The following is a 57,671-nucleotide window of genomic DNA, read 5'->3' as shown; positions in this document are numbered from 1 at the left end:
ATACAACCTCGTTCAACGCATCGATGGCGCTGCGCAATCGCTCGGGGTAGAGATCCGGGGCGCCTTGCTTATGAAACGGGGCCCATGCGGTTTCAAGGTCATTCGTCAGCTTGAAATAGTCGTTGTTCGCCACGGTACGAGTTTCGATATCGATCATGGCCGGTACCGTCGGCCTTCCCGTATACCCGGGGTCCGCGTTGGCATACAGCTCGCTCATGTAGCGTACGCCCAGCACGGGATCTACGCCGTCCGCATCCTCCGCGAACTCCCAATCCACGCGGCCGATTCTCGGCCGCAACGGGCTTACCGTTCCAAGGCCGATGGCGTGCTCCAAGCCGAGCAATCCGCGCACGATGACGGCGCGATGCGCCCACGGACACGCCGCGCACCAGATGAGGCGATATTTGCCCGCTTGAACGGGAAGCTCTCCGGACCGTTCGCCGAACGGCGTAGTGAATCGATTGACTTGCCGGTTGAAGGACCCGTCCTTGCGAATTTCGGCGCTCACGGTCATCACCCTATCTCGAATATCTTTCGCGGATCACTTTCAAGTGGTGAAGCTCATGTCCGGCCAGAATATAAAACCACGCCCGGGCGGTCGATTCCTTGCCGTTAACGATCCCGGTGCGGGTCCAAGCCTCGTCGGAAATACCGGTCAATAGCGAGAGCGTCGCCCGGCGCACGGCCGCGTAATCCTCCACGACGGCGGCTATGGGCAGTTCGTTGAACGAGGAGTTGCGTATGAACGCATTCTCGTCGTATCCGGCCATCGGAGTCCGGTCTCCCCTCGCGATTCGGAGCGCCCGATAACTCATCACCCGTTCGTTGTCCGTCATGTGGCCGAGCACTTCTTTGAGGCTCCACTTGTCCGGCGCGTAACGATAGTTGCCTTGCTCCTCCGAGAAGGACCCGTATAACTCGGTCGTCGTCTTTAGGGATTGTTCCAGCACTTGACGGATATCCCCTTCGGGAACCAAATCGACGTATCTCCGAAAATACTCAAAATACTCCTCGTTCGATGGACGCGTTTGCATGCTCAGCCCTCATTTCGATCATTTTCTATCACTATACCATTTCGATACCGAAAGACAAGAAAAGCCGCCCCCTCGCTATTGGGACGGCCTTGATGGAGACGCGACGGCGGCGTTCCGCCTGCGCAGCGGGAAGTTGAGCAACAGAAACCCCGCCACGAAGATGAGCGTTCCGCCGATAATGTAGACGGTGATCGGATCGCGGAAGAATAAGTACGCCCACAGCACCGCGAAGAAAACCATGCTGTTGCCGACGATCGCGACGATCGCGAACGGGACCTTCTTGATCGCCTCGGCGAACCAGAAGAAGCTAAGCCCCGTGATGATGCCGAGCAGGATGAGCGCTCCCCAAGCCCAGACGGACACCGGCCCGATAAAGCCTTGCGAGTAGACCGGAAGCGGGGCCGATACCAGAATCGTGCTGACCAAGAAGATGGACAAGTTCATGTTGCCGTTGTCCATCGTCGTCAGGAGCATGCGCTGGCTTAACACGTGCACGGCCGCGCCGATTCCGGAGAGCGTGAACAGCAGCGTCGTGAGGCCGCTGCCTTCCGCCAGTTCGTCCAGCGGCGTGCCGTTCCATCCGACGACGAGTACGCCGACGACGCACAGCGCAGCGGCCATCCAGCCTCTAGGCGACACGCGCTCCTTGAACAGCCAGCCTGCCGCAAGCAGCAGCACGACGGTCTGGACGGGCTGCACGAGAATATTGCCGTAAGAGTATCCGATCTTGAGGGCAAGATTCTCGAATATATAGTTGATCGCCTTACCCGCCGCCCCGATCCAAATCCATTTCATGCCTAGCCGGATCTGCACTTTGCCGTCCCGGATGTACAGGTAGAGGACCAGGCACACGACGCCGAAGAAGAACCGCGCGAAAGAGATTACGGCGCTGTCCACCATCGTCGACGCCGTCTTGACCAGAACGCCGACGAAACTCCAGGCCAGCGACGCCAGCATGAGCAGCACGTAACTCAAGATGGCGCACCTGCTTCGCCGGATTCGTTTATTGGCCTAGCTGTTCGCGCCATCTGTACTTCGGCTTCCAGCCGAGCAGCCTCATCGCTTTCTCGCTATTAAGCAACGCTTCGTGCCCCTCGAGCGACGCGCGGAAGTCCGTCGTTTCCGGATAACGCGCGGCCATCAGCTCGCGGCTCGGAATCGCCATGCTCGTCTCGTCCGAACCCAGGTTAAGCGCCACGGAGCCTAGCCCCTCCGCTTCGATAGCCAGGCGGCATGCTTCCGCCGCGTCGCGAGTATCAATATAGCTCCACAAGATCCGCTCGCGCTCTTCCGGATTGTTGATCCACGACGGGAACCGCTCGTACCCCTCCGGCGGGATAACGTTGCCTAGCCGCAGCGACACGACTTGGATGCCCGTTCTGCGATGGAACATATCCGCCGTCTGCTCGTTCACGATCTTCGACAAGCCGTAGCTGTCCTGCGGCAACTGCGGGTGCGCTTCATCCATCGGCACGTACTGGGGGCCGAACGGATGGACGGCGAAACAGATTCCGTACGAAGATTCGCTCGAAGCGATGACCGCTTTCCTAATGCCTAGTCCCGATGCCGCTTCCAGAACGTTGTAAGTCGACATGACGTTGTTGCGGAACGTAACCTCTGGCGGAACCATCCCCGCCCGCGGAATCGCCGCCATATGTACAACCGCATCCGCGCCTGACAGCGCGCCATACGTTTGGCCTAAATCCTGAAGATCCACGATCAGCGTCGGACAGATTTGCTCCTCCGGCTGGCGCGTATCGACGTTCAACACCTCGTAGCCTTGCTCCACGAAATGCTTGACGACCCACTTGCCCAGCATGCCGCTTCCGCCGGTAACGACGACTTTCTTCGCTTGTTCGGTCATTGATGTTCCCTCCAACTCTCGGATTCTCGGATGTACTGTTCTAGACTAACAGACTTTGTTTATCGGGTAAACCATTAACAAGGACACCCGATTAGGGTGCCCGTAACATTACAAATCACTACCTGTCCGCAATCTATCGCTGATAAATCGCACGAACTCGTCGGCTATCGGCGATAAGGAGGTATTCGTGGCGGTGCAGAGCGCGATCGGCCTCACTAACTCTATATTGTGAACGAATACTCTCGCGACTTCTCCTCGCTCCACGAAATCTCTAACTGCCATCGCCGATATGAGATTTGCCCCATAACCTGCGCTGACGGCTTTAATCGTCTCGGATAACCCGTTGAACTGCATGCCGATCTTCGGTTGCCTGACGTTGTACGTGCGGCACATGGACATAAACCGCTCGCGCGTCGAGCTCCCTTCCTCCCGGATGACGAACGTTTCCTCCAACATCTCCTGCAAGGGTACCTCCCGTCCCGCCAGCCGATGTCCCGGAGGAACGATGAACCATAGCTCGTCGTCCATCAAGTGCTCCCACCGCATGTTCGGCAGTTCCCACGCTCCTCCTATTATCGCAAGCTCGGCGGTTTGATTGCGGATCAATTCGAACGCTTCCTCGCTGTTTCCGGTCATGACATTAATCGTTATCTCGTCATGGATCGCCTTGAACGTCGCAATATGCTTCGGAAGCAGCTCCGTTGCCGGCAAATAGGTCGCGGCAATCGTCAGCTCTCCTCTTCTGCCTGCGGCGATGTCTCTCATTCTATGCTCGATCTCCTGTTCGACCGCGAACAATTTGGAGGCCATCCGATGCAGCTCTTCCCCGGCATAGGTGATGCCCACGCCTCTGCCTGCGGGATGCACTAGTTTGATTCCCAGCTCTTGCTCGAGTTTACGGATATGCTGGGTCACCGCCGGTTGGCTGATATGCAGCTCTTCCGACGCTTTGGTAACGTTGCCGATTCGCGCGACGTAATAGAACACTCTCAGGGCATGCAGGTTCAACGCGGCCACCCATTTCGTTGATTGATTAGTTTAACTTATGAATTTAGCACTATTATATATTAGTATTCCGTCATGCGCTGTATTATTTTGTAAGCATAAGAGAGCATTCGATAGAGGCAGGAGAGCTGACGATGAACCCTTTGAAATTTCGGCAGGACGGAACGTTCAAGATCGTGCAATTCACGGATATCCATTGGCAGAACGGAGACGCCGAAGACATGCAGAGCAAGGACTTAATGAACGAGATTCTCGCTATCGAGGCTCCCGATCTTACTGTCTTCACGGGAGATATGATTCACTGCGAGCAATCCCGGCACCCTGGGGAGGCTTTCGTTCAAGCGGTGTCGGCCGCCATCGAGCGGGGAATTCCGTGGGCTTTCGTATTCGGCAACCATGACGCTGAAGAAGGCATAACGCGCGGCGCCTTAATGGCGCTGGCGCGGCAGCTTCCCGGATGTCTCGCGCAGCCGGGACCGGACTCGATTAGCGGAGTCGGTAACTATTGCTTAACCGTTCACGCCTCATCGGATCACGGTCATGCAGCTGCAGCCTTGTACTTGCTGGACTCCGGCAGCTACGCCCCTTCTTCCGTCGGAGGCGCCGCGTGGATCAAGCGCGATCAGATCGACTGGTACGTCGGGCAATCCAAGATACTTGAAGAGCTGAGCGGCGGGCGGGCAATTCCTTCGATCGCTTTCTTCCATATTCCGTTGTCGGAGTTTAACGAGGTTTGGGACTTTCACCGCGCTTACGGGCACAACTACGAGGGCGTCGGCTGCGCCAGGATAAATTCGGGGCTGTTCCATGCTTTCGTGGAGAGAGGCGACGTACGCGGGGTGTTCGTGGGGCATGACCACGTTAACGACTATTGGGGAGAGCTTCACGGCATCCGGCTCTGCTATGGCAGGGCAACCGGATTCAATGCCTACGGCCGAGACGGCTTCCCGAGAGGGGCTCGCATTATCGAGTTAAACGAGGACGGAAGAGCGTTCAAGTCATGGATGCGACTGGAGGACGGCATTCTGATGACAGATCAACCGCCGCACTCGCCAGCGACCGGCGATATGATGGTCCAGCTTAAAAAACGAATAGTGGTGTAATCAAGCGGGAGAGGAGATGAGCCGATATGCGACAGGATTACGTCATTCGAGAAGCCATGAACCCCGATACCCCTTCCCTTCGCGAATTGATGCACGAGCTAAGCGGAGCGCCGATCTCCACCGATGACATGCAGAATCGCTTGGATATGGTTCGTTCCAGCACATCGGACTCCATATTCGTCTTTGAACAGAGCGGAGAAGTGCAGGGCGTGCTCGTATTCCGAATCAGGGAGAACGTTAGAGAAGTTAGTCGATACGGCGAAATATGCATTGTCGTCGTCCGATCGGACGCCAAACGCAGAGGGATCGGGAAAGCCTTAATGGCGTTCGCCGAGAACAAAGCGAGGGATCTCGGGTGTCTCGGTACTTATTTGATTAGCGGCTTTGGCCGAAAAGACGAAGCGCATCGGTTTTACTTGGAGCTCGGATATGAAATTACTGGCTATCGATTCGTAAAGTCGCTAATCTAGGCTCGGGAAACAGGATAATAACAACGATTTGCTGTTATTTCGTCTACCACGGTGTCACGATCGCAGAATAACAACGATTTGCGGCTATATCAATCCTGAACCGGTCAACTCCCGCTATTGTCGCGGAATAACTGTCGTTTTGACGTTATTTTCTCGATTCCCTAGTTTACCCGAATAATAACTATCGATTCGCTGTTATTCGCCTCGCCTCACCCCGTTCCGCCTCATGCATGCAATAAAAAAAGCACCACGGCCTTCTTAGGCAGCGATGCTAAACCTGTTGTCACGTCCGCCGAGCCGATCGGAGATGACACGCAGCTCCCGCAGTAGATCGTCAAGTTCGGAGCGGAGTTGGTGAAGCTCGCTCGTGCATTGTTGCTGCAGCCGGTCCAAGTCGCCGATGCCGAGGTTGCCGGTGCGAATTTGGTACGTTAGTTTGTTTTGCATCGTCTCGCTGTCGCTGAGCCGGTATTCGGGCATGGTTGCCGGTTCCTGTCTTTGCATCGTCATCATCGTCATCATCGTCGCCATTACGATTGCCCCCTTGTCCTATTTTCCCCATCGTAACGAACCTATGTTAACCGCATATTAAATTCGGATTAGGATTGCGTAAGAAAAGCCGCCCTTGCTATTGGGCGGCTTTCCGTTGCCGTTTATCGCATTCTTCCGTAACTCCTCGCGTACTTCATCATCGTCCGGTATAGGCTTTTGTCGCGAAGCGACTTTAAGGCGCTAATTCCAGGACGCGTATTGACCTCCAGAATCCACAGCCTTCCTCCGCGATCGATCGCGACATCCAGTCCGAGCTCCTTGAACCTTGAGCTTCGCCGGTTGAAGCAACGGGCCGTGTGCAAGCCTAGAAGCTTCAATTGCCGTTTATAGCCGCCGATCCGGGATTCTCCGAAACCCGCGCGCCGCAGCGTCGGTCCGAGCAGCGCGAGCTTGCCCCCGGAATGGTAATTCGTTACGACTTTACCTGGCTTGCCAAGCTTAACGAACATGACGGTCGGCACCCAACGGCCCTTGCGCGCCTTCTGCAACGTCACTCGTATATCGAACGGCCGGCCGCCGGAAGACCGCAAATGAACGCCTCTCTGAAGCAAGTAGCTCCGTCCGCGGGCAATCCGCTTTAGTCGGACGTACAAAGAACCGACGGAGGTCGCCTTCGTCGTTCTCCAATCTTTCCGAACGTTGAACCGTCCGGAGGATATCCGCACGATCCGAGCGATCCCGTTCCCGCCCGTGCCGCCCGTCGGTTTGAAATACACCATTCTATAACGCCTTGTCATCTTCTGCAGCGACGTCCGGCTAAACAGCTTCGTCTCGGGAACGAACCGTCTCACGGCTCGGTCCGACAGCAACCATTTCGTCTTGGTCCACTTGCTCTTGACCGATAAACTTCTGCTCTTCCTAGGCATAACATCTTCACCTCCGCGCGACTCGGGATAGATTACTACTCCGCGCCGCGGAACGGCACGGCGGATACCCGGGTCGATCCAGACAAAGAGGCTGCCGGTTCGGCAGCCTCTCTGATCTTGCGGAATATGCGGCTTACAGTACGCGGCGTCCCGTGACGTAATGCTGGGACCAATAACCGGAAGTGATCGAATTGATCGCGATCCCGTTCTTGGAAGGCGTATTGTGGATCATCTGGCCGTTGCCCATGTAGATGCCGACGTGGTTGATGACGCCGTTGTTGCTGCCCTTCGTGTCGAAGAAGACGAGGTCTCCCGCGCGCAAATTACCCTTGCTGACGTAAGAGCCTTGTTTCTTCTGGGCGCTCGTGCCCCACTTTAGGTCGACGCCGACTTTGGCGAAAACGAACTCCGTGAACGAAGAACAATCGAATATCAATTTGGACGGATTGCGAACGCCGTAGGAGTAGTGGACGCGCCCCTGATAACTCTTGGCGATGCTCACCACTTTGCTGGCTTTCGAGCTGCTGGTCGCGGTAGTGCTTGGGCCGTTCCAAGTCGAATATTTATCCGCCGCCGAGATGTACCCGCTATTGCCCTTCTTATCGAACACATGAAGCCAGTAAGCGTTTGCTTGCCCGACGACGTGTACCATCTCTCCGCTCCCGATCGTGCGGATGACGCGAGAGCTTGTGCTCGGGCCGACCCGAAGGTTGACGCCGCTAGTGATCTTCGTCTCGTAGCTGGTCGCTGCGGAAGCATTCGGAGTAAACTGGGCTTGTCCGACGCCGACGGCTCCGAATCCGATAGCGGCGCACAGGCCGAGAGCCATCATATGTTTAAGAATAGGCTTAGGTGCTGTCATGTGAATCCCTCCATGGATGACTGGTATGCCTCTACGATAGCACACAATCTAGCAACCTAATCTTTTCCACGAGAGGGATATAGCTTGTCGGGACGGGCTAAACCGCGCTTTATGAGAATAAATTGAAAAAATTCTAATGATATCCCAGCCGAAAAGTCCAGCAAAAAAAAGCACCGGCCAATAGCGCTTGGCGGCGGTGCTTTCCGCAGGTTGTCGATTAGTGATTGTTGCCGGAGGAGTTGCCTTTTTTGTCGGACGATTTCGTTCGCGTGTTCTTGGCTCCATGGCCTTGCTGCTTCGACACCCAGATGCCCTCCTTTGCCGTAACATAAGCCTATTGTGGCTTATTCCGCGGAAGGTCATCCAAGATTGCGCCGGAGTGTTCGCCAGCGTTGCGGCCGCGCGTTCGTGCGCTAATCTCCCCGGATGAGAGCCCGCTCCGGGAGGCACGACGCCGTATTCGCTTATTCCACCTTGATCTTAGCCGATTGTCCTACGCTCGAGTTCGGGCCGACATAGAGCGTGAAATCGCCCGGCTCGACCGTCCGCTTCCCATTCTTGTCGATGATCGCCAAGCTGTCCGCGCTTACTTGGAACGTCGCGCTCGCGGACTCTCCCGGCGCCAACCGGACTTTGCGGAAACCGATCAGCTTCTTCAGCGGTTGAGTCACGCTTGCCACCTCATCGCGTACGTAAAGCTGCACGGTTTCCTCGCCGGCGCGATCCCCGGCATTCGTCACCCTCACCGACAGTTCCAGACTCTCATCGGCCTTCATCGACGAGCGATCGGTCGTAACGGAGCCGTATTCGAATCGCGTATAGCTCAGACCGTAGCCGAACGGATACAGCGGCTCCGTCGTCGAGTCGATATAGTAGGACGAATAGACGCCGGCCGGCGGTCGGCCTGTCTTCTTGCGGTAGTAATAGATCGGCACTTGTCCGACGTTGTGCGGGAACGTAACCGGCAAGCGGCCGCTTGGGTTATAGTCGCCGAACAGGACGTCGGCGATCGCGTTGCCGCTCTGCACGCCGAGATGCCACGCTTGGACGATCGCCGATGCGTGCTCCTGCAACCACGGCAGCGCGAGCGGACGGCCGCTCAGCAGTACGGCCGCGATCGGCTTGCCGGTTCCGGCAACCGCTTCGACCAGCCTGCGCTGCGCGCCCGGCAGATCGAGCGAGGTGCGGGAACGCGATTCGCCGCTCATCTCGAGCGCTTCGCCGAGCGCAACAACGACGACGTCCGCTTGCCGCGCGGCGGCGACTGCCGCTTCGATCCCGACGACGTCCTCGGAGTCGATCGCGCAGCCTTCCGAATAGTGCACTCTCGCGCCGGCCCCGGCCGTTTGGCGAATCCCCGCCAGCAAGCTGACGACGTCGGACGGATTGCCGTCGAACGCCCAGCAGCCGAGCGGATCCTTATTATTGTCGGCGAGCGGACCGATAACCGCGATGTTGACGATATCCTTGCTCAAAGGCAGCACTTGCTCTTCGTTGCGCAGCAGGACGATCGATTCCCTGGCCGATTCGCGCGCCAGCTCGGCGAACGAAGCGCGCGCGGACGCGGACTCCTCCGGCGACGGAATTCGCACGAAAGGCTGCTCGATCAAGCCAAGCTTGATCTTAACCGCGAGAATGCGGCGTACCGACTCGTCGATCACGCTTTCCGGCACTCGATCTTCGCGAACGAGCTTCGGCAGATGCCGCATGTAGAAGCCGGAGTGCATGTCCATATCGCAGCCGGCCAGCACGCTCAGCTCGGCGGCTTCCTCTTCGCTGCCGGCCACGCCGTGCACGAGCAGTTCTTGAAGCGCGTTGTAATCGCTCGCCACGATGCCCTCGAAGCCCCATTCGTCGCGCAATATCGCGCGCAGCAAGTAAGCGTTCGCGCATGCCGGGATGCCGTTCACTTCGTTGAACGAAGCCATGATGCTGAGCGCTCCCGCCTCCACCGCTTCGCGGAATGGCGGAAGGATCACCTCGCGGAGCACGCGGTCCGACAGATCGACCGTATTGTAGTCGCGTCCTGCTTCCGCCAGTCCGTATCCCGCATAGTGCTTCGGACAGCTGGCCGTGCTTTGGCCTACTCCGTCAGCCACCTGCGAGCCTTCTACCCAAGCCTTCGCGTATTCGGACGTCAGCAACGGGTCTTCGCCGATGCTCTCGGCGATGCGTCCCCACCTGGGGTCTCGGCTAATATCGATCATCGGCGCGAACACCCACGCGACGCCGTCGGCCATCGACTCCCGCGATGCGGCTTCCGACGTCCGGCGCGCGATCTCCGGATTCCAAGCGGACGCCTGCGCCAGCGGGATCGGGAACACCGTCTTATACCCGTGAATGACGTCGCGGCCGATCAACAGCGGAATGCGTTGCCGTGTATGGTCTTGTATCAGCTTCTGCAACTCATTCGCTTCCACGGCGCCTGACAAGTTGAAGACCGAACCGACGCGTCCTTGACGGATTTCCTCGCGCAGCACATCCCGCTGCGATACGCCCGTCTCCGGGTTGATCGGGTTGAAGCCCCAATCGTATTGCGTCATTTGCCCGACTTTCTCCTCGAGCGTCATGCGCGATATAAGCCAATTCGCCTGACGGACGATCTCTTCCGTCATCCATTGGCGCGGCGACGCTTGCGTCATGAACAATATGCCTCCTCATTAAGACAACGATGTTGCCTTAATTATAATCTGAGGCTAGTCATACTTACATAAACAATATGGTCGAAAGCCTCAACGATCTGATTGTTCTTCCTTCGTCCCAATCGTCTCATAACTTAAAAAGCGCCCGACAATGGGCGCTTTGATTGCGAAACGAATCGGTTTACTTCATCAATCGGCGCAGCGCTTCGCTGATCGGCGCCAGCGGGCGGCCCAGGAGCTTCTGGAAATCGTTGCTCTCGATCGCGAGCGAGCCCGCGCGAATGCCTTGCTGAATGCCGACGACGATCGGGATGGCGAAGTCCGGCACGCCCGCTTGCTTCATGATTTCGGCGTACGTTGCGTCATCGACTTGCTGCACGGGAACTTCCTTGCCCAGCACGCCGCCGATCGCGGCGGCCAATTGCTCCTGCGTCAGCAACGGACCCGACAGCTCGTACACGGTATTCTCGTGTCCTTCTCCGGCCAGTACGGCCGCCGCGGCTTCCGCGTATTCTTGGTGCAGCGCCCAGCCGACTTTCCCCGAGCCCGCGGAAGTTACCCAAGGCGCTCCGGCGATCACGCCTTGAATGCTCGGCAGCTCGTTCTCCAAGTACCAGTTGTTCCGCAAGAACGAATAGGGAATGCCTGTTTGTTTAATCGCCTTCTCCGCAACCTGATGCGGCGGAGCGAACAGAATCGTGCTGTCGGTTGCGCCCGCCAAGCTCGTATAAGCGATGAATCCGACCTTCGCGCGGGCAGCCGCCTCGATCGCGTTCGTGTGCTGACGGATTCTCGTCTCCGTGTCTCCGTCCGTCGAGATGATCAATAGACGATCGATCCCCGCGAAAGCCGAATCCAGCGTTGCCGGCTGATCGAAATCTCCTTGCCGCACCTCTACGCCCTGCTCCCGCAGCCGGACTGCTTTCTCCGGGTTACGAACGCTCGCCGCGATACGATCCGCCGGAACGGTCTTCAACAATGCGTCTACCACTTCCGTGCCCAGCTTGCCCGTTGCGCCTGTAACTAGCATTTTCATCGATTAAGCCTCCCTAACTTGAGTTATAACAATAACGGTTACAACAGGTGGGAAAATAAAAGCTCCTTAGAGCTTTCAACGAGCGAACTTGGCAAGCAGTTGCGCGATCGACGTCTGCGCCAGCCTCTGTTCCATGAGCGCCTGCGCTTGCTCCAATTCCGTCCGGAGGACGTTCTCGATGTTCTGCCCGACCGGACAATCGATATTGGAGTTCTCGTGAATGCGGAACAGATGATCGTCCTCGGCCGCGTTCACCGCGCGATAGACGTCAAGCAACGTGATCCGCTCGGGATCTTGGCGCAAGGAAGCTCCGCCGACGCCCGGGCGGACGTCTACCAGTCCGGCTTTCTTCAACATCCCGATAATTCTGCGAATGACGACCGGATTCGTGTTGACGCTGCCCGCTATGTAGTCGCCGGTACATTCCGCGGGATTCGTCGCGATAAGCGACAGAGCATGAACCGCTATGGAAAAGCGCGTGCTGATTTGCTTCAGTTGTCTCACCACCGTTGTAACCATTGTAGTTACTACCGGACGCTCTGTCAAACATTTCGCCAGGCGCACCTTAGGCCCCTTGATCTGCTCGAAAGAACTTGAAGAAGGCTGGCAGCTTCGCCGAGACGAGCTCCAGTCCTTTGAACCTAAAGGGCACCCACTCGGGTGCCCTTTAGCCGCGCTACGCAGCCGGCGCTATTTCTTCGCCGCCAGCCAATCCGCCAATGCCTTGATTTCATCCTCCGTTAATCTCCCCTTGAAAGGCGGCATGCCGCCTCCGCCATTGGCGATCTGCGTCGCGATCTGCTCAGCGCTCATCTCCGCGCCGACGTGCTGCAAGTTTACATTGCCTCCCAGATCGGCCCCATGGCAAGCAATGCAGCTTTGCTGATAAATCGCTTCCGCGTTCGACGCTTGAACTCCCGTCGTTCCCCCAGGCGACGGCGTGACGGCGCCCGTCGGAGATGGGGACGGCGTGACATTGTTGTTATTGTTGTTACCGCAAGCGGACAACATCGCAACCAGAAGCAAGCTTGTGCAATAAAAAGTTGATGGTTTCAATCGAAGACCCTCCCTGCAAGTGCATGCCGTTAAGGTGTGCATTCCTTCGCACCCTCATACACTTGATATGGAAACGGAACATCCGTCTGAAGGATGATGACATTTTAATTGTGTATGTTATATACTGATTATATGATACACAATTTAGAGTGGAGTGATGGTTGTGATTCGGAGTGCCATCGAGGTAGTCAATTTGCGCAAAAGCTTCGGGAAGCAGGCCGTGCTGGACGGAATCAGCTTAACGGTGGGAAAAGGATCGATATACGCCCTGCTCGGACCGAACGGAGCCGGGAAGACGACGCTCATTCACATCTTGTCGACGCTAACCGCGCCCGATAGCGGCTACGCGAGAATCGAAGGCTGCGACGTCGTCCAAGACAGGAATGCGGTTCGGCAAGCGATTAGCCTGACCGGACAATTCGCGGCGGTGGACGAAGTGCTGACCGGCCGGGAAAACATCGCGATGATGGCCCGTCTGTCCGGACTATCGCCGGCGGAGGCTCGCATTCGGACGAACGAGCTGCTTCGGCGGTTCGATCTCGAGGAAGCTGCGGGGAAGCGAGCGAGAACGTACTCCGGCGGCATGCGACGCCGGCTTGACCTTGCCGTGAGCCTGGTCGTCGACAAGCCGGTGCTGTTCCTCGACGAGCCGACGACCGGGCTCGATACGATTAGCCGCCGATCGCTGTGGGAGATCATTCTGCAACTGAAGCAGCAAGGACGAACGATCTTCCTGACGACGCAATATCTGGAGGAGGCCGATCAGCTCGCGGACGAGATCGCGGTGCTCAGCGGCGGACGAATCGCCGCGACCGGCACGGCCCTGGAGCTTAAAGCACGCGTCGGAGGAGAAGTGATCGAGCTTCGGAACGCTCAGGACGAAGTCATTCGCGCGATACCGACGAGCGGCGACGTCCAAGACGTACGGCGGGCACTGAACGAAGCCGCGTCCGCTTGCCCCTCGGATACGAGGGTCGTGATCCGCAAACCTAGCATGGATGACGTATTCGTCGCGTTAACGACCGATCACCCTATCGAATCCAAGGAGGCTACTCTCGCATGAATTTTTCCCGATCAACGGTACAACCCGCTAGCTTCGCGGCGACGAACGCCGTCTTCATCGGCCGCAGCATCCGCCACAGCTTGCGCAACGTCGAAGCGCTGATGATGGCGATCATTCTGCCGATCATGCTCATGCTGATGTTCACCTACGTGTTCGGAGGCGCTATCGATCCGAGCGGCGACTACGTGAATTACGTCGTGCCGGGCATCATTCTGCTATGCGCCGGCTTCGGCTCGTCCAGCACGGCCGTCGACGTCGCGACGGACATGAGCAACGGCATTATCGACCGGTTCCGGACGATGCCGATCCGCAGCGTAAGCGTGATTACCGGCCATGTCGTCGCCAGCCTCGCCCGCAACTTGCTCGCCACGGGCATTGTGATCGGCGTCGCCTTGCTCGTCGGCTTCCGCCCCGATGCCGGCATCGGGGACTGGCTTGGCGCGTTGGGTCTTGTCGTTCTGTTCATTCTTGCCTTCACTTGGCTGTTCGCCGCCATCGGTATCGTAACCGGCAGTCCTTCCGCCGCCAGCGGCTACGGCTTCGTGCTACTGTTCGTCCCGTACCTGTCCAGCGCGTTCGTCCCGACAAGCACGATGCCGTCTTGGCTGCAGGGAGTCGCGGAGCATCAGCCGATTACGCCGGTCATCGAGACGATCCGGGCGTTGCTGACCGGCACGCCGGTCGGCGATAACGGATGGTGGGCGCTCTCATGGTGTTCGGCGATACTAGCCGGAGCCCTGACTTGGTGCGCGATCGCTTTTCGCCGGAGAAGCGGACGGCGATAATAACAAACAGCGTCTTAGCCTATTGCCGGCCAAGACGCTGTTTTTCGTTCACGTAATGCTCAATGCCGTCCAGTATCCGCTCAAGTCCGAACTCGAGATCGTTGCTGATCGGGTTCTCGACTTCTTCCGTGTAAGCGCCGGACTGAACGAGCGGATGTAAGTTAGGAAACCGATCGGGGGACACCAGTTGCCGAAGCGCATCCCCGTAACCGAAGCCGGAGAACGCTTCCGGACTTGCGCCTGCGCGAACCGCGCTGTCCATGTCCCGGGAGATTAATCCCACCGACCGCGCGTAGCTGCTGATCAGGAGCACGAACGACATTTTCTCGAAATCGTTCAGAGGAAAATCTTTCATCACCCGCAACATCCAGTCGATGACGAGCAAATTGCCCGGAGTGAGCGGCACTCCCGTAATCGGGATATCGCCGAACCACGGGTGCTTCTGAAAGACGCCGACGCACGCCCAGACGTACTCTTTCATTTCCTCGCGCCACGGCTTGCCCGCTTCCTCCGGCGGTATCGGGATGTTGCAGATCGTATCCTGCATGAGCACGAGCAAGTCTTCCTTGCTCGTAATATAGCGGTATAACGACATCGTCGTAAAGCCGAGCGACTGGGCAACCCTGCTCATCGAGACTGCCGCAAGTCCGTCCCGGTCGGCGATCTCGATCGCGGCGTTCACGATTTTCGGGATACTGAGCTCGCCTTTCGGCCCTCTCCGCGACGGTTTGACGATCCCCCAGCTCAGCGCAACGCCGGAAGGCAATTGACTAAGGGAGTCCCCGTTCTTTGCATGATCGCGATCCATTCAAGCTCTGCCTCCATCACGAGTCCAAGTACAGTAAATGTATATTGTATATACAGTATAGCACAAAAACAAACGGCCTCCGCCCCTTAGGGTCGAAGGCCGTCGCTATTAGACATGCTGCAATTCGCGTTCTTGCACAAGTCCGAGCGCGCTTGCCGTCGTAGCATGGATTTCTTGAATGAGTTCGGGATTGTTGAGCAGCTTCAGTCCGAAAGATGGAATCATTTCTTTGATTTTCGGCTCCCACTCCAGCGCATACTGAGGGAAGCACTTGCCGATGACTTCCAGCATCACCGAAACGGCGGTAGAAGCGCCAGGCGACGCGCCGAGCAGGGCAGCGATCGAACCGTCGGCCGCGCTGATGACTTCCGTGCCGAATTGCAGCGTTCCTCGGCCGCCGGCCGCCGTATCTTTAATGATCTGAACCCGCTGACCGGCTACGAGAAGATCCCAATCCTCGCTTTTGGCGTTCGGAACGAACTGCCTGAGCGATTGCATCCGTTTTTCCTTCGACTGCATGACTTCCTTGATCAGGTATGTCGTGAGCGGAACGTTCTTCACGCCAGCCGCCATCATCGTAACGAGGTTGTGCGGTTTGACGGAAGTGACCAGATCGAACATCGAACCGTTCTTCAGGAACTTCGGCGAGAAGCCGGCGAAAGGCCCGAAGAGAAGCGTCTCTTTATTGTCGATGACCCGCGTGTCCAAATGCGGAACGGACATCGGAGGGGCGCCGACCGGCGCTTGGCCGTATACTTTGGCGCGATGCTGCGCGATGACTTCAGGGTTATTGCACACCATGAACAGTCCGCTGACCGGGAATCCGCCGATGCCTTTGCCTTCCGGAATGCCGGACTTCTGCAGCAAATGCAGGCTTCCGCCGCCTCCGCCGATGAAGACGAACTTCGCTTTATGGCGCTCCACGTTCCCGCTTGCGACGTCCCGCACTTTCAAATTCCAAGATCCGTCGGCGTCGCGTTTGATATCGTCTACGTTCCGATTGTATTGAATAGCGACGTTCTTGCGGTTCAAATGGTCGAACATCATGCGCGTTAAAGCGCCGAAATTAACGTCGGTGCCGGATCCGATTCTCGTCGCCGCGATCGGGCCGTCTACTTTGCGGCCTTGCATCATCAGCGGAATCCATTCCGCCAATTTCGCCGGGTCGTCCGTGAAATCCATGCCCTCGAACAGCGGATTGGCGGACAACGCCTCGAACCGTTTGCGCAAAAACGCGACGTCCTTCTCTCCTTGCACGAAGCTCATATGAGGCACCTGCACGATAAAATCGCGCGGGTTGCGAATAAGCTGGCTCTGGACGAGATAAGACCAGAATTGCCTGGAAACCTGGTACTCCTCGTTGACTTTGATCGCTTTGCTAATATCTATCGATCCGTCCGGTTTCTGCGTGGTGTAGTTTAGCTCGCAAAGCGATGAGTGTCCCGTGCCCGCGTTGTTCCATTCGTTGGAACTTTCCTCGCCCGCCGTCGCCCGCCGCTCGAACACCGTGATGGTCCAGTCCGGCACTAGCTCCTTCAGTAACGATCCCAACGTCGCGCTCATGATGCCCGCGCCGATCAGGATAACGTCCGTATTGCGTTCTCTATCGCTCATGGCTACCTTCCTTACTGCTTTATTTGGTAGAAAAGGCATAGGCGCTCCTGTCCGCATAGCAAAACAGGGTGCAACGTCTCGCACCTTTTCCCGTTCAATATGATCTAGTATATCACTAATGTCGCGCGGATTGAGATATAACCTAATTATAAGGTAGATATAATCTATTTATAACCCGTAAGTTACAGGTCGATTAACCAACTCCTGCTTGAGGAACTGATAGAGCTTAAGAGCGGCATGCTGCAAAGGATACATCGATTCCTTGCACAAGATTCCGGAAGTCATGGCAACGCACGAGCAAATTAGCGTCTTCGCTCCGCGGCATCGACCGTATGCTTCAGCAGCATGGCGATCGTCACCGGTCCCACGCCTGCGGGAACGGGGGTCATGGCTGAAGCGTACGGAAGGCAGGCCTCGTAGTCCACGTCCCCGACGTTGCCCGGGTTATACCCGGCATCCAAGATGACGGCGCCAGGTTTAATCCAATCGCCTTGCACGAACTTGGACCTGCCGACCGCGGCGACCACGATATCCGCCGATCTTACGTGATGCTCCAGGCCGACCGTCTTGGAATGGCACGTCGTCACCGTCGCGTCTTGGTTCAATAGCATGGCCGATACGGGCTTGCCGAGGATCGGGCTTCTGCCGATGACGACCGCGTGCTTGCCTGCAACGGGCAACTTGTAGTAGTCCAAGATAGCCATAATGGCGGCAGGCGTACAGGACGGAAACGCCGCGAATCCGAACGCGTTCTGGGCGAAACCTTGCGTCGTCACCCCGTCCACGTCCTTGTCGATCGAGATGGCGTCGAATGCGGCCCGTTCATCGATATGGCGGGAGACCGGGTGCTGCAACAGGATGCCGTGAACGTCCGGATCTTCGTTTAACGCTTGAATAACCGCGATCAGTTCCTCCGTCGTCGTCCCGCTAGGCAGATCCACGCGAACGGATCGGATGCCGAGCCGCTTGCACGCGTTTCCTTTCATCCGAACGTAAGTAGCGGAAGCCGGATCGTCACCGACCAAGATCGTCGCCAGACAAGGCACGATTCCATGCGTAGCAAGCTTCTCCACGCGTCCCTCTAACCGTTCCTTGATCTCCGCCGCGACCCGGCTTCCGTCTAAAATCAACATTCTCGATTCCATGCTCATCATCCCTCTCCATTGGATAAAAACAGAAAGAGGCAAGGGGATAATCCCCTTACCTCTGCCCAGGCGAACGGCCGTATGAAGCATGCGCTCCCCCGTGGTACTCCACGTTTCGCCAGTTACGCATACCTTGAATTTACTTCATTGTGCCAGATTAAAAGCAATAATTCAATGGCCGCCGCTACCGCATCGTCTGCACGAAAATTCCGTCTCCCGCCAACCACTCGGCAAGAAATACTTTCTCGATATCCGTTACGTTCTGGGCATGCAGTTGCTTCGTCAACCACGTCTCGTCATAGCCCAAATCTTTAATCTCGTCCCATAACACTTTTCCGTCTCGAATGAGCGTAACGGGCACGTGAACAGGCTTCTCGGGCAGATTGAATTCCTCTTGGGTCGTCTTCTGATACCGGGCTTTCTTCAGAATGCTGATAGACCCGTTCGTTTCCAGATAACAGTAGGCGACTTCCCTAATCGAGAACGTCTCGCTCTGACGGAGCAAGCTTTGCAGTTGATTCACGTTTAGTCGGGTTTTCTTCAACTCGTCCCGATCGAGAACCCCGTTCTTGATCAGCGCCACCGGCTTTCCTTCGACGAGGCCCCTAAACCTCAACGACTTCTGGGCGATATATTCGACAACGAGCAAGAGAGAGCCCCACAATATCATCGAAAAGACGACTTCGAACAAGGTGACCTCGGGGTCGTACAGGGCATTGCCGAGAATCTCCCCGATGACGATCGCGGTAATGAAGGTGAAGGGCGTCACCTGGGTAATGATTTTTCTCCCTACGATCTTCACGATAATAAAGAGAAGGAAGAATCCGATGACGAGTACGCAGGCTAGATTCAGGAATTTCATCATGGTCCCCTGCCCGGTTGGAGTGATGTTACGTATCCATCTTACCCCGAGCGGCTTGCTGTAATACTAACCCAAGAACGCGATAGAGCGCTTCACTTTTCTCGCAAAATCGAGAGGTTTGTCTATCGACTCCCAGTGGATATACATCAGGCGCGGATTCTCGTTCAGCCAGTGATTGTGGACGGCCGTTACTTTAACGCCGTTATTGCGAAGGTTGGTCAGCAAGGTGTTGACTTGGTTCTGGAAGAGCGCCGTCTCTCCCAAGCAGAGCGCGCGGCCCGAGCGGTCCAACGATTCGAACGAGAACAGTTGATAACGGACCAACGGCGATCTGGTACGTCTTCCTAGTATCGAGGCATTGATTATTCTGTTTCTCGTAACGAAGCAGACCGGGCCCTTCGTGATTTCGTGCTCCGTTCCGCCAAGAATCGTATTAAATTGATCGCAAAGCTTTCTAAATTGCTGGCTGACGGTTACCGCCATATCTAATCATCCTCTCTTTATCTGCTCAGCCTAAGAAGGCGATCGATTGTTTGGTTCTTGTAGCGAACGTAACCGGATTCATAATCGCTTCCCAGTGCATGTACATCAGGCGGGGGTTTTCCTTCAGCCAGTGATTGTGAATCGCCGTCACTCTGATCCCGCGCCTGCGGAGATTCGAAATCAATCGGTTAACCTGGTTCTGATGCACCGCCGTCTCGCCCAGACATAGCGCGCGGCCCGACCGGTCGAGGGATTCGAACGAGAACATCTGCATGGAAACGAGCGGCGAGTTCGTCCTTCTGCCCAGGATCGTCTCCCTGAGATTCGTCATGCGCGTGACGAAGCAGACCGGACCTGCTTCGATCTCCGATTCGCCCCCTAATATTCTTCCGAATTGGGCGCATAGCCTTTGGAATTGCGGGCTTACTTTCGCTTTTGCTTTTGCCGCCATATGAATCCTCCCTTTAATCGCTTTCCGGATACACTATGTTCGAAGCCGGAATACGACATGGACAGAGATCCCCACGACTTGCAAAATAGATGGTTATACATAGAAGAAGAGCCCGACAATACGGGCTCTTCTTCGTCTGCTCGATTGTTTCGCAAGCTTCAATCGGCTTTATATTTGTCCTTTAGTCTGTCCGAGCCTATTCCCGCGCCGACCATCAGGACGAGCGGTCCGAAGTTCCATATCCATGACCCGCCGGGCAATTCCGCATCCAGATCTACGACCTTATTGAGGAAAAGAACGACCAGCTTAATCACCAATAGCGCGGCACCGGTCAGGAATAGCACGTCGAACGTAAACTTCAGCCTCGGATAGGACAGCCTCTTGGCATCGTTAATCACTTTCTTGGTCAACTCCTCGTCGCTCCTGAGCAGCTCATCGATCGTTACGCCGAACAGGTCGCTTACTTTAATAATCGTTTCGATGCTGGGATAGTTCTGGCCGTTCTCCCACTTGGAGATCGACTGCCTGCTGACATAGAGCTTCTCGGCCAACTCGTCTTGCGACCAGCCTTTATTCTTGCGTTCGTTCTTAAGCTTCTCTCCGAATACCATCTCTGCGCTCACTCCTCCTCGATCCGTACCCCATTATGGTTACGACCCCTGCCGAAAGTAAAGAACGGATTCGTTGCGGACCCCGAAACGCCCGGAAACCTCAGGTTGCACGGGCAAAAAAACAGCCGCTTACGGCGATTATACCCGTAAGCGGCCTTTTGCGTTCGCCTATGCTTTCTTCTCGAAGGCGTATAGCTTTCCGTTCTTCGCCACCCCGAAGCCGGGACCGCGATATCCTCTTGCGATTAATTCCTTGCGCATATATTTCATCAAAGCCCCGTGACTCACGATCAGCACGTTGCCCTCATTCCGCGACAAGGCTTGATCCAGAAAATCGCCGATTCGGGCTTTGGCAGCTTCGATATCTTGGCGGGTTCGCGCATGGAATAGCCACGATAACCGGATGAGAAGCGCCCACGCCAAAAGGGGAAGCTTCCGGTTCGTCTTGAACGTCGGAGCCGGAATTTCCCGCAGCTCGGACATCTTCTGAATATCCGGCCCGTAGATCTTCTCCGCCGTGCGGACCGCCCTCGTCATATCGCTCGAATAACAGCGACTCCATTCGATACCGCCTAAATCGGTATGTCCCTCTTCGATATCCGCCTCGTCATATTCCCGAAACCATTGTTCGACTTCGCGGGCGTTGACTCGTCCCGACGGATATGCCTGTTTGACTTTGAAATGTCTTACTAACCCTACTTTCATCTTCCACGACCCCCGACAGCAATTGTATTTCTACTCATATCCTCAAATACTAGCACGACCGCCCTATTAGTGCCAATAATTGTTTATCGCCGCAGGCATTGCCGGAGGTCTGATCGGCGCATTATGGATATTACACGAACAAGCGGTTGAGCTTCGATGAGCTCAACCGCTTGTTTTCATAATCTACAGCGTTACCCTTACTACCTTCTGCGCTGCCTGCGCGTCGCGATTTCCGAACGCCAATCGGCTAAAGTTGTAAGCGCCGTTATTCCACACTTCGAAATCATGGAGACCGCCCTGAATCAGAACTTCGTAATATCGCCCGAGCCGATCCCCCGCCCGTTGCGGCAATCCTTCCGTCGAACCCGCGTAACTGCGGACCGCGATTTCATCCGCGTCGCCGCAAGAGATGAATAACGAATGAAGGCTATTAGCGGAAGCCGCCAGACTCGTACCAAGCGTCCGACCGTCGCTTGACGTCGGCGCGTTCGAGAAAGCGCCGACGTAACCGAACATGTCGATCATACCCGGCGCGAGCACCGTCTGGGCCAGGCCGTTGTCCCATACGCTCTCGGTACCGGTGAACTTCGTCGAATCGTATCGGTACCCGCCGACGATTAAATTCAGCGCTTGCATACCTCCCATGGAAAGTCCGGCGATGGCTCTGCTCTCGCGGTTAAGCCGGACTCCCTCGGTCGTAGCGTCCTTCACGTTCGCTCGGGTATTGTAGGTTGATTCTATGAAAGGAATCAGATCGTATTTCAGCTCATAATCGAAATAGTAGAACCCCAGCATATGCGTCCCTTCGGTTCTGAACGTGCGATCCGTCCAATCGTGCGCGCTTCTCCCGTTCGGGAATACGACGATCAGCGGGTCGATGTCGCCGCCGGCGATCAGGCGGTCGAACAGGTTGCAAACCTTATATCGTTCGCCGACCGATCCGTTGTCGCTTAACCATTCATACTGGTTCCCGCCTACCCCGTGCAGCAAATACAACACGTTATACTTTACGGCCTTATCGTCAGGGTCGTATCCCGCGGGCAGGTAGACGTTGCAACTCTTCCGTATGGCTTCGCCCTTGACGGTTTCCCTTCCCGCTTCGCGGCTGTCGATCGCCTCGCCCGCTACTAGCTGCCGCGACTCATTAATGTAATGGCCGACTGGATAGGAAACTTCTTGAATCGTCCCTTGGAGATCCTCGCCGACAGGCGTGAAATATTCGGCCGGTACAGCCGTTACTTGACGATCGCTCATCGTTTATTACTTCCCCCTTAGGTGAAATCCTCCATTCCATCCTATCATGCCGGTAACGCGACAAGTAACCCGACCAAGTATAGATTCGGCTTTCATATCTATGCATACAAAAATCATCCCCTGCCCAGCCAACGAGGCTAAGCGGGGGACGATCGCATTCGGTTTACCGCAGCGACTCCACGATTTCGCTCAGGCGATCCCACGTTTCGGTAATGCCATGCAGCATACCCATGTCAAGGACGGTCTTGAGCGCTTCCTCAGACACGTATTCCGCACGGTTGACCAGCTTCGTCTTGCCGCCAAGATCGATAAATTCCAGTACGATCTCGGTAGCGGGCAATTCAGGGTTGGAATTACCTTCGGCATCAGAGAAATAATCGGTGTAGGCGAGCATCTCCGGCTCGGCGATTTCCTTGTAGACGCCTTTGCCCCAAGATTCCATGCCGTAGAATTCGCCTTGACTCTCATCGACGCACTTCATGCAGTAGTGCCATACGCCCCCTGGACGGAAGTCGATGTTGCAAACCGGAAGCACCCACCCTTTCGGCCCCCACCAACGCTTCAAGTGCTCCGGCTCCTTGAACATTCTGAACAGCAGTTCGCGCGGCGCATTAAATTCGCGTTCCAGTACGAGTACCCGATCGTTCTCTACTCTCGACACCGTGGCATTATTCGACATTGTCATTCCTCCAATAATTAGGGTTTATGAATTTTACGATCTTGTATTTCACTCAAGTAATCATCAAGATTATCGAATCTCTCTTCCATAATGCTTGTGAAGCTTTTCACCCAAGCATCCAGAGCTTTGAAAGGCTCGGGCCGGAGCTTGTAGATCCGGCGATTGGCTTCGGCCGTGACTTCCACAAGGCCATTGTCGCTTAAGACTTTCAGATGCTTCGAGGCTTGGGGCTGACGAAGCCCGAGCTTATCCGCGATTTCGCCTACAGTCAGAGGGCCGTCGCGCAGCAGCGCGACGATATTCATCCGGTTCTGTTCGGCTAACGCGCCGAGCGTCGTCATGCCTATGCTCGGCTCTCTCCCAGCCATCTCTCTCACCTCGTTAGATTATGTTCTTCGGTATTCTCCTCCACTCCTTCATCGTAAGTCATCTTCTTGTTGTTTACAATATACCCCTAATTGAATATTCCCGTCAAGGAATATTTAAATAAAATAAATGACCACCCTTTCGGTTGGCCTAATTGTCCCTTAACCGATGACCTCGTTCGATATCTATCTCCGTAAACCCGGCCATTCGCTTCTGCCGGGCTTCGATCGGCCGATGGCCGCCGGCGATAATCACATTACCGGCATCGCTATCGCCCGCTCCGACCACCGGCAAATAATAAGCGCTTACGTGCTCGCACGTCTCGCATAGCGTCGCGTAGATTGCGGAGATTAACCGGTCATTCCGGCGCTTCCCCGTAAGATTCAAGATGGCAGCTCCTGCCGGACGAAGCTTGTCCATCGCGGTCTCGAAAAACTGCAACGTTAACAGATGCCACGGTGTTCCATTCGGGGTGAATGCGTCCAGAATGACGTAATCAAAGGAGCGAGGCGGCTGCTCCTCAAGAATTCGGCGTCCGTCCCCGATGATCACATGATCCGTCCGGCAACCGAAGTATTGCTTGCTCAGCTCCACGACTTCATCGTCGATTTCCGCGACGACGAACCGCTTGTTCGGATAATGCGCGGCGATCGTTCCGATACCGTGACCGATGACGAATGCGTCCTCGAACGAGGGAACGTGGCTATCCATTAGATGAACGACGGCCTGCTGATATTCCAGCACGACCCGTCGCGGGTCTCTCAGATCCATGGCGCCCTGCACGGCTCCGTCCTCGAATCCCATCAAGCGGTATCGCCCCGTTTTCCCATACAGCTCGGACGATTCGTATATCCGGATCTCGTTGAACCTGCCTGCCGTTTTCGCCAACAGTTGCAATACGACACCCTCTTTTCGACAATACTACCCTTGGCAGTCCATTCCAGCCTGAAAACGAGGGATAACGCGCTGACTTCGCTTCGCGCTTCCTTGTTCGTCTTTGGGGCGATCGACAGAAGATGGCTTAATCGGCTTCGAGGTGATTCAGCAAAGCCAGCGCCTCTTCATGCCCGGGCTCAAGCTCAAGCAATTTCCTCAGATAACGGCCTGCATCCTCGATGGAAGCCAACTCGAAACAGCAAATCGCCAAGCAGTAATAGACGGTCGATACGACCTCATCCGGGTCCTGCTCTACCGATATTTCCAAGTACCGTTTGGCGTGCTCGTACTCTTCCATCTCGAACAGGATCAAGCCCGCGTCGAGCGCCAAGTCATACCGCTGGGCCATGACATAGTACGACGACCACATCCGCTCGATTCCCCGCGATAAATCCAGCTTCTCTTCATCGCTTGCTTCCGGCAGCAAAGCGGAAATCCGCTTCGTCGCATGGATGAACCATTCCGCATCGTATCCCCCCAGCCTCCAGAAGCTTAGCAACTGCTGCAGCCCCATGTCGTCGAGGCTCCGATCCACCCACTGCTTCAGACTGAAAAACTCGTCCGGGCCGAAGCGCTCGACGCTTCGACGGTAGGCTAATCGGGCTTGGGCATAATCCTTCGGTCGATCCAGGTTAAGAATGCAGCCGACGTTCAAGTTTTTATAATGCTGCGAGGGGAATAACGCCTCCGCCCCCCGCGCTTCGTACATATGCTGAATCGCATGGTAGTTCGCCGTTAAGGAAAAGCTCCCGTGCAGGATCAATTCCGGCGGCTCCGCGAACTTCCAGCTGTCCAGCAGATGATCTCCCTTGTCGGCCGTAATCAAGAGAAATCCCGATCGCGACAGCCCGTTTAATCTCTCCAAGCACGTTAACCCGGCCGCAGGAAATAAAACATGCGAATCCTCCAGCCGTTCCCGATAGACGTCAATGACGTCCCGGAAAGGATAGGCTGCTTGCTCGTATTCGGGAGCCCTTCGAGGATCCTCGTAGCTTAACGAGATTCGATTCAACCGTTCGGACGGTTTAAGCGTATCCTGCCGATCGGGATATTCCACGCGCACGTCAACCTCGTAGATCCGCCCTTCTCCGACGTAAAGCAGCTCTTGCGGGATGCTATCGAAGAAATAATTGGCCACGATCATGAGCGGTTGTCGCATATCGCCTTCTCTTAAGGTCGCGCCGGAAAGGATCAGGTTTAGCTCCGTATCGTGAACGGCATCGAATCGCGCGAAATCCAGCAGGCCGGCGGCGATGAAAGACTGCAGCGCGGGATGCTCCTTCCAGGTCTGCACGTTGCTCATCGCCAAATCCGTCATGACATAACGGAAACCGGGCAGTTTGATCCCCGCGTAGTCAATCAACCGGCACAGCTCATGCAGCACATGGTAAGCTAGACGCCCCGCTCCCGCTCCTAGCTCTACGATATAGACGGTCTCCGCATCGTATCCCAGATTCGCCCGATCTTGAAGAAATCCGAAGATCAGCTCCGCGTAGGCGGCCGCGATCATCGGATTGGACGTGATATATTGCGGCACCTGATCATTAAGCCAGGCGCGCGTGCCTTCCTCTTCGTAATACTGCCGCTGGATGTTCCAGATCGGCGCTTCGCTGAAGCGGTAGCGTTGTTGAGATGCAGTTGACATGGGAATCCTGCTCTTCCTATACCGTAACCGATACAATGAATTTTTCGAGCGCAGACACGTCGGTAATGTTATTGTTGCAATCGTGTCCGTTCAAGCAGATGTAGTTTCCGACCGATCGATAATCGTCGGAAGAAGCATTCGCCGGCCGATTCTTCGAGATCGCGGAGAAGAAGACGAGCTCTTCGTATCGGTTGCATGCGAAGCAATAGCTCTTCTTGTTCGACTCCGTATATCTTCCTTCTACGCCGACGAACTGTCCCCCGGCCTCATAGACGATGTACATCTTATTCGTCTGGATATCGATCCAACTCAGATAGGTGACCCGGCGAAGATCGATCTGCGCGAAGTCGGGCAGCTTCAGCTTCTTGTTCTTGGGGAACAGCTTCCGAATCTGCTGCTCGGATATCCAAGGGAACGCAACCCGATAAGGCTCGAGCGCTTGCAAATAACTTCGGATATCGTCCGCCGTCTTCATCACCGCTATGGATTCCAGCAGCGCCTTCCGATAATCGGTTAATCCGGTGAAGAGCGCCGCTACCTTGGCTTGGGCGCCAGAACGGACCGACTCGACGATCATCGGATCGCTGACCGTTCGAAGCGCTCGAAGGACGGACTCCGCTTGGTCGCGGATACAATTATATTGGTGGTTTCTAATGAATGGCTCGTTCATGGCAGTCAGCCCCTTGAATGCCACTATCATAACCGACTCGGCGAGTAAAATAAAGCCTGCTTACCGGGCGCTCTCATACAATGACGGGTCAACGTCTTGCAGGAACGGCGTCCATTCTCCCGTCGAATAGAGCATAAGCCGATGCATCGCGCGCGTGCACGCCGTGTAGAACAGCTTGCGTTCGCTTTCCCGATCGTACGTCCGCGAAGAAGCGTCATAGATCAGCGCCGCGTCGAATTCGACGCCCTTCGCGAGATACGCGGGGAGAACCAACGCCCCCTTCTCGAAGGTCAGCGTATTCTTGGTCACCAGCTTAATCCCTTGACATCCAAGCGCGGTCAAGGACTCGTAGGCGACTCTGCTCTCCGCCGCCGTCTTCGCGATGACGGCGATCGATGCGAAGCCTTCCGCCCGGAGCGCCTCGATGTCTCCCGCGATCCGCTCCGCCAATGGCACACCGTCGTCCGCCTTAACGAGGATCGGCTTCTTCCCTCTTCTATCGAAGGGAATAATCTCCTCGCCCCCCGGCAGCAACGACTTCGTAAATTCCACGATTTCGCGCGTCGACCGGTAACTGCGAACGAGACGGATCAACTTCGTCTCCGATTCGCCGTATAACCGGATCAGAGGCGATTGATCCCCGTGCAGCTCCGTCGCTTGCGTGAATATAGCCTGGCCGAAATCGCCGAGTATCGTCATGCGGGCGCGCGGAAACAACCTGCGGAGAAACTCGTATTGGAACATCGAATAGTCCTGGCCTTCGTCGACGAACACATGCCGTACTTCCGTGCTCATTCGAACGCCTTCGACCAACTCTTGCAGATACAAGAACGGCGTTGCATCTTCGTAGAACAGCTCTCTCCGGCTCAGCTTCTCTGTCGTTTGCTCGCAGATTTCCGGCCAAAGCTCAGGCGCTTCCGCCCCGTTCGTCATCGCCTGAAAAGCATGCTGATCTTCGAACAACTGAGCGTATAACCCGAACTTGTCGATGAACGCCATCCGCTTCACGCTGCGCCTTAACGGTTTGAATCTCTCCTTCGTGACCATGCCGCGAAGCAGCGCTTCCTCTCGTTCCGCATAATCGAAATCGCCCTCGTCATTCCGTCGCTTGCCCAGCAGTCTCTCGCGGATTTCCTCGAACTGTTCGCCGAAATCGAACACGTCTCGCTCCTTATGCAACTGGCTGAACGCATCGGCATACTGCTCTTTATCGAGATAATCGAGCTCCTCCTGCACCCAATCCGCTTCCTGCTCTTTCCGTTCTAGCAGGGCGAGCTCTTTCAGCAGCCATTCTTGAAGCAGGATCACGCGATTGGTTAGACGCACCGAAGGATCATAGCCGTAGAATTGCTCCTCCATTTGCTCCTCCGTAATCAGATCGCGATCCCTGAACCGGATGCCGCGGAACTTCATCCCCTCCCGCTCCAGCCACTGAGAGTAACTTCGAAGCGTCTCCAGGAACTTCACGGAAGCTTTGTACGCAATACCCTTCAACCGAGCCCGATACTCCGGCGCCGCTTGCTCGGTCAACACGTATTCGATCTGATCGAACGGGTCTTCAAAACTCAGCTCCGAACCGATACCCTGTTCGAGATACTCTTGGAACGTCGCCTGCTGCATATTCTCTTCGCCGAGCTCGGGCAACACGGTGGATACATAGCTGTTAAACATCGGATTCGGCGAGAACAGCACGATTTGATCGGCCTTCAGCCGATCGCGGTGCTTATACAGCAAGTAAGCCACCCGCTGCAGCGCCGCGGACGTCTTGCCGCTTCCGGCCGCTCCTTGCACGATAAGCATCCGGCTGCCGTCTTCCCGAATAATCGCGTTCTGTTCCTTCTGGATCGTCGCCACGATGCTTCTCATCTGGGCATCCGCGCCTTGGCCGAGCGCCTGCTGCAGCAGTTCGTCGCCGATCGTTACGCTCGTATCGATCACGTTCCGGAGCTCCCCGTCGCGAATCTGATACTGCCGCTTCATCTCCATCTTCCCCGTCACTCGGCCGCCCGGCGTATCGTAAGCCGCTTCCCCGGGGGAATAGTCGTAGTACAGGCTCGCAACGGGCGTACGCCAATCGTAGATCAAGAAGCTAAACCCGTCAGAGTCTACGAAGGAGGCTACTCCGATATAGATGGGCTCGGTATAGCCTAAGCCGTCCTCACTGAAGTCGAAACGCCCGAAGTAAGGAGAAGGAAGCAGCCGCTTCATATTCCTCCATTGTTGCGTACGCAGTCGATGGCTGCGCTCCCGTTCGGTCAACAGCGCCTCTTGCTGTTTGATGCTATAGAAAGTCTCCTCGAAATCCTCGTTGTTGCTCGTGTTGACGGTCACTTCTTCCCAGAACCGTTTGCGGATTTCGACCGCCTGCTCGCGCAATCCGGCCACTTCCGGCTCCAGCTCCGCGATTCTCGCCTGCAGTTTCTCCGTAACGATCCCCAGTCGTTCCCGCTCTTCCTTCCAATCCTTCTCGTCGATCATCTTCAGGACACGCTCCCTCCGTCATTTTGCGAGCTCCAAAGAACGTTTGACAAACCGTAAAGCCTTGTGCTACAATTAATTTAGAAAGATAAGATGCGCTAACTACGCAAACTTTAAAACATATGCACAGTAGTTCTTCAAGGATACCACAGTATATCTTCGTGCGCAACGACATACGCAGTTAAACCCGGCGGTCCCGCCGGGTTTTATTATTGGACCGCTCATTCCATCTCTTCGTTAAGCAGCACCATATGAATATGATCTTCCCACTTGCCGTTAATCCGTAGATACTTCCTCGCCAAACCCTCGGACTCGAATCCTAACTTCTGGGCTACTTTCATGGAAGCAGCATTGCGCGGCATAATGTTCGCCTCGATCCGATGCAGCCTTAATTCCTCGAAAGCATAGCGGATAACCCTTGCAAGAGCTTCGGTCATATAGCCTTTGCTCGCTTCATCGCGATCCAATCGATAACCTAGATGGCAAGACTGGAACGCGCCTCTGACGATGTTGCTCAAAGAGATCGAACCGATAATCCGCCATAGCTCCTCCCGCTTGTATATCCAGAACTTCGCAAGCTGTCCGATTTCCGTCTGATGAAGATCCCCTTCGATCATCTCTCTCTGCGTCTCGAGAGTATAAAAGCCCGGCAGACGCGCGGGATCCCACTCCCGGAGGAACTCTCGGTTTCGCTGCATGTAATCCAACACTTGCCTGTCCATCGAGCGATCCGGGGACTGCAGAAGCAGCCTTTGCGTATGCAATACACTTCTATACATAAACCTTTCTAAGCGCTGCCTTCCTTGGCCGTCTTGTTGCCGGGCGCGAACCAACCGAGTAGGGCGATCGCCACCAAGACGCCGTAGAATACGACCGTCCATCCCGTGCTATGCGGAAAATCATGATCCAAGACGGCGATGTCTTCGTGGGCAAGCGTGATGACGGCAAGCTTGACCCCTACCCAAGCAACGATGGCATACGCCGTCGTCTCGAGAGCCGGACGTTGGCCAAGAAGCTTCACGAACCAGGTAGCTGCATATTTAATCAGAATTAAGCCGGCAACTCCGCCAAGCACCACGACAATGAATTTCCCGCCGTCCATGCCGCCGAAATTGCCAAGCGGGGAGTCCGGCAATCCAAGCGCAAGCGCTACCGCGGCCAGAATCGAATCGATCGCGAAGGCGAGATCCGCCAGGGCGATTTTACCTACCGTCGGCCAGAATCCGTTCCCTGCGGCTTTTGCCTTCTCGTTCGTATGAGCATCTTCATTCTTCTTGCCGAGCCGGGACTGAATGATATGTTTTAACCCTAAGTATAGAAGATAAGCGGCGCCAATCGCTTGTACTTGCCAGACGTTCGCGATGAAGGATATCGCGAATAACGCGAAGAACCGGAAGACGAACGCCATGATGATCCCGTAATTGATCGCCTTCTTCTTCTGATCGTCCGGCAAATGCTTCGCGATTACCGCGAGCACGAGCGCGTTGTCGGCCGACAACAATCCTTCCAGTCCGATAAGAATCAGCAAAGCCCACGCATATTCCAACCATAGTGACTCCAACTTGAATTCTCCCTTCTGCATGCCATAAGAAGTTATTAGTATGGCCATCAATAGGTATACGATACAAGCCGACCAACGGCGTCATTTTTTTTGAATTTGCCGTAAGATGGCGATGAGCGTAAGCGTCTCCTCGGGTAAGGCCGGCAGTTGTTGGATATACTGTGTGTGCAGACACTGACACGCAGGAGTAGATCGCCGATGCCGCATAAGAAGCTCCCGTCCGCCGACATTAGGCCTCGCTATTCCAAGGGGCAAATCTCCGTATTCGGGATCAACTCGGTCTATCCCCGCCCTCCTTGGATAACCGCTTGGTGGTCGGCGGCATTCCCGGGCTTCGGGCATATGTATATCGGCAAGTACTTGCTAGGAATCCTATTGATCGTATGGGAATTGATCGTCAACAATCAATGCCACCTTAACATGGCGATCGCCTTATCCTTCCTCGGCCGGTTCGAAGAAGCCACTGCTCAGCTAGACCAGAACTGGGCTCTGCTCTATGTAGCGGTGTACGCTTTCAGCATCTGGGACAGTTACCGTTCTTCGGTGGAGATGATCAAACACCATGCTTTATCCGAAATCGAAGACGCTCCCGTCACGCCTTCCGACGTCAGTTTCTTCGATATCACCATTCTGGATAAGAAACATCCTTGGCTTGGCCTGGTCTGGTCGTTCCTATCACCCGGCTTGGGGCAATTGTATAGCGGCAGCATTGTCGTCGGCACGTTCATTCTGGCCTGGTGGATTTATATATGCTATAAGGCGGAAGCCGTTCGAACATGGCTGTATTCCTTCCTTGGGGATTTCTCCAACGCTGCCGAAATCGTGAATTGGCAATGGTTTCTCTTCCTCCCTTCTATGTTCACTTTCGCGATCTATCATGCGTATACATCAGTCAACGAAAACAATACTTTATTCGATATCGAACAAATCAGGTATCTCAGAATGAGGGCGGGCCAATTGGAACATCAGATCGCCAGCGATTACGATACCGTACAAGTCATCGCGACCTTCGACCACTCGCCTTTCGTGGAGATGGTCATCCATGATATCGAGAAGCTTGGAGTTCCTGCCCACCATATCGTTGCGTTGCCGCTCGAAAATCTTGATCCCGGGGCGCACATCATCGACTCCATTCATCGGGTCGACGGCAGAAGCTTACTGGACGGGGCGATGCTGGGCGCGTCTTTCTTCTCGGTACTGGGGGCGATTTACGGATTCGAAATGTACTGGGGACCGATTATTTGGGGACTGGTCGGCTTATTCGGCGGGTTTCTCTTGGGGTTGCTCCTCGAACTGGCGCTCAATAAGAAGAAGCTGAAGCTGTTCTCGACCGCGAAGAGCGAGGTCATACTCGAGATCACCTGTAAAATCGCTTTAAAGGATCATCTCATCACTACCCTCAAGACACGAAAGGCCCAAGGTTACGTCATCATGCCTCCAAGATAAACGCGAAGTGACGAAACCGTCACGTCGGAACGGCTTGCATCGATGGATGCATTCTCCTCCCCGATCATGATTCGAAACAAGGAAGCCCCTCCGTTTCGTCATCTCGTTTTATCCCGATTAGGAGTCGTCGAACGAATAAGAGCCACCCGGTAAAGGGTGACTCCTCGTCCAGTCTTCTTATTTCTTTTTCTTGCCGGAAGCCTTCCGTAGATTCTCGTTCGCCTTGAATGCCGCAAGTTTCTGAATGAGCGCCAAGGGCACTTCCCGCCCGGCCGGGAATTTAACCGTCGTCTTGGACATTTCGTATTCGGCCAGCTCGTCTTTATAAGCTTCGAACACGGTGAAGGGCGGCGGAAACGATATCGAATAATGCCCTTTATAGGCCGAATAGTAAATGACCATCCCGTGGTAGGAGAACGCCGGAAGCTGATAGCTTAAGACTTCCTCGGCTTCCGGTATGGCCTCTCGAATGGCCGTTCCGATTCGACGCAGAACTTCCTGCGCTTCCGATGGAAAGCTCTCGATGTACGCATCCACCGTTTCGTACTTCGTTTTTTCGTTGGCCATCTCAACCTCGCAATCTCGCCGAACGCGGCGAAAAGGTATTTTATCCCTATTATACTGACGATATCCTTGTAGACAACTCCGATTTTTACAATTTTTAGACAGAATATGCACTTCGGGCATGCACAAAAAACCGAGAGCCCCTGGGAAGGGACTCTCGGTTCGAGAACGGATTCGAAGACCGGATCGTTACCAGATGGAAATCCGCTTCTCCGGCGACACGTACATCGCGTCTTTGTCCGTTACGTTATATACGCTGTAGAAGCTGCCCTGCATCTGCAGCACGAAGTTCACTCTAACTTTACTCGGGGCGTGCGGATCCATTTGCAAGTATACGACGCTAAGCTCGGATGGCATCCAGGCCGCGAACGCCCGGGCGAAGCCTTCGAACACCTGGGATAGATCGGCGTTCGGATTGTCGTCGGCAATATCGAGGACGCACGATAATCCGCCTAGGTCCGCAATCGTCTCCGCGAGCGTCAGGTCGCCGTTTACTTTATTGCCGGGCACGAATTCGATCTCGGACAGCTCCGCCGCGACCTTGGCCGTACGCTTCTGAAACTCTGCATAGTCGGCTTCCGTCCACCAATTGACCAAATTCCCGTCCTTATCGAATTGGGCGCCGTTGACGTCGAACGCATGGGAAATTTCATGTCCGATAATCGCGCCGATACTGCCTAAGTTCTGCTCCCGACTTGCCTTCGGATCGTAGAAAGGCGCTTGCAGAATCGCGGCCGGGAAAATAATGCTGTTCGTCGAAGGGTTATAGAACGCGTTGACCGTCATGACCGGCAGCACGTTCCATACATCCAGAGAATACGGTTTTTTTAGCGCTTCTTTACCGGCTGCTTCGGCGGCAATTCTATGGTTTATCATTGCATCGAACAGCGTACCGCCGTCTTCCCGGCTTGTAACGCTATAGGAAAGCGTCTGCTTCCACTCATCCGGATAGCCGATGTTTACCTTAATGTTCTTCAGCTTCTCGATCGCCTTGGTTTTCGTGCCGGCGCTCATCCAATCCAGCGCATCGATACGATCCTCGTATTTCGCGATAATCTCGCTCACGATGTCATTGACGTCGCTTTTGCTGGACTCGGGGAAATACTGGCTGACGAAAAATTTATCGAACGCTTGCGGTTCGAAGCTTTGCGCCAAAGCGGATGCGCGCTGCTCTACCGGAACCTTCTCGGGCACGATGCCCGCTACCGCTTTCGTGAGGTCGTCCTCGAAGCCCAGCGCTTCTTCGGAGAACGCATTCGCATAATTATGGTACGTGTTAAAGGCCAGCAAATCTTTAATCGTCTGCAAATTCTGATCCGTTATGAGGCCGTCCGCGAATTTGATATATTCATGCTCCGGGGAGTATACCGTCATGGTTGCGGGAAGATCGTAGACTTTCGACACCATTGCGGCCAGTCCCGAATTCGGCGTTGCCTTCTTAATTTCTTCCCAGGTCGTCTTCTTCAGAAAATTGCGCGGATCTTGCATTTGATCCGGCGGCGTCGCCTTGACGGAAAGCTGTTTCTCGATCTCGAAGATCGCCATGGCGCGCTCGGGAAGCTTGTCCTTCTCGCCCAAGTAGCCGAGAATTTTCTCGATGTACCCGACGTAAGCCTTCTGAACGTTCGCCATCGACGGGTCGTCGGAATAATAGAGCGCCGTACCCAGACCTAAGCCCGTACCTACGAACGAAGCGGCGAACTTCGTTCTGTCGCCGAGCGTATCCTCGGTCGGCCCGAATCCGATGAACGGAATGAAATTGAACCGATCCCAATATTTCTCGGCGATCGCCCGGAGCCCTGCAGCGTCTTTGACCGCATACAATTCATCCAGGTAAGGACGGAGCTTGAGAACGCCGTTCTCCCGCGCATCTACGTCGGCGTATAACGCATAGATTTCGGCCGCTCTCCATTCGGGAGATCCGCTGGCCGCCACATCTTTGCCCGAAAGCAACTGCTGCATGATTTCGGCTCTCGTATCTTCTACTTTCTTCGCTACGTCATAGAAGGTTCCGGCTGCCGGATATCCGGGCTGTATAACAGGAGCCGCTACGTACTTTCGGTTCGTGTACAGGTAGAAGTCGTCCTTGAGTCCGACTTGCTGCGCTCCGTACGGGTTGTTGGCGGCTGCTTGAGCCACGTACGCGAGCGTTGCAAGGAAAGCTTGCGCCTGCTGGGCCGTGACTTTGCCTACGGAAAGTCCCAGATCGTCCAGCAATCCGAAATCGTCGAGCGCCGCGAAGTAAGGAGCGGCCCACGCCGGTACGTCCGTCGCGCCCGCGCCAGCGTCAATGCCCTTCCATTCTAGTAAGTTGCAAGCGATTACGGCTAGTTCGGCCCCGGTTACGCTTGCATTAGGTTTAAATTTGTTGCCGCCGGTACCTTTCATATATCCAGCGGTCACGGCGATCGCGATATCATTGGCATTAGGGTTGGCTGCAGAGACGTCGGAGAACGATTGCTTCGGTCCCTCTACCGTGATTTGGAACGTCTGATTGATCAATGTCGCCAATTGACCTCTTGTGATAGAATCGTCGGCGGCTGCGCTTGCGCTCGTTAGCCCGATGGTGACGGCTAACACCAAAGCCAGCAAACTTGCGATGGTACTTCGAATCGTTGTCAAAGGGGCACCTCCTGATAATCTATTACCTGTAACATACTAGCATATATAAACTTGGAAGGAAAATAGAGTAAATAGACTTCGATAAGCGACGAATAACCCGCTCCGACCAGAGCGGGTTATTCTCGTTTCGCGTCTAAACGTCGATCTTCTTTATGACTTTCGCGGGATTCCCTCCTACGACTACGTTGTCCGGTACGTCTTTGGTCACGACCGCCCCGGAGGCTACGACCACGTTATCTCCGATCGTCACGCCCGGATGAGCGGCCGTATAAATATGTGCCCCCGGCGCAACGAAACAATTCTCGCCGATACGGACTTCGCATACGTCCAGAATCACGCAAGAGAACGCGAGGAAGCTGACCCGACTGTTCAACCAAACGATAGAGACGGATTACGATACGCGGTCCGCGCTTCTCAAACAGCTCTTCGGAACGACGGGAGAGAGCATCTATATCGAGCGGACCTTTCGCTGCGACTATGGCTTGGTCAATTGCGGATCGGAAGCAAGGTACAGTTCCCCCGCCAACATTTTATCCTTCTCGGTTCTTGCCGACATCTTCAACCACCCTCTCGAAGGTCATGCGCTGCAATTGTATCCTTCTATCGGTATGAACATGCATTGAGGACATAGGGAAAAGCTATATCCCCGCATAGAATTTATGTGTTTCTCGATAGCGAGAAGATCGCTCTATAATTAAGCAAAACTTAAGCGCAAGGAGCGATATACCATGAGAACGTCCATTATCGGCTATCCTAGAATCGGCGCATTGAGGGAACTCAAATTCGCTTCGGAGAACTATTTCAAAGGCCGGTTTTCGATAGACGAGCTGATCCGAACGGGCACGGACCTAAGAGCCGCCCACTGGCGAATCCAACGGGAGAACGGCATCACGTTCATTCCTTCCAACGACTTTTCGTTCTACGACGGGGTATTGGATACCGCCTGCCTGTTCAATATCGTCCCGGAGCGGTACCGGGCGCTTGGCCTCGGCGAGCTGGAGACGTACTTCGCGATGGCTCGGGGCTATCAAGGCGAGCAAGGCGACGTAAAGGCGCTGTCGATGAAAAAATGGTTCAACACGAACTATCATTACATGGTACCGGAGATCGACGACGCGACGACGATCCAGCTAGCCGGGACGAAACCGTTCGACGAGTTCGCCGAGGCGAAGGAGCTGGGCATCGCGACGAAACCCGTCCTGATCGGCGCGTTTACGTTGCTTAAGCTCGCCAAGTACACGGGCGCCAAACAAGCCGTCGACTTCGTGCAGGCAACGGCGAAGGCATACGCTGCCGCCCTTGCGAAGCTGGGCGGGCTAGGCGCGGAATGGATTCAGATCGACGAACCGATTCTCGTCACCGATCTATCGGAGGCCGACGTTGCCTTATTCAAGAAGCTGTATTCCGCGATTCTAGCCGATAAAGGCTCCGCCAACATTCTCTTGCAGACTTACTTCGGGGACGTTCGCGACGGTTACGTAGAGCTTCAAGCGCTCCCGTTCGACGGCATCGGAATCGATTTCATCGAAGGCAAGCGGTCTTTGGATCTGATCCGGCAATTCGGCTTCTCGGATAAGAAGACGTTGTTCGCCGGCGTCTTGAACGGCAAGAACGTCTGGAGGAACCGGTACGCGAACGCCATCGCGCTCGTTCAAGAGTTGCGGTCGCATACCGGGCAAATCGTGCTGAGCTCCTCCTGTTCGCTGCTACACGTGCCTTATTCGACGAAGGGCGAAACGAAGCTGCCGGAGGAGAACACGCGGCATCTTGCTTTCGCCGAGGAGAAGCTGCGCGAGCTCGCGGAGCTGCGGGAGATCTTGACGAACGATGTCCCCGTCGCCTCGCCGCTCTACCAAGAGAACGAACGGCTTTTCGGCGCAAGCCGCTTTACGGGCAATGCCGCCCTGCAAGCACGTACGGCTGCGCTGACCGAAGCCGACTTCGCGCGTCTTCCCGCTTTCGCCGAACGGGCAATCGCGCAGAAGGCGAAGTTCAATCTGCCCCCGCTTCCGACGACGACGATCGGCTCGTTCCCGCAGACGGCCGAAGTACGCGCGAATCGCTCCGCCTTCAAGAAGGGATCGATTACCGAAGAACGGTACAAGCAATTTAACCGCGAACAGATCGCCGCATGCATCGCCCGCCAAGAAACGGTCGGCTTGGACGTGCTCGTCCACGGCGAATACGAGCGCAACGACATGGTCGAATATTTCGGCGAATGCTTGGACGGGTTTCTGTTCACGGAGCAGGCATGGGTGCAATCCTATGGCACGCGATGCGTGAAACCGCCGATCATATGGGGAGACATCAGCCGCTCCAAACCGATTACCGTCGAATACTCGACCTATGCGAAGAGTTTGACCGACAAACCGGTCAAAGGAATGCTGACCGGACCGGTCACGATTCTGAACTGGTCCTTCCCTCGCGAGGATATCGGATTGAAGGATAGCGCTTATCAGATCGCCTTAGCCATCCGGGACGAGGTGCTCGATCTGGAACGAAGCGGCATCGAGATCATTCAGATCGACGAAGCCGCTCTGAGGGAGAAGCTGCCGCTCCGCAGATCGGATTGGCAGAGCGAATACTTAAGCTGGGCGATTCCCGCTTTCAGGCTGGTGCATGCCGGCGTACGCCCCGAGACGCAAATCCATACTCACATGTGCTACAGCCAGTTCAGCGATATTATCCGCGACATCGACGCGATGGACGCCGACGTCATCTCATTCGAAGCCTCGCGCTCGGATCTGGCGATTATCGACGCCATCAACGGGTGCGGGTTCCGGACCGAAGTCGGCCCGGGCGTCTACGACATTCACTCCCCGCGCATACCGACGGCAGGCGAGATCAAGCAGGGACTGTATCGGATGCTGGACAAGATCGATGCAGGCAAGCTGTGGGTCAATCCCGATTGCGGGCTGAAGACGCGCGGCGAGACCGAGACCTGGGCAAGCCTGCGGCACATGGTTCAGGCAACGCTCGAAGTCAGGGAATCGCTGTAAACGCGAATAGACGGCTACAAGGATTCGTATCCCTGTGGCCGTCTATTCTTGCGTAACGTCTAATCGATAAGGTTAGCCGTGCGAAGCAGCCGACGCACGAGCGCCGCCGTCTCCGCTCGGGTCAAGTTCGCTTCGAGCTCAAGCTTGCCGTTGCGGCCCTGCAATAGATGCAGTCGGACTGCCGCCGCGACGCTTGAACGGGACCAGCCGGCGACATTGCCTCCGTCCGAGAAAGCGGACAACAAGCGATCCATCTCCTCGGCGGCCAGGTTCGCGCTCGGCTTCGCGACCGCTGCCGCCCGGGCTAACAGGACTGCCCCTTCTTGGCGGGTCATGCGCGCGTTCGGACGGAACGTTCCGTCTTCGTAGCCCGAGACGAGCTTGTAATCCGCAACTGCTTGAATGGCGCCCGCGTGCAAGTCGGATGCGGCAACATCCGAGAAGCCGCCGGCATAAGTCGCGCTCCGAATGCCGAGACCGCGCGTTACGATCGCCGCGAATTCCGCGCGCGTAATCGTCGCGTCCGGCGCGAACATCTTCCCTGTGACCCCGCTAACGATCAAGCGGGAGCTCAAGTCGTTCACGTCATCCTTCGCCCAATGGTTGCTTACGTCCCACATTTCCCGAGGATTGAAGATTACGCTATACGTACTGTTGGTTAAGCTGTTGATCGTTGCGTAGTACTGACCGTTCTCTTGCTTAACGACGGTCGGAACATGGCTCAAGCTGCCGTCCGGGCTTAGGACGACGCCCGTCGTAATTCGGCTCGGATCGACGCCTTCCGGAATGACGATCGAACGTTCCACATAGCTGTTGAACTTGTTCGCCTCTATGGTTCGCGCTCCGTAATCGACGGTAATTTCGAAGTCGATCGGCTGAAGTACGAGCTGAGCTCCGAGCTTCCGAGCTCCGGACTGCGCTAATTCTTGATTGTCGCTTGAGGTGTCGGAGATCCGAATATTGACCTTGATGTCTTCCGGAGTCGCACCCTGACCGAGCTTCGACAGAATATCGTCGACATCGATCTGCGATGCCGGAAGCGTGTAGGTCGCGCGATCGGTCTGAATCTGAACGGAAGCGCCTTTCTCTTGCATCTTCCGGACCAATCCGACGTTCAACTGACCGATGACGTCCCCGCCGTTGCCCGCCACCGGGATGGTGATGAGCTTGCTGTTGTCGCGATCCAGCTTGTCCGCGATCTTCGCGCTATCGAGCACGACCGTCGTGATCGTTCTCCCTCCCGCCTCGTTCTTCCGGGCTGTCGCCAGCTTCTCTTGCTTCACGCCGTCGACGATGATTTCGACTCCCGGCTCGGGCTCGGGAACGGGCGGAGTCGTAGCGCCGCTAGCCGGAGGAGACGACGGAGCTTGAACCGTTACGGTCGCCGTTGCTTGCAAGCCTTCGAATTCGGCGGTAATCGCGGCTTGTCCTCTTGCGACAGCGGTCACAAGCCCCGTACCGTCGACGGTCGCGACAGCCGTATTATCGGAAGCGAACGTAACGCCTGACGTTAACGGCGCGGTGCTCGTATCGGAGTATACCGCCGTTACGACGGATTGGCGCGTACCGCCGACCGAGAGCGTGTACGCGGGATTATCGAGCTGTATATCTGTTATCGTAACGATCGGAACCGTTGTCCATACCGCATATAGCGTGACCGTCTGCGTCATGCCGATCGAGTCGCCAGGAGCATATTCGGCTACCGTTGCGGTCGGCGAAGTCGCCCAACCGGAGAACACGCGGTCGGTCTTGATCATGTCTCCGGCTCCCAATACCGTTGCGGTTTGATCAGGCCGGTAGGCTTGAGTATCAGACGGAACGGTCCCAGACGATTGGCCGTTGCCGTTATACTTCACCGTTGCCCTCATCGCCTTAACGTTGTTGTTAACGATACTCGTTCCATAGACGTAACCATGGCTGTCGGCCGCGACGTCCCATAGACCGCTTTCGATTGTCGTCGCTGCAATCTCCGTCCAATCTTCCGAGTCCCCGTTCCATCCAAGCTTCCACACGCTTCCCGTACCCATGTTCATGACATACAAGTTGTCATGCGCATCGATTCCCATCCCGAAAGCGATGAATACGGATGCGGAGGTCGGCGTAACGTCTATCCACTCCGTTCCGCCTGCCGGAAGCTTCTTGATTCTACCGTTGCCTCCCACTGTATCGACATATAGGTTTCCTGCGCTATCCACCGCGATGTCGAACCCATAAGAACCCGCCGTAAACTCAGGGCCTGCAATAGCCCCCCATTCTTCAGATTGGCTGGACCACTTCCAGATTGTCGTTGGCCTGTCTACCGTCATGGCGCTGTCGACGACGTATAAGTTGCCTTGCCGGTCCGCGGAAATTCCCCTCGGAAACTTGATATCTCCGTTATTCATGTTCTCCCACGTACCCGTGATAGGATCCCGCTTCAGAATTCTAGCCGTATTGCCGCTTGTTCCGGTCGTCGAATTGTCCGTTACGTATACGTTGCCAAGATGATCGGCGACAATGCCGAACGGATAAGTAACCATCGCATTGTACGTGATATCCGTGACGGACAACCCATTGTCCGAAATCCGTTGGATTCGGCCTCTTTCGGGGCCTTCCTGTATCGTGTGACTGCTAAAATTCGCAACGTAAAGATTATCGTCGCCATCGAAAGCCAATGCGTACGGGGTAAAATATTCCGCGATTGGCGACGGCGAAACCGGCTCCGTATATTCCGTCCACGTCAAAGGCCCCGTGTACGTCGGCGCAGCCGGACCTGGGTATGCGCTTGCCGCAGCCGCGAACAACGGGATGGCCAGCAGCACGCTCATCAGCGCGCAGAACGCTCTTGTTCCGAACGACTTGCGATGTCTTGTTGTCATTGATTTCTCTCCTCGTCTAGGCAGAAAGTCTCTAAGGATAGCAATTACTAGGCATTTAGTAGCAAGATAGCAAACATTAGAGCGGTTAACCAGTTAAAAAATGCCATAGTTTCCTTGCCTCTAAAAATAAAAAAAACGATCCTACTCGGATCGGTCGGGCGTGCTCGTCTCAAGCGCGTACCGTTGCCAATCTTGTCCCGCGGCTCTCCCGGCGTCGCTTTTGGCGCCAACGGCGACGTGCGTCAGAGCGCAGCAGAATGGACGGCCCACCCTACTCCCGTCGCAGCATCGGGGGGCCGCACACTTTGTCCTCCTACTTCCGTCGCTCCATCGGGGGTTCGCACACTTTGTCTTCCTACTTCCGTCGCTCCATCGGGGGTTCGCAACACTTTGTCCTCCTACTTCCGTAGCTCCATCGGGGGTTCGCAACACTTTGTCCTCCTACTTCCGTCGCTCCATCGGGGGTTCGCAACACTTTGTCCTTCTACTTCCGTCGCTCCATCGGGGGTTCGCAACACTTTGTCCTTCTACTTCCGTCGCTCCATCGGGGGTTCGCAACACTTTGTCCTTCTACTTCCGTCGCTCCATCGGGGGTTCGCACACTTTGTCTCGCTATTGAGTCGCACCATCGGGGGTTCGCACACTTTGTCTTCCTACTTCCGTCGCTCCATCGGGGGTTCGCAACACTTTGTCCTCTTACTTCCGTCGCACCATCGGGGGTTCACAACACTTTGTCCTTCTACTTCCGTCGCACCATCGGGGGTTCGCAACACTTTGTCCTTCTACTTCCGTCGCACCATCGGGGGTTCGCACACTTTGTCTCGCTATTGAGTCGCACCATCGGGGGTTCGCACACTTTGTCTCGCTATTGAGTCGCACCATCGGGGGTTCGCACACTTTGTCTCGCTATTGAGTCGCACCACACCTGCAATCCTGCAGTTAATCCTACCCCAAATCGCTCGTTTTTCCCTTCATCCTGCAAAATTGCAGGTATTAGTCCTGCAAACCTTAAATGGAGTCACGCGGCTAGATATCACCTGCACATTTGCATTTATTGATTTAATGCCCTACTGGTTCTATGAAATAACTGTACTATCGCAGGTTCTAGAGTATGGCGGAGAGTGTGTGGCGGAGCGTGTATGGTGGAGAAGAGAGTACGGTGGAGCGTGTATAGCGGAAAGTGTATGGCGTAGTGAGTATGGCGGAGCGTGTATGGCGGAGCGTGTGTGGCGGAGCGTGTATGGTGGAGAAGAGAGTACGGTGGAGCGTGTACGGTGGAGCGTGTATGGTGGAGAAGAGAGTACGGTGGAGCGTGTACGGTGGAGCGTGTATGGTGGAGAAGAGAGTATGGCGGAGAGTGTACGGTGGAGCGTGTATGGCGGAGCGTGTGTGGCGGAGCGTGTATGACGGAGCGTGTATGGTGGAGAAGAGAGTACGGTGGAGCGTGTACGGTGGAGCGTGTACGGTGGAGCGTGTACGGTGGAGCGTGTATGGCGGAGAGTGTGTGGCGAAGAGTGTATGGCGCACGTTACACTAGTCGTATAAAAAAATGAGCTCATACGAGCTCATCCTCTTGGTCTAATATCGGATAACCGAATTCGGAGATGACGGATTTCAGCTTCCGCAAATAGGTTAGCCCCAGCCGGCTCGGGTTGGCCTTCTGGTTCGTAATGTACCCGACCGTCATGTTCTCGTCCGTTCGCAGACGTACGGATTTGATCTGGCCGCCGTTCAAATCCTCGTTCAGCACGCCGGAGCTGATCGTGTAACCGTTCAGTCCGATTAAGAGGTTGAACAGCGTCGCGCGGTCGCTCACCAGTATTTTTTTCTTATGGATTCTCGTGCTGAGAATTTCTTCCGAGAAGTAGAACGAGTTGTATGCGCCCTGCTCGAAAGCCAGACAAGGATAATCGTCCAAATCTTCGATCTCCAGGATCGGCTTGGAAACGAGCGGATGGTCGGAGCTGATGAAGACGTGCGGCTCGGCTGCGAAGAGCGGATGAAACCGCAGATCGTTCTCTCTTAATATTTTCTGCAGAACCTTGCGATTGAACTCGTTAAGATAGATAATTCCGAGCTCGCTCCTCATATTCCGCACGTCATCGATAATCTCGTAGGTTCGGGTTTCGCGCAGCGTGCACTCGTACTCGTCGACGCCCAACTCCTTCAACAAGCCGACGAAAGCTTGCACCGAGAAGGCATAATGCTGCGTGGAGATCGAGAAAAGCTTCTTCGAGGGCTTGCGGTTCGTATAGCGCTGCTCGAGAAGTTCCGCCTGCTCCACGACCTGCCTGGCATAAGAGAGAAATTCTGCGCCGTCGTTCGACAGCGCGATGCCTTTGGACGAACGGAGGAAAATCTCGATGCCGATCTCCTGCTCGATATCTTTGACCGCGCTGGACAAGCTGGGCTGCGAGATAAACAGCTGCTTGGCCGCTTCGCTGATCGAGCCGCACCGGACGATCGTCAGAATATATTTCAATTGCTGCAAGGTCAACTTAAACCATCCCCGTAAGCGATATGGCTGCGAGCCTCACTCCATTCTAGCATAATATTCCGGTTTTAGAGGGAGCCGCCGCGTTCAAGTATATAAAAGAGATAATCGGTCGGAACTCCGGCATGTCCCTGCTGCCTCAGCATGGCGGTAATGTTGCCGCGGTGATACGTGCCGTGATTGACCACATGCTGCAGGATTTCGGAGAATCGCGTATCCAGACGGCCGTAGCGCGGATGCTCGATCGTTATCTCTTTATCCGGATTAGGCGTACGCCGCAGCAGACCGCGATACTGTTCCGTTACGTCGGCGAACAACGTATGCAATTGTTCCACGGTTTTGCCCTGCGCTTCCTCCGTCCAGCCCTGCATCTTCGGGAAGATTTCCTCGTTCGGAACTTCGGAGAGCACGGACAAGTACAGTCGGTCGAATAAGTAGATGTGCCCGAGCACGTGCGATACGGACGAGAACACGCTCGTCACTTCCGTATGGAGCGCCTCCTCCGGAAGCTGCCGCAGGTGCGCAAACAGCCTGTCGTTCGCCCAAGCGTGATAGTCGTACGATTGATGCGAGTGATGAACCATAGCCAATCACCTTTCCTTATATACGATGTCGTTCGGCCGCAATAGCCATGCCTATATCGTATACCGAGTTCCCTGACAACCGCTGTCAGCGAAGTTCAATCGGCATCGTCTTGGTGATTGCCCGCGATACCGACGGCCAATTCCCGGATTCGCCGCCTCAAATCAAGCGGCTCCCGGACGCGTACGGCCGTGCCGAACATCATCAAGTACAACGGGAGATACTTGTTCATCGTCGGAACGTCCAGCAGGAAGCGCGCCTCCCGATCGGTCCGTTCGGTCAAATAGTGGCGCATATGCCAGTGGCCGCAAACCGCGTTCAGCGTCTCGGGCTCTCCCTCGATGCGGATGACCGTCAACGGCCCGTCCGGATCCCTTCCCCGTTCGGATTGGTCTCGGAAATAGGCGGACGCGGAGAACCGATCAGGTTTTGCGAATCGTTCTTCGGTTGCCTCCACCCGCTCGATGCGGTCGACTCGGAACGTACGCACCGCCTCCGAGCGGCGGCAATACGCGACGGCGTACCATTCGTTGCGATCGTAAGCAAGGCCGTAAGGGTCGATCTCCCGTTCTCCAGACTGCTCCGCATTCGCTTTGCGATAGGCGATGCGTACCGTTCGTCCGTCTTGCGCGGCCTGCTCCAGCTCCCGCAAGAGCGGAACGACGGAAGGCGGTCGCGCCGGAGCGATCACGTCCAATCCGCCGGCTTGGCGGAGCAGATCGCGGCATTGCTCTCCGTGCAAGCCGCTCTCTACCTTCTTCAACGCGGTTTCCAACTCCTCCGTGTACGGATAGCCGGCGCCTTGCGCGAATTTGTAAGCATCCACAAGCGCTTTGAGCTCTACGGGGTTGAAGAACAGCGGCGTCTCCTCGAAGCTTTCCAGAATGCGAACGCCGCCGTCATGGCCGGATTCCGCGACGACCGGCACTCCGCTGGCGCACAACGCGTCGATATACCGGTACACGGTGCGAACGCTAATCTCCAGACTGTCCGCGATCTGCGCGGCGGTAAGCTTCCTTCCGGACCTCAGCATCCATAGCATGGACAGCATGTTATCCCATTTGGCCATCTGAAACTCCCTCTCTCTTATATGTATAAAGCCGAGACGTTCAGGGCGTTCCCCGGTACCGCCACGAATTGATCGAGCAGCTTGAACATCTTTCTGTAAACTGCCCTCCCATGCTAGCCGTCTGACTCCATGCTTCTTCCATGAAGATCTTCGACACTTCAATCGCTTAAGTGAATGCAGTAAACAACTGTAATAGGCGAAAATGCGGACACCAACGGTACTTACTCTCTATAAAGCATATTTTAACTACTATTTCGCATAGTTCGTAGCATACTTTTATTTTCTAAAAATCAACAAATGCTCGTGAATGATTGGTATAAAGAAGCCCCGGTATTTTCTTGCCGATGAGGTTAAATTATGTTGAACCTTGATAATATGGGATTCAAGCGAACCAATAAACTCCATATCCTTAATGATCGAATAGTAAATCCCTTTTTTTCTACAGTCACCTAGCAGCGTCGCCAACCTCCCTCCTATGGGAAGACTATCGAATAACTTCCTGTGAACTATATTCAACTTCCGAATATAATCTTCATAATCGCGAGCGCGAGATAAGTCATCCTCATGCGCATGCCCCCATACTTCCCCTGAATAAACAACTATGTCGTAATAGGGGGGATGACAAAAAATAAACTCTGCGCTAACCGGGACTTCATCTTTTAACGCGTTCCACCCTCCCCATTTGGGGTTCAAATCTAAATGAGCCGAGTCTATATATCCCAATTCCCTAGCAACCTCGAAACCAGTCCCACCTCCAGCAAAGATTTCAAGGAACGTACGAGGTCTATAAAGCTCTAACAAGTCTTTTATCACATGCCCGGAACAGTTGCCACGATAATCAGCTCTTCCCCATTTACCTCGGCATGGGTACGATATCACACTTTTCACAGCTACCCTCCAACGCAAATAAGCATGCCCTTATTAATGGGCATGCTTTGCTCCAAATTATTATAAAGAACCAATTAATATCTTATCACTACTTACATCGACACCTTAAATATACCACACTAAGTATAAAAAAACAAAAGAAGTAAAATAAATATTTCTCGACCTTACGGGTAGAGTTGTGATATTTGATGTCAATCATTTTCATTTTAATTGCTTTTCGAGTGTATTTTGAAGTACCTTGGGCCATCGTTCAAAAACTTCTTTACCAACGATAACTTCATCAACTAAGCCAGTATGAAGCATGTCCATAATTCTACATAGGTAGGACTTCCCCATATTCCACCAAGTATCGTATGCATCGATAAAGTAAATATGCTTCATCTTGTGCCCTGTCTCTACCCGAATCGTCTTCACTTCATATCCATCCAATTGAGTTTCGTATACACCATCTGCAATCCGGCTGCCAAAGGTAGTTGTATAGTAGTATTCTTTTATTTCCCAGATCAAACTTGGGTTTACGATTGATGGATACGCCCCATCAAATCTCCTGGACATAATGCCTTCTAAACTTTTATTTTCACTTAAAAAATAAGATAAATTCATCGGATTAAAATCATAAACAACATCTGTTCCATAATCTAGGTTATTCGTACGAGCAAACTCCCGTAAGGTTTTTTCTGTAACTATATTGATAATACCCGTAAAATAAGCAACATCCTTCTTTTCATTCTTTTGTTTATTAAAAGGTAATCCTGAAGTAAACCTGTTTTGTTTATAAAACTCGTATACTTTATAAAATGTTTGCCGTGCAATAGGTAAATCCATCAAGTTATGCTGCACAGTGGTATTTAAAATGTCTGCACGGTATTCCAAATAATCGAGAACATCTTCTAATATTGAATTATCTGTGTTAATTCCTATTTGGTGTAATTTTGCGACTGCTTGAGTTTTACTGTATGATAAAACTTTATTGCCCCTAGAGTAACCCAATTGTTCAGATAATAATTTAGCATATGCCCAAAATGCAGATGATTTTTCTAAATATTCACTGTTGGGACGCATGAGTTACTCCTCTTCGATGATTTTTGATAATTGTGACAAACTAATATCTAATGCTTTGCAAAGCTTTATAATATTCACGAGGGATATGTTTCGATCCCCGCGTTCTACTTCGCTAATATATGTGCGATGTAAACCGGAAATCTCGGCTAATCTCTCTTGACTGTAATCTTTTTGTGTTCTAACTTTCCTTATTGCATTTCCAAAATCCGTTTTTATTTCGTTCTCATTTATACACATTGATTAGATTCAACCCATCTTCATTCATGTATTCAACCTGAAAAATACTCTTCTGCAGTCTATAAGTCTACAGACTATGAGTGACAAAACTCTATTGTGTTGATATAATCTTGTGCAGGAAGATCACTTGAGGTGAACTAATGAGCAGCATATCATATGCGAAAGCGGACATCCCACAATTGTTAAAATGGGTAGGGAATAAACACAGATTTGCAGAAGAAATTGTTTCTTATATGCCACATGATATAAAAACATTTTATGAACCATTTCTTGGAAGCGGCGCTGTTCTAGGTACTTTGTGCAACTACAATAACAATTCATTATTTAGGAGATTCGAAAATGCTGTCGGATCAGACGTTTTGCCGTTTTTGATAGAGATTTTTCAGTATGTACAAAACGATCCGAAAACACTGATAGATCACTATAGGACAAGCCTCGAAGGCTATAATGAAGATAGGGAAAATAAATATTTAGAAATAAGAGCACGATTCAACAATAGTTTTAATGCATTAGATTTTGCAGTACTATCCAGAACATGCTACTCCGGCATTGTTCGCTTCCGTAGAAAAGATGGTTACATGAGTACACCCATAGGACCACATAAGCCTATTCCACCTGAAGCGTTCGAGGAGCGAGTTGCAATTTGGCACAACATTTTAAGAGAAGACGTTACATTTCTAAATGAAGACTTTAAAAATGTAATGGATAGGGCTAGAGAAGGAGATTTAGTATATTGCGACCCACCCTACACACATAGTCAAGCTATTTTATACGGCGCACAAGAGTTTAGGATTTCCGATTTATGGGAAAAGATTTACGAATGTAAACAACGTGGTGTAAAAGTAATGCTTTCAATTAATGGAACAAGGCGATCAGGCTCAGAAGATATTGGAGTAATCGCTCCAGAAGGGTTGTTCGAAAGAGGTACTTTCGTAAATTGTGGAATGTCGATGGTAAACCGATTGCAAAAGCAAGGTGACACAATGGAGAACGAAGTCGTACAGGATGCCCTATTGCTAACGTGGTAAATATATATTCGATGAAGGCTCTGCACACTATAATTTTTGAGATCAGCCATAACTTATGACACGCCTGATCTTGTTACTATTACGGTGAATTCTTCAACAAATTCGTCTTAGAAGTACACATTACAAAACCAATTTTAAGGGCAGGTTACCGAATATACACGGTACCTGCCTTTTCTGACGAAATAAATGAGTTTTAGAAATTAAAAGAGCCGTTCTCTCCCTGACAGACTGCTGTCAACAACGGTAGCTTAAGATGAACCTAGATGATGGCTCAACCATCAATATAGGATCAAGAAAGGAATGGTAACGCGTGGCCAAACTTCAGAACAAAGTCGCGGTAATCGTAGGAGGGTTGTTGCTTGCGATCCTCATGGCCTCTATGGACAACACGATCGTGGCAACGGCGATGGGAACGATCGTCGGAGAGATGGGGGGACTCGATAAGTTCGTATGGGTCACCTCGGCGTATATGGTCGCGGAGATGGCCTGCATGCCGATCTTCGGCAAGCTTTCGGATATGTACGGCCGCAAGCGCTTCTTCATCTTCGGGATTATCGTGTTCATGATCGGCTCCGCTTTGTGCGGAATGGCATCCACGATCGTCGAACTAAGTCTTTATCGGGCGGTTCAAGGGGTCGGAGCCGGAGCGATGGTATCCATTGCGTTCACGATCGTGTTCGATGTCGTGTCTCCTAAAGACCGCGGGAAAATGATGGGGGCGTTCGGCGCCGTGTTCGGTCTATCGAGCGTCATCGGGCCGCTGCTGGGCGGATACATCACCGATCACATCGATTGGACCTGGATCTTCTATATCAATCTGCCGCTGGGCTTTATCGCCCTGCTCATCATTGCCTTGCTCTACAAGGAAACGGCGGAGCATTCGAAGCAAAAGATCGACTGGGCGGGTTCCGTCCTTCTCGTGGGAGCCGTCGTCTGCTGCATATTCGGACTTGAACTGGGCGGCAAAACGTACGCCTGGGGTTCTCCGCAAATTATCGGTCTGTTCGCCGGTTTCGCGATCCTTACGCTGTTGCTTATTCGGGTGGAAAAAAAAGCCGCGGAGCCGATCATCTCGTTCCGCTTGTTCCGCAGCAGACTGTACGCGACGAGCAATCTGGTTGCCATGCTTAGCGGCGCCGCTTACATGACGGCTGCGATCTTCATTCCGATCTACGTGCAAGGCGTGCTTGGCGGTTCCGCCTCCAATTCGGGACTGACTTTACTGCCGATGATGATCGGCTCGGTCGTAACCGCGACGCTTGGCGGAATGCTGATGACCAAGCTGCAGTACCGCACGATTATGATGGGGACGCTCGCATTGCTCTTGACGGGTCTTGTTATGCTCTCGCAAATTACAGTAGAATCTTCTCGACTTCTCATTACGATCATCATGATTCTAATCGGTCTGGGGATCGGCGCTTCTTTCTCGGTATTGGGCTCTTCCGTGCTTCATTCGTTCCCCGTAGCTCAGCGCGGGGCTGCGAGCTCGACGTTGAATTTCAACCGGTCGCTCGGCATGGCGCTCGGCATTACGATCTTCGGTATCGTGCAGAGCCATAGCCTGCTGTCCAAGCTCACGCATTCGATCGGTTCGGGCAGCGCGGCGCTGCCGCCGGACTTGGATATAAGCGATCCGCATTCGCTTCTGATCCCGGAGTTTCGCGAGTCCATCGATTCGCAGCTTCTCGATACGATCACAAGCGGGCTGTCGAGCTCTATCGGAACAACCTTCGCTTGGAGCCTTATTCCCGCAGGGCTGGCACTGATCGCCGCGTTCCTGATGACGAAGGATAAAATGGACCCCGAAGCCGAGGGAGAAGGATTCGCGACTGCGCATTAATCGACATATCGGCGATAGGCATGCCGGATAGGAGAGATAACGATGAAGCTTGAGCGATTAATGACGATTACGATCTTGCTGCTCAATCGAAAGCGAGTGCAGGCGCAGGAATTGGCCGAGCGGCTTGAAGTGTCCTTGCGCACCATCTATCGCGACCTCGATACGCTAGGTCAAGCGGGCATTCCCATCGTCTCCTATACCGGCACGGAGGGCGGCTACGAGATTATGGACAGTTTCCGGCTGGATCGACAGCTGCTGTCCTTGGACGAACTGACCGCCCTCTCGACCGCGCTGCGCGGCCTCGAATCGACCAAAGCCTACGATCGCTCAAATATGGATCTTCTTCTGAGCAAAGTCGGCGCGATGGTGGCGACGGCGGAGAAGGGCCGGGCGGAAGAGGGCGAGCGCATTCAGGTCGATTTCACCCCTTGGAAGAACAGCGAGGAGGATCGCAGCCGATACGATTCGCTTCGCCAAGCGGTGAACGATAGGAAGCTTATTCGATTTAAGTACACGAGCAGGGGCAGCGGCGAGCAAGAGCGCGAGGTGGAGCCGATGGCGCTTGTGCTGAAGACGTATTCTTGGTATCTTCACGGCTATTGCCGGTTGCGCGGAGATTACCGAATCTTTAAGCTGTCGCGAATCCGAGAATGGAGCGTGCAGCCGGAATCCTTCACTCGTCGGGAGAAATCGCTTGCGGAGCTGAACGAGAGATGGAAGAAGCCCGAGAAGGACGCGGCGGATACGCCGATTCAGGCCGTACTGCGGTTTAAGGCATCCGCGGCCGTGTCCGTATTGGATCGCTTCGACGAAAGCGAAATCGAGCGGCTGCCGGACGGGCAGTTGCTGGTGCGAACGACTTATCCGAACGAGAGATGGCTGATCGGCACCGTGCTCTATTTCATGACGGATGTGCTAGTGCTAGAGCCTGCTTCTATTGCCTTGAAAATCAAGCGGATTGCGACGGAGATTGCGAGTCAATATCAGGGGGAGGTTTGAGAACCATGTCCTTACTGGGAAAAGTTGCGATTGTTACCGGCGGTGCCCGAGGCGTCGGACGAGCGACGTGCTTGCAACTGGCAAGTCAAGGCGCAAAGGTCGTGGTCAGCGACGATAGTCGGCATCGCCTAGACGCCGAGTCGGTCGTGTCCGAGATCGTCGCGCGAGGCGGAGAAGCGGCGTCGATGCAAGCGAATGTCCGCAGCGCGGAAGAGATGGCCCGAATCGCAGCCGATACGGTGAGCGCATTCGGACGTATCGACGTTCTTGTCTGCAATGCCCGCGTCGGCGCGAATGCCGCGGCTTTCGCCGAACTCTCTTGGGAACGATTCGAACGGCAGCTCACGGAGGAATTGAAAGCCGCGTTCGAGCCGACGAAGGCCGTCATCCCTGCGATGATGGCGCAGCATTCCGGCCGGATCGTCTATCTATCCGGCACGGAAGGCAAAGATCCTACCCCGGAGTATATCGCCTTCGGAACGGCGATGGGCGGGCTCGACGCTTTCGCCCGCTATATCGCCCAGGAATTCGGACCTTCCGGAATTTCGGCGAACGTCGTCGCTCCCGGCTTCGTGAGATCCGATGAACGCTCGGCGATCGCCGAAGAGGAGGCCCGCGTGATCGGCAGCTTCACGCCGCTCGGACGGATCGCGGAGCCGGAAGACGTGGCGGAGGTCATCGCTTTCCTCGCGGGAGACGGAGCGCGGTTCTTGACCGGAACCTACACGCCCGTAACCGGCGGACTAGTCATGGAGTGAGATCGCCAGGCTGCCCCTCTCCCTCGTTTTGTCGCTTTTTTAAATAAAATGTCATTTTTTACAGGATCGATCCCGAGTCATGTCGAAATGGTAGGTTATAACTCCCGGACCTATCGAGGTGTCTCATGCGTAATTTTAGGCAACCCGTCATGATCTTGGTGATCGTCTGTATCGTACTTGCCATTATGTCAACCTTCTCTACGAAAACCAATGGCGACGAAACCATCCAATCCGTGACCGAATGGAACATGGCTTGGATTCAGAAGTCGGAGCTGTCGGGCATGACTCCTTCCGCGGATTTAACTTGGCATTCCACAACGGCGGATCGCCCTCTTACCGAGTTGCCGAGCGGAGCCGCAGGCTCCTGGGTGCATATCGTCGTACCGCCCACGTCCCCCTATCACCATCCGGGTCTGTTGATTACGAAGCTATACGGGCTCGATGTCACCGTATTCGAAGATGCCGAGCCCATCTATCGCTCCTCTCGCGGCTATGATTTCGAGCGCAACATCGTGTTGGTTCCGCTAACGGCCAAACCGACCGAATCGAATCTATATATTCGTATCGAATCTACGGAGAGAGCCGGGATCGGCAGTCCCGTTCGAGTCGGCGAGTTCGCTACCCTGAGCACCCTGAACGTTCGCCAGATGCTTCCGAACGTGCTGCTCGGAGCCGCGATCGCCTTCCTCGGACTGATTATGCTCGTCTCGACCGGTTTTTTCGACGGGAAATTAACGAAGACGGCGAACGCGCTCGGTTTGTTCATCCTGTCTACGGGCATGCTGATCGTCACTAATTCATCGCTGCCTTACCATTACTATCCGGATTTCGGCCCCATACTCTTCTTCTTGTTCGATACGTTCATTCTCATTCTCGGTCCGGCCCTGTTCTACTTCATTATCCGTTCTTTCGACGAACCCTATGTTTGGCTGACGAAAGCCGAGAAGTGGCTACTCGGTTATTATATCCCGTGTTTCGCCGTCATGGTCGTATACCAAACCGTCGGCGGGTCGTTATATTTCTATTACAAACTGTTTACGTTCTGGATTTTTGCGCCGCTAGTCATGGCGCAATTGCTCATCACGATCGTCCTGGCCGTTCGGAATGCCTATCGGCGATATGGTAACTCCATGCTGCTATCGATCGGTATTATCGCCTTTGCGATCTCCGGCATCGCCGATATGACCATCCTCTTCGTCGGGCACGGCATGCACGAGTTCATCTTGTGGAAGTTCGGCCTCGTGTTCCTGATCGCTTGTCTTGTCATGAATTTGAATCGAATAATAGCCGCCGACTACGCGAAGCTGCTCTCCTACTCCCAAGAGCTGGCACTATTCAACAGTCAGCTCGAGAAAACGGAGAGAATGCGGATTCTCAGCGAAATGGCCGCTTCCATCGCCCATGAAATCCGCAACCCGCTGCAAGTGACGAGAGGCTTCCTGCAGCTGCTCTCGAGCAAAGCGGGCGAGGAGAACCGGATTCAGTTCGGCATGGCCATCAGCGAACTGGACCGGGCAGCCGCCATCATTACGGATTACTTAACGTTCGCCAAACCCGAGCAGGAAGTGATGGTCTCGATGGACGTCAAGCAGCAATTGGACACGATCGCCATGATCATCCATCCGATGGTCATGCTGAACGGCGGTGTTCTGCATATAGACGCGCCCGATAATCCTCTGACGATCGTCGGCAGCCCGTCCAAGTTCAAACAGGCGCTGATCAATATGCTGAAGAATAGCGCCGAATCTTTGCAGGATAACGGGAAAATAGAGGTAAAAGCTTACGAGGAAAATTCAACGGTGTTCATACGGATATCCGATAACGGACACGGGATGGACGAGGAGCAGCTCGCCAAGCTAGGCAATCCCTATTTCTCTACGAAAACCAAAGGGACGGGCTTAGGACTTATGGTCACATTCCGCATCATAGAAGTCATGAAAGGAACGCTTGAATTTCGCAGCGAAATAGGCAAAGGAACCGAAGCGACGATTCGGTTCCCTTGTTCGAATCAAGGTTAACTCCAATTATATCGAAGATTGCCCGGCTCAGTTAGCGGAGCTTCGAGCTCTGCCGGATTAGGCGGAATGACTAAGTAGTAGTCGGACGGAGTCTCTTCCACTACCTTCAGGTTAATCCCCTCCGGAAGCTCGATACCGAACGATGCTTGCAACGCCTTGCGCGGGTCGGCTAGCAGTTGCGCCTTAAACGTTGGATCTTCCCATGCTTTCTGAATGATCTGTACTTTCAAGGAGTTCAAGGACATGGAATGACAACCTTTCATAGAGAAAGTAGGCTATTGCCTACATCATACCATCCCGCATACAAAATGTGTCATTATTCTGTTATTTTCGACAACCAGTGCGCGAATGCGCCTTCTTCAGCCAAGCTGCGTTTGTCATTCTCTACGCGCAGGGCGACTGTCCGGATTCCCCGGGCGACGGTATCGGCGAATGCGAGCAGCCCGCCAGGTTGGTTGGGAATCCGCCCGATCTGTTCCACATAGGTCTCGGCAATGTCCGCAAGACGGTCAACGGCATTACGGTGGTAGATGGCCGTCCCGACCTTATGTTCATCCAGCGCCTCCGCCGGCGGAAGATCCGCGCGTACGATCGACAGGAACGCGTTGCCATTCGGTTCGGACAGGTCTTCCTTCCAATCGTTCCAATCATCGGACATCTGGAGCACGGCAAGAGCCAGGTCGACGGCATGCTCCGTATCCGGAATTCGATCCGGCATTCCGGCATGCAGCAACAACCCGCTCGCGCCTAGTTTGACGGGTGCCGCTTTCCGGGCCAACCGCGCGAAGTCGTTCGGGTCGATCGGTTTTTCCGTTTCCGAATGAACCGCTGTCGCCCACTCCTCTACGTATTTGCTGTAGCAGCCCCACAGCTCGGAACCGTGCGGAAAGTGACGGCCGTAGCGCCGTCTGAACCGTTCCTCGAGCAGCTGGCCAAGGGCCAAGGAACGTCTTAGCGTTCCCCCGCTCCTCTCGATCCCGTCCATCGCATCGTCCAGCAGGAAATAACGAAGCATCGCGTAAATATTGCCGACCGCCATATCGCGGCACAACGCGGACGGGCTGTTCGTCAGCTCCCGCATCCAGTACGGCAGCAAGTAACTGATCCGATTCGCCCTTCCCCCATTGCATAACGGGTTGCTAGTCGTCAGTAACGCCTGCGCCCGTTCGCGGAATATAGGCGGAAGTTCCTTCATTTCATTCGACGCTTCCGCAAATACGAACTCTATTTCCTCGCGATATTCCTGCATCTCCGGCATATTCTCGCAACTCCCGCTTTTTCATATGGACGACTTGAACCAAGTGTATCATCTCCGCGCCCCGATTAACGAGTGCCTCGTCTATTGGTCCCGTCCCGTTAGAGGTTCACCTGATCGCTCGTCCCGGAAGTCGCGTTCGCTTTTTTCTTATTCGTCATAAAAGCTAGCGTTAGCAGGAGCCCGAGAACGGCTATACTGCCGCTTGCCCACAGCATGGCATCCATGCCGCTAACGAAAGCTCCCCTCACCGATGCCAGCAAATCGGCGGAATTCAATTGCCTGGCAACGGCGATGCCCGAGGTTACGTTCGATCGCATCGCTTCCGCAGCTTCGCCCGTTATCCCGTCGATGGGCAGATCCCGGCGATACGCGGCATTCAGAATCGCGCCTAGAAGCGCGACGCCGAGCGTACCTCCGACTTGCCTCATCGCCATCGTCAGCGCCGAGCCGATGCCGCTGCTCTCGGCAGGCAATGCTCCTAATGCGGCATCCATCGCCGCAGGCAATGCGAAGCCGATGCCGACGCCGCCTAGCGCAACCCAACATGCGATATAGACATATCCCGTCGAGACGTCTGTCAACGCGCCAAGACCGAGTCCGATCGCCATCAAAGAGAAGCCGATCGCGACGATCGCCTTGTCGCCTAATCGCGCGATTAGTTTCCCTGATAACTGCGCGCCGACGATCAATCCGCCGATCAACGGCAGGATGCGCAGTCCCGTCGTCTGCGAATTGACGCCGTTCACCGCTTGGAAGAAAAGCGGCAATCCGAACAACACGCCGAACATCGCGCTATTGACGAGCGTTGCGAGCGAAGCCCCCCAAGCGAATCTGCGTGCACGGAACAGCGCTAACGGAACGAGCGGATGAGAGGCTTTGCGTTGACGCCATACGAACGCGATGAGCAATAGGACGCTTGCCGCGACGAATAGAATCGTTAGTTCGTCCCCCCAACCTTCGTCACCCGACCTTGTCACCCCGTAAGTCAATGCGGCCAGCCCCCCGCTTGATAACAGGATGCCGGGAATATCCGCTCTATTCCGATTGCCGCCGTCGCTTCTTGGGAACATTAGCGCGACGGCTATCGAAGAGATCGCTACGATCGGAATATTCATCCAGAATATCGATCCCCATGCATACTCATCCAGCAGCCAGCCTCCCAATATAGGGCCAAGAGGCATGCCGAGCGCGGTCGCCGTAACCCAGATTCTCATCGCTTTCGGTCTCTCTTCCTCTTTAAACAGGACAGGCAGCATCGACAAGGAAGCCGGCATCATTAGCGCCGCCCCCAACCCTAGCACGGCTCTTCCCGCGATAAGAAAACCCGAATCCTCTGCCAGCGCGCATGCGAGCGACGCCCCTCCGAACAAGAGCAGGGCGGAGAGCAATATTCTCTTGCTGCCGAACCGGTCTCCCAGCAAACCTGCCGGCAATAAAGCCGCTGCCAGCACCAGATTATAGGCGTTAGCGAACCATTGCAATTGGCTGGTCGTCGCGTGCAACTCATCTGCCAATACAGGCATCGCTAGATTAAGCACCGTCATGTCGAGTCCGATCACCAGCATGCTTAACGCCAATACCCCTAAGATCCACCATCTTCTTGAACTGTTTTGAATACCGTTCATTTTCCTGCCTCCTTATTATTATCTAACTAGTTAGTTATAAATACTTAAAAATGACCGTCGCCCTCATTTAAAGGTACGACGGGTTCATTAAGCCGCATATGATAAAGCTTGCGGTTTGCTCCTTGGCCAGCTCTATGTCTTGCTCGGCACTGGAGTCCGTTCCGCTGCCGAAGCTCTTGAACCGAGATAGCGTCAGCGTGGCGAAAAATACGTTATTCAAGAGGAACAAAGGGAAGAACGTCGGATCGAGATCGGAACGAAGCAGACCGTTTTGCTTTGCCTTCTTGGCAATCTCAAGGAATAGAGAGATGTCGTCTGGGCGATACGTGATTTGATTCCAAGTCTTCCATTCCTCCGCCGCTTCCCAAGCGAAAATTTTCATGAACCGAGGATGATCGAGCATGAATTGATACGAATGTTTCACGATCGTTGTTATATAACGCTTGAATTTGGTTGCATCGGTTGTGAGCGATTCGTCCATCTGCAACTGTCCGATTACTTCGCCGAGCACCCGATCGCCCAATTGGTCCGCCCGCTTGACGACCTCGGTGTACAGACCGATTTTATCCTGATAATACTGATAGATCAGGCTCTTATTGTAGCCCGACGCCTTAGCGATCGCATCGACTCGCGCGGCGGAATACCCTTGCTCCGCGAATATGAGCTCGGCAGCGTCCAGTATCGTTTCTTTGGTCTTCGCGGCATCGTATGTCTTCTT

The 57,671-nt window shown here is 54.5% G+C and carries 55 protein-coding genes, 1 pseudogene and 1 riboswitch (2 of these 57 cut by a window edge); of the genes and pseudogenes, 12 read left to right on the top strand and 44 right to left on the bottom strand.

The window, feature by feature from the left end; all coding sequences use genetic code 11:
* The 5 genes from COHPA_RS0114970 to COHPA_RS0114950 form a co-directional block, all read right to left on the bottom strand.
* Positions 1–514: the 5' portion of a glutathione S-transferase family protein gene (locus tag COHPA_RS0114970; RefSeq protein WP_027086970.1), read on the bottom strand. It extends 476 nt beyond the left edge of the window; only the first 514 of its 990 coding nucleotides appear in the window; its start codon is at positions 512–514; its stop codon lies off the left edge, out of view.
* A 4-nt stretch (positions 515–518) separates the two neighbouring features.
* Complete coding sequence (locus COHPA_RS0114965; RefSeq protein WP_027086969.1) at positions 519–1,034, bottom strand: DinB family protein; 516 nt, start codon at positions 1,032–1,034, stop codon at positions 519–521.
* Positions 1,035–1,109: 75 nt separating this feature from the next.
* Positions 1,110–2,000: a DMT family transporter gene (locus tag COHPA_RS0114960; protein ID WP_245590349.1), complete on the bottom strand. Its 891-nt coding sequence runs from the start codon at positions 1,998–2,000 to the stop codon at positions 1,110–1,112.
* A gap of 37 nt (positions 2,001–2,037) precedes the next feature.
* The gene (locus COHPA_RS0114955; RefSeq protein ID WP_027086967.1) at positions 2,038–2,898 is read right to left on the bottom strand and encodes an NAD-dependent epimerase/dehydratase family protein; all 861 of its coding nucleotides are present in this window, start codon (positions 2,896–2,898) and stop codon (positions 2,038–2,040) included.
* Between the two features lie 108 nt (positions 2,899–3,006).
* Positions 3,007–3,906 (bottom strand): LysR family transcriptional regulator, encoded by a 900-nt coding sequence (locus COHPA_RS0114950; protein WP_027086966.1) that lies wholly within the window; start codon positions 3,904–3,906, stop codon positions 3,007–3,009.
* 131 nt (positions 3,907–4,037) lie between these two features.
* Between COHPA_RS0114950 and COHPA_RS0114945 the strand changes: the two genes are divergently transcribed.
* Both COHPA_RS0114945 and COHPA_RS0114940 read left to right on the top strand, forming a co-directional pair.
* Positions 4,038–5,006, top strand: a complete 969-nt coding sequence (locus tag COHPA_RS0114945; RefSeq protein WP_027086965.1) for a metallophosphoesterase family protein — start codon at positions 4,038–4,040, stop codon at positions 5,004–5,006.
* A 26-nt stretch (positions 5,007–5,032) separates the two neighbouring features.
* Positions 5,033–5,476, top strand: coding sequence for a GNAT family N-acetyltransferase (locus COHPA_RS0114940; protein WP_027086964.1), 444 nt, complete (start codon positions 5,033–5,035; stop codon positions 5,474–5,476).
* A gap of 258 nt (positions 5,477–5,734) precedes the next feature.
* On the opposite strand, the gene COHPA_RS0114935 is transcribed toward COHPA_RS0114940, so the two are convergent.
* From COHPA_RS0114935 to COHPA_RS0114900, 7 genes are all read right to left on the bottom strand, one after another.
* Positions 5,735–6,007, bottom strand: a complete 273-nt coding sequence (locus COHPA_RS0114935; RefSeq protein WP_027086963.1) for a hypothetical protein — start codon at positions 6,005–6,007, stop codon at positions 5,735–5,737.
* 122 nt (positions 6,008–6,129) lie between these two features.
* On the bottom strand, positions 6,130–6,894 hold the full coding sequence (locus tag COHPA_RS0114930) for a YheC/YheD family protein (protein WP_027086962.1): 765 nt from the start codon (positions 6,892–6,894) through the stop codon (positions 6,130–6,132).
* 133 nt (positions 6,895–7,027) lie between these two features.
* Positions 7,028–7,756: a C40 family peptidase gene (locus COHPA_RS24540; RefSeq protein ID WP_027086961.1), complete on the bottom strand. Its 729-nt coding sequence runs from the start codon at positions 7,754–7,756 to the stop codon at positions 7,028–7,030.
* Between the two features lie 464 nt (positions 7,757–8,220).
* On the bottom strand, positions 8,221–10,398 hold the full coding sequence (locus tag COHPA_RS0114915) for a glycoside hydrolase family 3 N-terminal domain-containing protein (protein WP_027086960.1): 2,178 nt from the start codon (positions 10,396–10,398) through the stop codon (positions 8,221–8,223).
* A 181-nt stretch (positions 10,399–10,579) separates the two neighbouring features.
* The gene (locus COHPA_RS0114910; protein WP_027086959.1) at positions 10,580–11,434 is read right to left on the bottom strand and encodes an SDR family oxidoreductase; all 855 of its coding nucleotides are present in this window, start codon (positions 11,432–11,434) and stop codon (positions 10,580–10,582) included.
* A gap of 75 nt (positions 11,435–11,509) precedes the next feature.
* Positions 11,510–11,929, bottom strand: a complete 420-nt coding sequence (locus COHPA_RS0114905; protein WP_035120993.1) for an Rrf2 family transcriptional regulator — start codon at positions 11,927–11,929, stop codon at positions 11,510–11,512.
* Between the two features lie 195 nt (positions 11,930–12,124).
* Entirely contained in the window at positions 12,125–12,490 is a 366-nt protein-coding gene (locus tag COHPA_RS0114900; protein WP_027086957.1) for a c-type cytochrome, read from the bottom strand.
* Between the two features lie 163 nt (positions 12,491–12,653).
* On the opposite strand from COHPA_RS0114900, the gene COHPA_RS0114895 reads away from it, so the two are divergent.
* Positions 12,654–13,553 (top strand): ATP-binding cassette domain-containing protein, encoded by a 900-nt coding sequence (locus tag COHPA_RS0114895; protein WP_027086956.1) that lies wholly within the window; start codon positions 12,654–12,656, stop codon positions 13,551–13,553.
* Complete coding sequence (locus tag COHPA_RS0114890; RefSeq protein WP_027086955.1) at positions 13,550–14,338, top strand: ABC transporter permease; 789 nt, start codon at positions 13,550–13,552, stop codon at positions 14,336–14,338. Before COHPA_RS0114895 ends, COHPA_RS0114890 begins: the two co-directional genes overlap by 4 nt.
* Before the next feature lie 19 nt (positions 14,339–14,357).
* On the opposite strand, the gene COHPA_RS0114885 is transcribed toward COHPA_RS0114890, so the two are convergent.
* The 17 genes from COHPA_RS0114885 to COHPA_RS0114805 form a co-directional block, all read right to left on the bottom strand.
* Positions 14,358–15,146, bottom strand: a complete 789-nt coding sequence (locus COHPA_RS0114885; RefSeq protein WP_027086954.1) for a TetR/AcrR family transcriptional regulator — start codon at positions 15,144–15,146, stop codon at positions 14,358–14,360.
* A 108-nt stretch (positions 15,147–15,254) separates the two neighbouring features.
* A complete protein-coding gene (locus tag COHPA_RS0114880; protein ID WP_084760724.1) occupies positions 15,255–16,799 on the bottom strand; it encodes a malate:quinone oxidoreductase in 1,545 nt (514 codons plus the stop codon).
* 263 nt (positions 16,800–17,062) lie between these two features.
* Positions 17,063–17,905: a bifunctional 5,10-methylenetetrahydrofolate dehydrogenase/5,10-methenyltetrahydrofolate cyclohydrolase gene (locus COHPA_RS0114875; RefSeq protein ID WP_035120990.1), complete on the bottom strand. Its 843-nt coding sequence runs from the start codon at positions 17,903–17,905 to the stop codon at positions 17,063–17,065.
* Between the two features lie 56 nt (positions 17,906–17,961).
* A riboswitch (ZMP/ZTP riboswitch) is annotated at positions 17,962–18,041 on the bottom strand.
* A gap of 48 nt (positions 18,042–18,089) precedes the next feature.
* Positions 18,090–18,767, bottom strand: coding sequence for a YetF domain-containing protein (locus COHPA_RS0114870; protein ID WP_027086951.1), 678 nt, complete (start codon positions 18,765–18,767; stop codon positions 18,090–18,092).
* A gap of 66 nt (positions 18,768–18,833) precedes the next feature.
* On the bottom strand, positions 18,834–19,250 hold the full coding sequence (locus tag COHPA_RS0114865) for a DUF1259 domain-containing protein (RefSeq protein WP_027086950.1): 417 nt from the start codon (positions 19,248–19,250) through the stop codon (positions 18,834–18,836).
* 25 nt (positions 19,251–19,275) lie between these two features.
* Positions 19,276–19,701 carry a DUF1259 domain-containing protein gene (locus COHPA_RS0114860; RefSeq protein ID WP_027086949.1) on the bottom strand — a complete coding sequence of 142 codons (426 nt, stop codon included), beginning with the start codon at positions 19,699–19,701 and terminating at the stop codon, positions 19,276–19,278.
* A 158-nt stretch (positions 19,702–19,859) separates the two neighbouring features.
* Positions 19,860–20,312, bottom strand: coding sequence for a helix-turn-helix domain-containing protein (locus tag COHPA_RS0114855; protein WP_027086948.1), 453 nt, complete (start codon positions 20,310–20,312; stop codon positions 19,860–19,862).
* Between the two features lie 168 nt (positions 20,313–20,480).
* Positions 20,481–21,017: a histidine phosphatase family protein gene (locus COHPA_RS0114850; protein WP_027086947.1), complete on the bottom strand. Its 537-nt coding sequence runs from the start codon at positions 21,015–21,017 to the stop codon at positions 20,481–20,483.
* 183 nt (positions 21,018–21,200) lie between these two features.
* On the bottom strand, positions 21,201–22,271 hold the full coding sequence (locus COHPA_RS0114845; protein WP_027086946.1) for an alpha/beta hydrolase: 1,071 nt from the start codon (positions 22,269–22,271) through the stop codon (positions 21,201–21,203).
* Positions 22,272–22,434: 163 nt separating this feature from the next.
* Entirely contained in the window at positions 22,435–22,950 is a 516-nt protein-coding gene (locus tag COHPA_RS0114840; protein WP_027086945.1) for an SRPBCC domain-containing protein, read from the bottom strand.
* Between the two features lie 17 nt (positions 22,951–22,967).
* Positions 22,968–23,318 (bottom strand): ArsR/SmtB family transcription factor, encoded by a 351-nt coding sequence (locus COHPA_RS0114835; protein WP_027086944.1) that lies wholly within the window; start codon positions 23,316–23,318, stop codon positions 22,968–22,970.
* Positions 23,319–23,466: 148 nt separating this feature from the next.
* The gene (locus COHPA_RS0114830; protein WP_027086943.1) at positions 23,467–24,213 is read right to left on the bottom strand and encodes a spermidine synthase; all 747 of its coding nucleotides are present in this window, start codon (positions 24,211–24,213) and stop codon (positions 23,467–23,469) included.
* A gap of 124 nt (positions 24,214–24,337) precedes the next feature.
* Positions 24,338–25,897 (bottom strand): tetratricopeptide repeat protein, encoded by a 1,560-nt coding sequence (locus COHPA_RS0114825; RefSeq protein WP_027086942.1) that lies wholly within the window; start codon positions 25,895–25,897, stop codon positions 24,338–24,340.
* Between the two features lie 16 nt (positions 25,898–25,913).
* On the bottom strand, positions 25,914–26,567 hold the full coding sequence (locus COHPA_RS0114820) for a FusB/FusC family EF-G-binding protein (RefSeq protein WP_027086941.1): 654 nt from the start codon (positions 26,565–26,567) through the stop codon (positions 25,914–25,916).
* A gap of 60 nt (positions 26,568–26,627) precedes the next feature.
* Complete coding sequence (helD, locus tag COHPA_RS0114815; protein ID WP_027086940.1) at positions 26,628–29,045, bottom strand: RNA polymerase recycling motor HelD; 2,418 nt, start codon at positions 29,043–29,045, stop codon at positions 26,628–26,630.
* 221 nt (positions 29,046–29,266) lie between these two features.
* Entirely contained in the window at positions 29,267–29,824 is a 558-nt protein-coding gene (locus COHPA_RS0114810) for a GNAT family N-acetyltransferase (protein ID WP_035119547.1), read from the bottom strand.
* A gap of 8 nt (positions 29,825–29,832) precedes the next feature.
* Entirely contained in the window at positions 29,833–30,606 is a 774-nt protein-coding gene (locus COHPA_RS0114805; RefSeq protein WP_035119545.1) for a TerC family protein, read from the bottom strand.
* A gap of 198 nt (positions 30,607–30,804) precedes the next feature.
* Between COHPA_RS0114805 and COHPA_RS0114800 the strand changes: the two genes are divergently transcribed.
* Positions 30,805–32,052, top strand: coding sequence for a membrane protein (locus COHPA_RS0114800; protein WP_027086937.1), 1,248 nt, complete (start codon positions 30,805–30,807; stop codon positions 32,050–32,052).
* A 177-nt stretch (positions 32,053–32,229) separates the two neighbouring features.
* On the opposite strand, the gene COHPA_RS0114795 is transcribed toward COHPA_RS0114800, so the two are convergent.
* From COHPA_RS0114795 to COHPA_RS26335, 3 genes are all read right to left on the bottom strand, one after another.
* Positions 32,230–32,619: an iron chaperone gene (locus COHPA_RS0114795; protein WP_027086936.1), complete on the bottom strand. Its 390-nt coding sequence runs from the start codon at positions 32,617–32,619 to the stop codon at positions 32,230–32,232.
* Between the two features lie 186 nt (positions 32,620–32,805).
* Positions 32,806–35,238, bottom strand: coding sequence for a M13-type metalloendopeptidase (locus tag COHPA_RS0114790; protein ID WP_027086935.1), 2,433 nt, complete (start codon positions 35,236–35,238; stop codon positions 32,806–32,808).
* Positions 35,239–35,371: 133 nt separating this feature from the next.
* Complete coding sequence (locus tag COHPA_RS26335; RefSeq protein ID WP_425393687.1) at positions 35,372–35,575, bottom strand: DapH/DapD/GlmU-related protein; 204 nt, start codon at positions 35,573–35,575, stop codon at positions 35,372–35,374.
* Between COHPA_RS26335 and COHPA_RS26490 the strand changes: the two are divergent.
* Positions 35,547–35,630, top strand: a pseudogene (locus tag COHPA_RS26490) (hypothetical protein); the annotation flags it as partial. The gene COHPA_RS26335 and the pseudogene COHPA_RS26490 overlap by 29 nt on opposite strands.
* Before the next feature lie 83 nt (positions 35,631–35,713).
* On the opposite strand, the gene COHPA_RS26325 reads toward COHPA_RS26490, so the two are convergent.
* Positions 35,714–35,767, bottom strand: coding sequence for a maltose acetyltransferase domain-containing protein (locus COHPA_RS26325; protein ID WP_342667818.1), 54 nt, complete (start codon positions 35,765–35,767; stop codon positions 35,714–35,716).
* 199 nt (positions 35,768–35,966) lie between these two features.
* Between COHPA_RS26325 and metE the strand changes: the two genes are divergently transcribed.
* The gene (metE, locus tag COHPA_RS0114780; protein WP_027086933.1) at positions 35,967–38,237 is read left to right on the top strand and encodes a 5-methyltetrahydropteroyltriglutamate--homocysteine S-methyltransferase; all 2,271 of its coding nucleotides are present in this window, start codon (positions 35,967–35,969) and stop codon (positions 38,235–38,237) included.
* A 59-nt stretch (positions 38,238–38,296) separates the two neighbouring features.
* Here the strand turns inward: metE and COHPA_RS24530 are convergent, their stop codons facing one another.
* From COHPA_RS24530 to COHPA_RS25200, 7 genes are all read right to left on the bottom strand, one after another.
* On the bottom strand, positions 38,297–41,095 hold the full coding sequence (locus COHPA_RS24530; RefSeq protein WP_027086932.1) for an S-layer homology domain-containing protein: 2,799 nt from the start codon (positions 41,093–41,095) through the stop codon (positions 38,297–38,299).
* Positions 41,096–42,650: 1,555 nt separating this feature from the next.
* On the bottom strand, positions 42,651–43,592 hold the full coding sequence (locus COHPA_RS0114770; protein ID WP_027086931.1) for a LysR family transcriptional regulator: 942 nt from the start codon (positions 43,590–43,592) through the stop codon (positions 42,651–42,653).
* Positions 43,593–43,657: 65 nt separating this feature from the next.
* Positions 43,658–44,173 (bottom strand): DinB family protein, encoded by a 516-nt coding sequence (locus COHPA_RS0114765; protein WP_027086930.1) that lies wholly within the window; start codon positions 44,171–44,173, stop codon positions 43,658–43,660.
* 95 nt (positions 44,174–44,268) lie between these two features.
* Positions 44,269–45,240, bottom strand: coding sequence for a helix-turn-helix transcriptional regulator (locus COHPA_RS0114760; protein ID WP_027086929.1), 972 nt, complete (start codon positions 45,238–45,240; stop codon positions 44,269–44,271).
* Positions 45,241–45,516: 276 nt separating this feature from the next.
* Positions 45,517–46,128: a restriction endonuclease subunit M gene (locus COHPA_RS0114755; RefSeq protein ID WP_027086928.1), complete on the bottom strand. Its 612-nt coding sequence runs from the start codon at positions 46,126–46,128 to the stop codon at positions 45,517–45,519.
* A 201-nt stretch (positions 46,129–46,329) separates the two neighbouring features.
* Positions 46,330–47,190 (bottom strand): DUF7687 domain-containing protein, encoded by an 861-nt coding sequence (locus COHPA_RS23575; protein WP_027086927.1) that lies wholly within the window; start codon positions 47,188–47,190, stop codon positions 46,330–46,332.
* A 3-nt stretch (positions 47,191–47,193) separates the two neighbouring features.
* The gene (locus tag COHPA_RS25200; protein ID WP_084760721.1) at positions 47,194–47,427 is read right to left on the bottom strand and encodes a helix-turn-helix domain-containing protein; all 234 of its coding nucleotides are present in this window, start codon (positions 47,425–47,427) and stop codon (positions 47,194–47,196) included.
* A 140-nt stretch (positions 47,428–47,567) separates the two neighbouring features.
* On the opposite strand from COHPA_RS25200, the gene COHPA_RS0114745 reads away from it, so the two are divergent.
* From COHPA_RS0114745 to COHPA_RS0114725, 5 genes are all read left to right on the top strand, one after another.
* On the top strand, positions 47,568–48,455 hold the full coding sequence (locus COHPA_RS0114745) for a DNA adenine methylase (protein WP_027086926.1): 888 nt from the start codon (positions 47,568–47,570) through the stop codon (positions 48,453–48,455).
* A gap of 310 nt (positions 48,456–48,765) precedes the next feature.
* Complete coding sequence (locus COHPA_RS0114740; protein ID WP_027086925.1) at positions 48,766–50,295, top strand: MDR family MFS transporter; 1,530 nt, start codon at positions 48,766–48,768, stop codon at positions 50,293–50,295.
* A 42-nt stretch (positions 50,296–50,337) separates the two neighbouring features.
* The gene (locus tag COHPA_RS0114735; RefSeq protein ID WP_027086924.1) at positions 50,338–51,294 is read left to right on the top strand and encodes a helix-turn-helix transcriptional regulator; all 957 of its coding nucleotides are present in this window, start codon (positions 50,338–50,340) and stop codon (positions 51,292–51,294) included.
* Positions 51,295–51,299: 5 nt separating this feature from the next.
* Complete coding sequence (locus COHPA_RS0114730; RefSeq protein WP_027086923.1) at positions 51,300–52,052, top strand: SDR family NAD(P)-dependent oxidoreductase; 753 nt, start codon at positions 51,300–51,302, stop codon at positions 52,050–52,052.
* A gap of 125 nt (positions 52,053–52,177) precedes the next feature.
* Positions 52,178–54,070 (top strand): sensor histidine kinase, encoded by a 1,893-nt coding sequence (locus tag COHPA_RS0114725; protein WP_084760719.1) that lies wholly within the window; start codon positions 52,178–52,180, stop codon positions 54,068–54,070.
* Here COHPA_RS0114725 and COHPA_RS0114720 read toward each other — a convergent pair.
* The 4 genes from COHPA_RS0114720 to COHPA_RS24520 all read right to left on the bottom strand — a co-directional run.
* A complete protein-coding gene (locus COHPA_RS0114720; protein ID WP_027086921.1) occupies positions 54,067–54,315 on the bottom strand; it encodes an NHLP leader peptide family RiPP precursor in 249 nt (82 codons plus the stop codon). The genes COHPA_RS0114725 and COHPA_RS0114720 overlap by 4 nt on opposite strands.
* A 71-nt stretch (positions 54,316–54,386) precedes the next feature.
* Positions 54,387–55,328 carry a hypothetical protein gene (locus COHPA_RS24525; RefSeq protein ID WP_027086920.1) on the bottom strand — a complete coding sequence of 314 codons (942 nt, stop codon included), beginning with the start codon at positions 55,326–55,328 and terminating at the stop codon, positions 54,387–54,389.
* 98 nt (positions 55,329–55,426) lie between these two features.
* Positions 55,427–56,953 (bottom strand): DHA2 family efflux MFS transporter permease subunit, encoded by a 1,527-nt coding sequence (locus COHPA_RS0114710; RefSeq protein ID WP_027086919.1) that lies wholly within the window; start codon positions 56,951–56,953, stop codon positions 55,427–55,429.
* 67 nt (positions 56,954–57,020) lie between these two features.
* A protein-coding gene (locus COHPA_RS24520; RefSeq protein WP_027086918.1) for a TetR/AcrR family transcriptional regulator crosses the window boundary here: on the bottom strand, positions 57,021–57,671 show its 3' portion. 33 nt of this gene lie beyond the right edge of the window; the window shows 651 of its 684 coding nt (coding positions 34–684); its start codon lies off the right edge, out of view — the gene reads right to left on this strand; its stop codon occupies positions 57,021–57,023.

Source organism: Cohnella panacarvi Gsoil 349, assembly GCF_000515335.1.
GTDB lineage: Bacteria > Bacillota > Bacilli > Paenibacillales > Paenibacillaceae > Cohnella > Cohnella panacarvi.
Note: the sequence above shows the minus strand (reverse complement) of the source record. Positions and strands in the feature narration are given on the sequence as shown.

Excerpts from the sequence above, each read along its gene's own strand:
- helD (WP_027086940.1), bottom strand. The coding sequence starts at position 29,045 with ATGATCGACGAGAAGGATTGGAAGGAAGAGCGGGAACGACTGGGGATC.
- COHPA_RS0114845 (WP_027086946.1), bottom strand. The coding sequence starts at position 22,271 with ATGAGCGATCGTCAAGTAACGGCTGTACCGGCCGAATATTTCACGCCT.
- COHPA_RS24525 (WP_027086920.1), bottom strand. The coding sequence starts at position 55,328 with ATGCCGGAGATGCAGGAATATCGCGAGGAAATAGAGTTCGTATTTGCG.
- COHPA_RS0114935 (WP_027086963.1), bottom strand. The coding sequence starts at position 6,007 with ATGGCGACGATGATGACGATGATGACGATGCAAAGACAGGAACCGGCA.
- COHPA_RS0114765 (WP_027086930.1), bottom strand. The coding sequence starts at position 44,173 with ATGGTTCATCACTCGCATCAATCGTACGACTATCACGCTTGGGCGAAC.
- COHPA_RS24540 (WP_027086961.1), bottom strand. The coding sequence starts at position 7,756 with ATGACAGCACCTAAGCCTATTCTTAAACATATGATGGCTCTCGGCCTG.
- COHPA_RS0114820 (WP_027086941.1), bottom strand. The coding sequence starts at position 26,567 with ATGAACGAGCCATTCATTAGAAACCACCAATATAATTGTATCCGCGAC.
- COHPA_RS0114940 (WP_027086964.1), top strand. The coding sequence starts at position 5,033 with ATGCGACAGGATTACGTCATTCGAGAAGCCATGAACCCCGATACCCCT.
- metE (WP_027086933.1), top strand. The coding sequence starts at position 35,967 with ATGAGAACGTCCATTATCGGCTATCCTAGAATCGGCGCATTGAGGGAA.
- COHPA_RS0114835 (WP_027086944.1), bottom strand. The coding sequence starts at position 23,318 with ATGGCTGGGAGAGAGCCGAGCATAGGCATGACGACGCTCGGCGCGTTA.
- COHPA_RS0114730 (WP_027086923.1), top strand. The coding sequence starts at position 51,300 with ATGTCCTTACTGGGAAAAGTTGCGATTGTTACCGGCGGTGCCCGAGGC.
- COHPA_RS0114855 (WP_027086948.1), bottom strand. The coding sequence starts at position 20,312 with ATGGTATTCGGAGAGAAGCTTAAGAACGAACGCAAGAATAAAGGCTGG.
- COHPA_RS0114890 (WP_027086955.1), top strand. The coding sequence starts at position 13,550 with ATGAATTTTTCCCGATCAACGGTACAACCCGCTAGCTTCGCGGCGACG.
- COHPA_RS0114800 (WP_027086937.1), top strand. The coding sequence starts at position 30,805 with ATGCCGCATAAGAAGCTCCCGTCCGCCGACATTAGGCCTCGCTATTCC.
- COHPA_RS0114710 (WP_027086919.1), bottom strand. The coding sequence starts at position 56,953 with ATGAACGGTATTCAAAACAGTTCAAGAAGATGGTGGATCTTAGGGGTA.
- COHPA_RS0114865 (WP_027086950.1), bottom strand. The coding sequence starts at position 19,250 with ATGGCGGTAACCGTCAGCCAGCAATTTAGAAAGCTTTGCGATCAATTT.
- COHPA_RS0114760 (WP_027086929.1), bottom strand. The coding sequence starts at position 45,240 with ATGGCCAAATGGGATAACATGCTGTCCATGCTATGGATGCTGAGGTCC.
- COHPA_RS0114840 (WP_027086945.1), bottom strand. The coding sequence starts at position 22,950 with ATGTCGAATAATGCCACGGTGTCGAGAGTAGAGAACGATCGGGTACTC.
- COHPA_RS0114745 (WP_027086926.1), top strand. The coding sequence starts at position 47,568 with ATGAGCAGCATATCATATGCGAAAGCGGACATCCCACAATTGTTAAAA.
- COHPA_RS25200 (WP_084760721.1), bottom strand. The coding sequence starts at position 47,427 with ATGTGTATAAATGAGAACGAAATAAAAACGGATTTTGGAAATGCAATA.
- COHPA_RS0114810 (WP_035119547.1), bottom strand. The coding sequence starts at position 29,824 with ATGTATAGAAGTGTATTGCATACGCAAAGGCTGCTTCTGCAGTCCCCG.
- COHPA_RS0114965 (WP_027086969.1), bottom strand. The coding sequence starts at position 1,034 with ATGCAAACGCGTCCATCGAACGAGGAGTATTTTGAGTATTTTCGGAGA.
- COHPA_RS0114880 (WP_084760724.1), bottom strand. The coding sequence starts at position 16,799 with ATGCCTTTTCTACCAAATAAAGCAGTAAGGAAGGTAGCCATGAGCGAT.
- COHPA_RS0114870 (WP_027086951.1), bottom strand. The coding sequence starts at position 18,767 with ATGAAATTCCTGAATCTAGCCTGCGTACTCGTCATCGGATTCTTCCTT.
- COHPA_RS0114955 (WP_027086967.1), bottom strand. The coding sequence starts at position 2,898 with ATGACCGAACAAGCGAAGAAAGTCGTCGTTACCGGCGGAAGCGGCATG.
- COHPA_RS24530 (WP_027086932.1), bottom strand. The coding sequence starts at position 41,095 with ATGACAACAAGACATCGCAAGTCGTTCGGAACAAGAGCGTTCTGCGCG.
- COHPA_RS0114725 (WP_084760719.1), top strand. The coding sequence starts at position 52,178 with ATGCGTAATTTTAGGCAACCCGTCATGATCTTGGTGATCGTCTGTATC.
- COHPA_RS0114885 (WP_027086954.1), bottom strand. The coding sequence starts at position 15,146 with ATGGATCGCGATCATGCAAAGAACGGGGACTCCCTTAGTCAATTGCCT.
- COHPA_RS0114910 (WP_027086959.1), bottom strand. The coding sequence starts at position 11,434 with ATGAAAATGCTAGTTACAGGCGCAACGGGCAAGCTGGGCACGGAAGTG.
- COHPA_RS0114720 (WP_027086921.1), bottom strand. The coding sequence starts at position 54,315 with ATGTCCTTGAACTCCTTGAAAGTACAGATCATTCAGAAAGCATGGGAA.
- COHPA_RS0114735 (WP_027086924.1), top strand. The coding sequence starts at position 50,338 with ATGAAGCTTGAGCGATTAATGACGATTACGATCTTGCTGCTCAATCGA.
- COHPA_RS0114825 (WP_027086942.1), bottom strand. The coding sequence starts at position 25,897 with ATGTCAACTGCATCTCAACAACGCTACCGCTTCAGCGAAGCGCCGATC.
- COHPA_RS0114945 (WP_027086965.1), top strand. The coding sequence starts at position 4,038 with ATGAACCCTTTGAAATTTCGGCAGGACGGAACGTTCAAGATCGTGCAA.
- COHPA_RS0114915 (WP_027086960.1), bottom strand. The coding sequence starts at position 10,398 with ATGACGCAAGCGTCGCCGCGCCAATGGATGACGGAAGAGATCGTCCGT.
- COHPA_RS0114850 (WP_027086947.1), bottom strand. The coding sequence starts at position 21,017 with ATGAAAGTAGGGTTAGTAAGACATTTCAAAGTCAAACAGGCATATCCG.
- COHPA_RS23575 (WP_027086927.1), bottom strand. The coding sequence starts at position 47,190 with ATGCGTCCCAACAGTGAATATTTAGAAAAATCATCTGCATTTTGGGCA.
- COHPA_RS0114930 (WP_027086962.1), bottom strand. The coding sequence starts at position 6,894 with ATGCCTAGGAAGAGCAGAAGTTTATCGGTCAAGAGCAAGTGGACCAAG.
- COHPA_RS0114875 (WP_035120990.1), bottom strand. The coding sequence starts at position 17,905 with ATGGAATCGAGAATGTTGATTTTAGACGGAAGCCGGGTCGCGGCGGAG.
- COHPA_RS0114860 (WP_027086949.1), bottom strand. The coding sequence starts at position 19,701 with ATGGCGGCAAAAGCAAAAGCGAAAGTAAGCCCGCAATTCCAAAGGCTA.
- COHPA_RS0114795 (WP_027086936.1), bottom strand. The coding sequence starts at position 32,619 with ATGGCCAACGAAAAAACGAAGTACGAAACGGTGGATGCGTACATCGAG.